At 58.7% G+C, this 57,047-nt stretch carries 55 protein-coding genes and 1 riboswitch (2 of these 56 cut by a window edge); of the genes, 23 read left to right on the forward strand and 32 right to left on the reverse strand.

Annotated features, from left to right (window positions below; translation table 11 throughout):
• The 4 genes from ACP15U_RS17790 to ACP15U_RS17805 all read right to left on the reverse strand — a co-directional run.
• On the reverse strand, positions 1-262 hold the 5' portion of the coding sequence (locus ACP15U_RS17790; RefSeq protein ID WP_425046503.1) for a hypothetical protein. The gene continues 236 nt to the left of window position 1, outside the view; 262 of the gene's 498 nt are visible here — the first part of the coding sequence; it begins with the start codon at positions 260-262; the stop codon falls past the left edge of the window.
• The gene (locus ACP15U_RS17795) at positions 255-680 is read right to left on the reverse strand and encodes a hypothetical protein (RefSeq protein ID WP_425046504.1); all 426 of its coding nucleotides are present in this window, start codon (positions 678-680) and stop codon (positions 255-257) included. Before ACP15U_RS17795 ends, ACP15U_RS17790 begins: the two co-directional genes overlap by 8 nt.
• A gap of 554 nt (positions 681-1,234) precedes the next feature.
• Positions 1,235-2,932 carry a sulfatase-like hydrolase/transferase gene (locus tag ACP15U_RS17800; protein ID WP_425046505.1) on the reverse strand — a complete coding sequence of 566 codons (1,698 nt, stop codon included), beginning with the start codon at positions 2,930-2,932 and terminating at the stop codon, positions 1,235-1,237.
• Between the two features lie 119 nt (positions 2,933-3,051).
• The gene (locus ACP15U_RS17805; RefSeq protein ID WP_425046506.1) at positions 3,052-3,279 is read right to left on the reverse strand and encodes a hypothetical protein; all 228 of its coding nucleotides are present in this window, start codon (positions 3,277-3,279) and stop codon (positions 3,052-3,054) included.
• A 127-nt stretch (positions 3,280-3,406) separates the two neighbouring features.
• On the opposite strand from ACP15U_RS17805, the gene ACP15U_RS17810 reads away from it, so the two are divergent.
• Positions 3,407-4,795: a hypothetical protein gene (locus ACP15U_RS17810; protein ID WP_425046507.1), complete on the forward strand. Its 1,389-nt coding sequence runs from the start codon at positions 3,407-3,409 to the stop codon at positions 4,793-4,795.
• 128 nt (positions 4,796-4,923) lie between these two features.
• Here the strand turns inward: ACP15U_RS17810 and ACP15U_RS17815 are convergent, their stop codons facing one another.
• Positions 4,924-5,124 (reverse strand): helix-turn-helix domain-containing protein, encoded by a 201-nt coding sequence (locus ACP15U_RS17815; protein ID WP_425046592.1) that lies wholly within the window; start codon positions 5,122-5,124, stop codon positions 4,924-4,926.
• Between ACP15U_RS17815 and ACP15U_RS17820 the strand changes: the two genes are divergently transcribed.
• Positions 5,095-5,373 carry a hypothetical protein gene (locus tag ACP15U_RS17820; RefSeq protein WP_425046598.1) on the forward strand — a complete coding sequence of 93 codons (279 nt, stop codon included), beginning with the start codon at positions 5,095-5,097 and terminating at the stop codon, positions 5,371-5,373. The genes ACP15U_RS17815 and ACP15U_RS17820 overlap by 30 nt on opposite strands.
• Positions 5,374-5,537: 164 nt before the next feature.
• On the opposite strand, the gene ACP15U_RS17825 is transcribed toward ACP15U_RS17820, so the two are convergent.
• Positions 5,538-5,915 (reverse strand): winged helix-turn-helix transcriptional regulator, encoded by a 378-nt coding sequence (locus tag ACP15U_RS17825; RefSeq protein ID WP_425046508.1) that lies wholly within the window; start codon positions 5,913-5,915, stop codon positions 5,538-5,540.
• Positions 5,916-6,096: 181 nt separating this feature from the next.
• Here ACP15U_RS17825 and ACP15U_RS17830 point away from each other — a divergent pair, with 181 nt between their 5' ends.
• Positions 6,097-6,861 carry a nuclear transport factor 2 family protein gene (locus ACP15U_RS17830; protein ID WP_425046509.1) on the forward strand — a complete coding sequence of 255 codons (765 nt, stop codon included), beginning with the start codon at positions 6,097-6,099 and terminating at the stop codon, positions 6,859-6,861.
• Between the two features lie 73 nt (positions 6,862-6,934).
• Here the strand turns inward: ACP15U_RS17830 and ACP15U_RS17835 are convergent, their stop codons facing one another.
• The 5 genes from ACP15U_RS17835 to ACP15U_RS17855 form a co-directional block, all read right to left on the reverse strand.
• Positions 6,935-7,471 carry a cytochrome b gene (locus ACP15U_RS17835; RefSeq protein ID WP_425046510.1) on the reverse strand — a complete coding sequence of 179 codons (537 nt, stop codon included), beginning with the start codon at positions 7,469-7,471 and terminating at the stop codon, positions 6,935-6,937.
• A 15-nt stretch (positions 7,472-7,486) separates the two neighbouring features.
• Positions 7,487-8,389: an MBL fold metallo-hydrolase gene (locus ACP15U_RS17840; RefSeq protein WP_425046511.1), complete on the reverse strand. Its 903-nt coding sequence runs from the start codon at positions 8,387-8,389 to the stop codon at positions 7,487-7,489.
• A 22-nt stretch (positions 8,390-8,411) separates the two neighbouring features.
• Entirely contained in the window at positions 8,412-8,879 is a 468-nt protein-coding gene (locus ACP15U_RS17845) for a MarR family winged helix-turn-helix transcriptional regulator (protein WP_425046512.1), read from the reverse strand.
• A 271-nt stretch (positions 8,880-9,150) separates the two neighbouring features.
• The gene (locus ACP15U_RS17850; RefSeq protein ID WP_425046513.1) at positions 9,151-9,456 is read right to left on the reverse strand and encodes a glycine zipper domain-containing protein; all 306 of its coding nucleotides are present in this window, start codon (positions 9,454-9,456) and stop codon (positions 9,151-9,153) included.
• Between the two features lie 201 nt (positions 9,457-9,657).
• Positions 9,658-10,677: an AraC family transcriptional regulator ligand-binding domain-containing protein gene (locus ACP15U_RS17855; RefSeq protein WP_425046514.1), complete on the reverse strand. Its 1,020-nt coding sequence runs from the start codon at positions 10,675-10,677 to the stop codon at positions 9,658-9,660.
• Between the two features lie 110 nt (positions 10,678-10,787).
• On the opposite strand from ACP15U_RS17855, the gene ACP15U_RS17860 reads away from it, so the two are divergent.
• Together ACP15U_RS17860 and ACP15U_RS17865 are read left to right on the forward strand one after the other, a co-directional pair.
• On the forward strand, positions 10,788-12,281 hold the full coding sequence (locus tag ACP15U_RS17860) for a DUF1214 domain-containing protein (protein WP_425046515.1): 1,494 nt from the start codon (positions 10,788-10,790) through the stop codon (positions 12,279-12,281).
• A 148-nt stretch (positions 12,282-12,429) separates the two neighbouring features.
• Positions 12,430-13,932: a DUF1254 domain-containing protein gene (locus tag ACP15U_RS17865; protein WP_425046516.1), complete on the forward strand. Its 1,503-nt coding sequence runs from the start codon at positions 12,430-12,432 to the stop codon at positions 13,930-13,932.
• 187 nt (positions 13,933-14,119) lie between these two features.
• On the opposite strand, the gene ACP15U_RS17870 is transcribed toward ACP15U_RS17865, so the two are convergent.
• The 4 genes from ACP15U_RS17870 to napF form a co-directional block, all read right to left on the reverse strand.
• Positions 14,120-14,755, reverse strand: coding sequence for an NUDIX hydrolase (locus ACP15U_RS17870; RefSeq protein ID WP_425046517.1), 636 nt, complete (start codon positions 14,753-14,755; stop codon positions 14,120-14,122).
• Between the two features lie 260 nt (positions 14,756-15,015).
• The gene (locus tag ACP15U_RS17875) at positions 15,016-15,171 is read right to left on the reverse strand and encodes a twin-arginine translocation signal domain-containing protein (RefSeq protein WP_425046518.1); all 156 of its coding nucleotides are present in this window, start codon (positions 15,169-15,171) and stop codon (positions 15,016-15,018) included.
• Positions 15,172-15,188: 17 nt separating this feature from the next.
• Entirely contained in the window at positions 15,189-15,458 is a 270-nt protein-coding gene (locus ACP15U_RS17880; protein ID WP_425046519.1) for a chaperone NapD, read from the reverse strand.
• On the reverse strand, positions 15,455-15,967 hold the full coding sequence (gene napF / locus ACP15U_RS17885; protein WP_425046520.1) for a ferredoxin-type protein NapF: 513 nt from the start codon (positions 15,965-15,967) through the stop codon (positions 15,455-15,457). Before napF ends, ACP15U_RS17880 begins: the two co-directional genes overlap by 4 nt.
• A gap of 305 nt (positions 15,968-16,272) precedes the next feature.
• A riboswitch (cobalamin riboswitch) is annotated at positions 16,273-16,479 on the forward strand.
• 143 nt (positions 16,480-16,622) lie between these two features.
• Between napF and ACP15U_RS17890 the strand changes: the two genes are divergently transcribed.
• From ACP15U_RS17890 to ACP15U_RS17915, 6 genes are all read left to right on the forward strand, one after another.
• Positions 16,623-17,408: a DUF4198 domain-containing protein gene (locus ACP15U_RS17890; protein WP_425046521.1), complete on the forward strand. Its 786-nt coding sequence runs from the start codon at positions 16,623-16,625 to the stop codon at positions 17,406-17,408.
• Between the two features lie 12 nt (positions 17,409-17,420).
• Complete coding sequence (cbiM, locus tag ACP15U_RS17895) at positions 17,421-18,032, forward strand: cobalt transporter CbiM (RefSeq protein ID WP_425046522.1); 612 nt, start codon at positions 17,421-17,423, stop codon at positions 18,030-18,032.
• A 3-nt stretch (positions 18,033-18,035) separates the two neighbouring features.
• Positions 18,036-18,617, forward strand: a complete 582-nt coding sequence (locus tag ACP15U_RS17900; RefSeq protein ID WP_425046523.1) for a cobalt ABC transporter permease — start codon at positions 18,036-18,038, stop codon at positions 18,615-18,617.
• A 3-nt stretch (positions 18,618-18,620) separates the two neighbouring features.
• A complete protein-coding gene (gene cbiQ / locus ACP15U_RS17905) occupies positions 18,621-19,415 on the forward strand; it encodes a cobalt ECF transporter T component CbiQ (protein WP_425046524.1) in 795 nt (264 codons plus the stop codon).
• Entirely contained in the window at positions 19,402-20,052 is a 651-nt protein-coding gene (locus ACP15U_RS17910) for an energy-coupling factor ABC transporter ATP-binding protein (RefSeq protein ID WP_425046525.1), read from the forward strand. The genes cbiQ and ACP15U_RS17910 overlap by 14 nt, the downstream gene beginning before the upstream one ends.
• A gap of 735 nt (positions 20,053-20,787) precedes the next feature.
• Positions 20,788-24,450: a Hint domain-containing protein gene (locus tag ACP15U_RS17915; RefSeq protein WP_425046526.1), complete on the forward strand. Its 3,663-nt coding sequence runs from the start codon at positions 20,788-20,790 to the stop codon at positions 24,448-24,450.
• 102 nt (positions 24,451-24,552) lie between these two features.
• On the opposite strand, the gene ACP15U_RS17920 is transcribed toward ACP15U_RS17915, so the two are convergent.
• From ACP15U_RS17920 to ACP15U_RS17955, 8 genes are all read right to left on the reverse strand, one after another.
• Positions 24,553-25,152, reverse strand: a complete 600-nt coding sequence (locus tag ACP15U_RS17920; protein ID WP_425046527.1) for a nucleotidyltransferase family protein — start codon at positions 25,150-25,152, stop codon at positions 24,553-24,555.
• A 10-nt stretch (positions 25,153-25,162) separates the two neighbouring features.
• Positions 25,163-27,571, reverse strand: coding sequence for a GcvT family protein (locus ACP15U_RS17925; RefSeq protein ID WP_425046528.1), 2,409 nt, complete (start codon positions 27,569-27,571; stop codon positions 25,163-25,165).
• A 102-nt stretch (positions 27,572-27,673) separates the two neighbouring features.
• Complete coding sequence (locus ACP15U_RS17930) at positions 27,674-28,429, reverse strand: HpcH/HpaI aldolase family protein (RefSeq protein ID WP_425046529.1); 756 nt, start codon at positions 28,427-28,429, stop codon at positions 27,674-27,676.
• A gap of 82 nt (positions 28,430-28,511) precedes the next feature.
• Positions 28,512-30,158, reverse strand: coding sequence for a hypothetical protein (locus ACP15U_RS17935; protein ID WP_425046530.1), 1,647 nt, complete (start codon positions 30,156-30,158; stop codon positions 28,512-28,514).
• Positions 30,155-31,462 (reverse strand): HlyC/CorC family transporter, encoded by a 1,308-nt coding sequence (locus ACP15U_RS17940; RefSeq protein ID WP_425046531.1) that lies wholly within the window; start codon positions 31,460-31,462, stop codon positions 30,155-30,157. The genes ACP15U_RS17935 and ACP15U_RS17940 overlap by 4 nt, the downstream gene beginning before the upstream one ends.
• A gap of 78 nt (positions 31,463-31,540) precedes the next feature.
• Positions 31,541-32,497: a site-specific tyrosine recombinase XerD gene (locus ACP15U_RS17945; protein ID WP_425046532.1), complete on the reverse strand. Its 957-nt coding sequence runs from the start codon at positions 32,495-32,497 to the stop codon at positions 31,541-31,543.
• A gap of 3 nt (positions 32,498-32,500) precedes the next feature.
• Entirely contained in the window at positions 32,501-34,051 is a 1,551-nt protein-coding gene (locus ACP15U_RS17950; protein ID WP_425046533.1) for a hypothetical protein, read from the reverse strand.
• Between the two features lie 2 nt (positions 34,052-34,053).
• Positions 34,054-34,203 carry a hypothetical protein gene (locus tag ACP15U_RS17955; protein ID WP_425046534.1) on the reverse strand — a complete coding sequence of 50 codons (150 nt, stop codon included), beginning with the start codon at positions 34,201-34,203 and terminating at the stop codon, positions 34,054-34,056.
• 82 nt (positions 34,204-34,285) lie between these two features.
• Here ACP15U_RS17955 and ACP15U_RS17960 point away from each other — a divergent pair, with 82 nt between their 5' ends.
• Together ACP15U_RS17960 and aroB are read left to right on the forward strand one after the other, a co-directional pair.
• Positions 34,286-34,876, forward strand: coding sequence for a shikimate kinase (locus tag ACP15U_RS17960; protein ID WP_425046535.1), 591 nt, complete (start codon positions 34,286-34,288; stop codon positions 34,874-34,876).
• A gap of 2 nt (positions 34,877-34,878) precedes the next feature.
• Positions 34,879-35,991, forward strand: coding sequence for a 3-dehydroquinate synthase (gene aroB / locus ACP15U_RS17965; RefSeq protein ID WP_425046536.1), 1,113 nt, complete (start codon positions 34,879-34,881; stop codon positions 35,989-35,991).
• A gap of 11 nt (positions 35,992-36,002) precedes the next feature.
• Here aroB and ACP15U_RS17970 read toward each other — a convergent pair whose 3' ends face one another.
• The gene (locus ACP15U_RS17970) at positions 36,003-37,076 is read right to left on the reverse strand and encodes a site-2 protease family protein (protein WP_425046537.1); all 1,074 of its coding nucleotides are present in this window, start codon (positions 37,074-37,076) and stop codon (positions 36,003-36,005) included.
• 167 nt (positions 37,077-37,243) lie between these two features.
• Positions 37,244-37,768 carry a single-stranded DNA-binding protein gene (ssb, locus tag ACP15U_RS17975; protein WP_425046538.1) on the reverse strand — a complete coding sequence of 175 codons (525 nt, stop codon included), beginning with the start codon at positions 37,766-37,768 and terminating at the stop codon, positions 37,244-37,246.
• 263 nt (positions 37,769-38,031) lie between these two features.
• Here ssb and ACP15U_RS17980 point away from each other — a divergent pair, with 263 nt between their 5' ends.
• Both ACP15U_RS17980 and ACP15U_RS17985 read left to right on the forward strand, forming a co-directional pair.
• Positions 38,032-38,613, forward strand: coding sequence for a lytic transglycosylase domain-containing protein (locus ACP15U_RS17980; protein WP_425046539.1), 582 nt, complete (start codon positions 38,032-38,034; stop codon positions 38,611-38,613).
• 85 nt (positions 38,614-38,698) lie between these two features.
• Positions 38,699-39,847, forward strand: a complete 1,149-nt coding sequence (locus ACP15U_RS17985) for a cytochrome-c peroxidase (RefSeq protein WP_425046540.1) — start codon at positions 38,699-38,701, stop codon at positions 39,845-39,847.
• Between the two features lie 45 nt (positions 39,848-39,892).
• Here ACP15U_RS17985 and ACP15U_RS17990 read toward each other — a convergent pair whose 3' ends face one another.
• The 7 genes from ACP15U_RS17990 to miaA all read right to left on the reverse strand — a co-directional run bounded on the left by ACP15U_RS17990 (position 39,893) and on the right by miaA (position 48,914).
• Entirely contained in the window at positions 39,893-40,153 is a 261-nt protein-coding gene (locus ACP15U_RS17990) for a hypothetical protein (RefSeq protein ID WP_425046541.1), read from the reverse strand.
• Positions 40,154-40,168: 15 nt separating this feature from the next.
• Positions 40,169-42,256: a dipeptide ABC transporter ATP-binding protein gene (locus ACP15U_RS17995; RefSeq protein WP_425046542.1), complete on the reverse strand. Its 2,088-nt coding sequence runs from the start codon at positions 42,254-42,256 to the stop codon at positions 40,169-40,171.
• Between the two features lie 98 nt (positions 42,257-42,354).
• A complete protein-coding gene (locus tag ACP15U_RS18000) occupies positions 42,355-43,989 on the reverse strand; it encodes an ABC transporter permease (RefSeq protein ID WP_425046543.1) in 1,635 nt (544 codons plus the stop codon).
• A 15-nt stretch (positions 43,990-44,004) separates the two neighbouring features.
• Positions 44,005-45,051 (reverse strand): ABC transporter permease, encoded by a 1,047-nt coding sequence (locus tag ACP15U_RS18005; protein ID WP_425046544.1) that lies wholly within the window; start codon positions 45,049-45,051, stop codon positions 44,005-44,007.
• 144 nt (positions 45,052-45,195) lie between these two features.
• Positions 45,196-46,860 (reverse strand): ABC transporter substrate-binding protein, encoded by a 1,665-nt coding sequence (locus ACP15U_RS18010; protein ID WP_425046545.1) that lies wholly within the window; start codon positions 46,858-46,860, stop codon positions 45,196-45,198.
• A gap of 219 nt (positions 46,861-47,079) precedes the next feature.
• On the reverse strand, positions 47,080-47,916 hold the full coding sequence (locus ACP15U_RS18015; protein ID WP_425046546.1) for a helix-turn-helix transcriptional regulator: 837 nt from the start codon (positions 47,914-47,916) through the stop codon (positions 47,080-47,082).
• An 86-nt stretch (positions 47,917-48,002) separates the two neighbouring features.
• Entirely contained in the window at positions 48,003-48,914 is a 912-nt protein-coding gene (gene miaA, locus ACP15U_RS18020) for a tRNA (adenosine(37)-N6)-dimethylallyltransferase MiaA (RefSeq protein ID WP_425046547.1), read from the reverse strand.
• Between the two features lie 126 nt (positions 48,915-49,040).
• Between miaA and pyrH the strand changes: the two genes are divergently transcribed.
• From pyrH to bamA, 8 genes are all read left to right on the forward strand, one after another.
• On the forward strand, positions 49,041-49,805 hold the full coding sequence (gene pyrH, locus ACP15U_RS18025; RefSeq protein WP_425046548.1) for a UMP kinase: 765 nt from the start codon (positions 49,041-49,043) through the stop codon (positions 49,803-49,805).
• 275 nt (positions 49,806-50,080) lie between these two features.
• Entirely contained in the window at positions 50,081-50,647 is a 567-nt protein-coding gene (frr, locus tag ACP15U_RS18030; RefSeq protein ID WP_425046549.1) for a ribosome recycling factor, read from the forward strand.
• A gap of 11 nt (positions 50,648-50,658) precedes the next feature.
• Complete coding sequence (locus ACP15U_RS18035) at positions 50,659-51,426, forward strand: isoprenyl transferase (protein ID WP_425046550.1); 768 nt, start codon at positions 50,659-50,661, stop codon at positions 51,424-51,426.
• Complete coding sequence (locus tag ACP15U_RS18040; RefSeq protein WP_425046551.1) at positions 51,423-52,205, forward strand: phosphatidate cytidylyltransferase; 783 nt, start codon at positions 51,423-51,425, stop codon at positions 52,203-52,205. Before ACP15U_RS18035 ends, ACP15U_RS18040 begins: the two co-directional genes overlap by 4 nt.
• A gap of 11 nt (positions 52,206-52,216) precedes the next feature.
• The gene (dxr, locus tag ACP15U_RS18045; protein ID WP_425046593.1) at positions 52,217-53,389 is read left to right on the forward strand and encodes a 1-deoxy-D-xylulose-5-phosphate reductoisomerase; all 1,173 of its coding nucleotides are present in this window, start codon (positions 52,217-52,219) and stop codon (positions 53,387-53,389) included.
• Positions 53,390-53,395: 6 nt separating this feature from the next.
• A complete protein-coding gene (rseP, locus tag ACP15U_RS18050) occupies positions 53,396-54,748 on the forward strand; it encodes an RIP metalloprotease RseP (protein WP_425046552.1) in 1,353 nt (450 codons plus the stop codon).
• A 131-nt stretch (positions 54,749-54,879) separates the two neighbouring features.
• Positions 54,880-55,005, forward strand: a complete 126-nt coding sequence (locus ACP15U_RS18055; protein WP_425046553.1) for a hypothetical protein — start codon at positions 54,880-54,882, stop codon at positions 55,003-55,005.
• 165 nt (positions 55,006-55,170) lie between these two features.
• On the forward strand, positions 55,171-57,047 hold the 5' portion of the coding sequence (gene bamA, locus ACP15U_RS18060) for an outer membrane protein assembly factor BamA (RefSeq protein ID WP_425046594.1). The gene runs 514 nt beyond the window's last position; the window shows 1,877 of its 2,391 coding nt (coding positions 1-1,877); its start codon is at positions 55,171-55,173; its stop codon lies beyond the right edge, outside the window.

Consider the following 57,047-nt stretch of genomic DNA (forward strand, 5'->3'; position numbering starts at 1 on the left):
AGGAACGGTCGGCTTCCTGAATGGCATCCATCAGGATCGACTGGATGAACGGCTCCTCTCGCACCCCATCCAGGTAGATCCTCAGAGTCCCGTATTTCTGCTTGATCTGGCCAACTGACGGATAGCTTTTCCCCTCCGTGTCACAATGGGTTTTGATGTTCTCAAAACACTCTGAGACGACCCGAACCCAGCCGACATTTTCTTTGCCGAGATGGTTCTCCACGGAGCCGCGGACGTCCTCATAGTCGAAATCCTCAGCCATCGGAGGACACCACTTCGGCTTTGAGCCTTTCCCGTACGTTGCTGAATCCCAGGCTCTCCAACTTGACGATCATTCGGCGAAGACCTTCTTCAGTCTCAGCCAGCACAACCGACCGCAAGGCGCTGAAATCACTGTCGGGCAAGTCAAACAGGAGGTCAGTAACGCGTTGATGAGCTCGGCTATCCGCATCAAAATCAGCCATCGGGAAGACGATCTTCATCACGGCGTCCGGACCCAAAAAGCGCCTGCTCTCCAATTCGAGATCGGAGTAAACTCGGCCGGTGTTAAGATCAAAGAGCAGCGCCTCTTTGAGTTCGCGATTCACAATCCTGGATTTGAGTTCTGCAACCAGGTCGCTGTTGGGAAGTGCTCTGAGTGGGCGTTTGGGATCGCCGCTGAATTCGGGTTCATGTGGCATGCTTTGCCTCCAAATGACGATGGGAGGCATCCGAAACAATCCGACTCAAGCATATGAATCTAAAGTGATAACGGGAGGTTAACCCTCACTTGCGCACCAATGCTGCCTCCCACAGGTTTCCGTGTGGGCTATCGACCTCAGGTCGATATTCGTTGGCAATGGATGCGTGCGTAGGTCATGCCCCAAGGCTGCGGGAAGTCAGACCTGTCCGTCAAGATGGAGATTTCAGAATCCGCAAATTCACCGCGTAGTTCCGGGAACCTTCCCGCTTGAGGTGTGTGAATTTCAGTCACTCAACCGGATTTCAGATGCAGATTTCGTCTGGCTTCGCAGTTGGGAGGCCAAAACGATTCGTCTCGCCGGGTGGTAGCTATCAAGCCGAAACGAACATTTGCTTGACCGGAACAAAGGACCGCTCGCAGCCCAATGCGGACCTTTGTTGGTTACCCACAACTTTGCGGAAAAGCGGACTTAGCATGCAAAGGCTCATTGCCGTGGGGAAGACCTAGAATTCCGGGCCGCAACTTATCCGGCCCGGAGGACGCTCTTATCTATCAGTTGGGCTTCTTAGTCAGACTCTGAGCAAACAGTATGTCTTCAACGAGTTTCTGAGTTTCAGGCCGCAAATTTTCGATCCCGCCATAGAGCGGTCCATGTCCCGGTGGTTGGTCGGGGTAGAATTCTTTCATGGCAAGATGGCGTTGAGCCATCAGGCTGAAATTGGCGCCAAACCCAACTCCAATGCGAATGGAATCCTGCGGTCGATCCTCACGCGGATTCTTGTAGAGGTCATACATCGCAGCGAGGATCGGATTTCCGCCGGGCGGTGGCAAATGCATCTTGTATTGCTGCTTGACCAGCGATCTCAGCACGAACCCTTCGTAGACGAAAACATAATCCCGGCGTCCATGCGTTTCGCCAAGAAGCCAAAGCGCTGTTTGATCGACACCGTCGATGATCCGGTCGCGTGGGATGCTTGCCTCACCGTCGCCCAGCCGCGCAAAGGTGCTGAACAGGTCTGAGACATGGGTGATATCTTTGACCCGTGTCCCTTCCTCGATCATCCCCGGCCAGCGGACATAGGCATTCACGCGGACGCCACCTTCCAGGTGCTCGGTCTTGCCACCGCGATAAATCCGGTCGGACTGGCCGCTTTTGTCAACGAATTCCATGAACGGGCCGTTGTCACCCATGATCACGATGACCGTGTTGTCCGCGATCCCCAGTTCCTCGACCCGGTTCAGGATTTCACCGATGTAGCCATCGACCTTGACGATAGCTTCGGGGATAGGCCCGCCGTTCAGCGTTTTCGCCTGCTCGATATCCGTCCTGGTGAAGCTGATCGGGAACAGCGGCCAGTATTGCAGAAAGAATGGTTTGTCGCCCGCAGCAAGCTTTTCCAACTGGCCCAGGGTACTCTGCTTGTAGCGCTGCCCCATTGCAACGTAGTCGTCCTGGGAGAACTTCTGCCCCGGCTCCATGTGGACTTCCCTGATCGCCCCACCTTTTTCACCAGCGGTTCCGTAGACCATTGCATATGGGTCGATGCGGAACGTGTCATCCAGCATCAGGTCGGTGGTGCGAAGCCGCAGATCAACACCATCAACATGCCCTTCGTTCAGGGCGGTCGAGTTCATTAAGGCAAGCTGAGCCTGCTGGTGAATCGGGTGCTCGGCGTAATCGAAACCCTGATTGATTGCATAGCTCTGTTCGATATCGCCCATGTGCCACTTACCGATATGGGCGGTGGCATAGCCGTTTTCGCTCAGAACTTCGGCCAGTGTCACCTCGCGATCTGCCAGGCCCTCGCCTTCGGGCACAGCCTTAGCCTCGTCAAAGCCGGTTCGGACAGGGTGACGACCGGTCAGCATGGCAACCCGCGTCGGCGTGCAAGACGGCTCCGAATACATCCTCATCATGGACATGCCCTGCTCGGCAAAGTTCGAAATATTGGGGGTTCCGTAGCCGCGGATCACATCCAGGTCGGGCATACCAACTTCGCCAAAGCCAATGTCGTCCAGCAGGATGTAGAGAATATTGGGGGGGTTGCCGCCATTCCGTTCGCGAAATTCAGCCAACTTGGCGTCAATGTCCTTATCCTCAACCGCCCAGCGTTCCCCGTGCTGACGCTCCAGAATTCGATATTCAGCGTCGCGGACAATCGGAGCCTCTTGTGCCAGGGCGACCGATGGCAGGGCCAGGGTCGCCAGGCTACAGAGTATCTGTAGATAGTGTTTTCTTGTGTGGGCCATGTTTTCTTTGCTCCATTGTCGTTTCGCCAAATTCGATTTTCTGTGTCGAAAAGGTTGAACAATTGCCGTTTGTTCCAGCGGCAAACCGGGTGCTTTCGCGCGGACTGGCTCGGTGCCCGTCAGGTCTCCTGAAGCTTCTTCAGTATCTCCTCTTTCAACCCTTCAAGGCTGTCGCGAAGATCTGATTGAAGTCGGCGTGCTCCGTTGTCCCTAATCGCAGGAAGCGCGTGGAGATCTTTCATCAGCAGCTCGAAATCCTTGCAGATTTCGTCCAGTGCACAGTCGCAACTGCGCCGTTCTTGGATCTCGCCCGCCAATTCTGCGAAGCTTTCTTCGATTGCACCCATTTGCCTTCCGCAATTCCGTCAGAGTTCCGGCCAACAGTGTGCGCTTGCGATCAGCTGCGCCAGTTTCACACGGTGTGAAAGGGGTGAAACACTTTTGATTTTGGGAGCTTGTGACTAACCTGACCGAATGAATGACACCTCGAACAATTCCGAACCAGACTGCTCAGCCGCTGATTTGTCGACCGAAGCCGACATCCTGGGCGAGTTGCAAAGGGTCAGATCGAGCGAGATGTTCAAAGGGGCCAGTCGACTCGGAGACCTGCTTGACTATGTGGTGAACCAGAACCTTTCCGATCCATCCAGGAAGATCTTCGCGAAGACAATTGCCGAAGAAGTCTATGGTCGCTCACCCGATCAGGACACTGACAATCACAATATCGTTCGAGTCGACGCAGGACGCCTGAGACGCCGATTGGCCGAGTATTATGCTGGACCCGGGCAAAATGATCCCTTGTTCATTCACGTCGACACCGGCGGATATGTTCCGCGGTATGAAATTCGGCGAACCGAAGACGTCGAGACAGAAGCTCGCCACCAGGCGGGCGATTCTCCGCCGCCCGCTCGGAGCGGTAGAAAGACCCTTGTTGTTCTGACCTTGGCCGCTCTGTTAGTGGGCTTCGGCTTGGGTGCTTTGATTCACCCGTTCGGCAGGTCGACAGTTGAACAACCTCTGCAACTGGAACATTCCGGTGACCCGAAACTGGAAGCAGAACGACTGGCCAGACTGGCCAAGTCTCCGTCGAGCCTGCAAGCCGTCACCTTGTCGGATCACGCACGGAATCTCATTTTTCCAATGTTCGAACGACAACAGCTGGAGCTGTCTCTGGCAATGTTCCAACAGGCGATCCGCAAGGATGCTGGGTATTTCGGGGGACATGCTGGATCTGCACAATGTCTTGCTGCGATGGCCATTTTCCTTCCCGACGGGCCAAAAAGAACGGAGCTGATCGAGGAAGCACGCCAAAGCGTTGATCGCGCAGAAGAGCTCTCGCCGACGAACTCCTGGACCCAATCAGCACTTTCTTGGGTGTTGTATGTGGAAGGCGATATCGAACAGGCCAAGGAACATGCTGACATAGCCTTGAACCTTGCTCCGGCAGATGGGAACGTTTTGGATTTCTATGCCATCCTTATGCTCTTTGTTGGTGAATTCGAGGCCTCCCGCTCGGCATCCGACATGGAACGGTTGAGAACCTCCGGCCTTGGCAGGTTTGCAAACCTCAGCATAAACGGGGCGGCAAATTTTCATCTTGGGAATTACCAGGAGGCTATCGTCTCCTTGAACGCCGCCACAGCTTCCGGTGATCCATTTTCCGCTCCTACTCTCGCCTATCTCGCAGCCTCTCACCAAGCGCTTGGCAATACGAAAGATGCCAAACGGTATGTACTGGAGCTCGCAGAAAACTGGCCGGACTTTGATCCGGAAGTCACCTTGAGGCGCCTGTACAAGAGCCCCGATCAAGTGGCCGAGATAGCTGACAAACTGACAGAGGCAGGCTGGGCAAGAAAACCGTGAAGCGACACCGGTAAATTACGGCAAGTAATGGCGAGCAATCTTGGGCTGCTCGCAGCCCAATGCGGACATGAGAATAGTGCAGTGCCGCCGGATTCTGATCGTTGAATACGTATAGGTCAAATGGCCGTTTAGCGAGCCTTCCGAAAGTCTCGAGGCGACTTTCCTGTCCAACCTCGAAACGCTCGTGTGAAATTAGAACTGTTCGTATATCCGAGGCTTTCAGCAATGGAAGCGACAGTGTTTGAAGAACTGGCAAGGAAACCTATGACTACTACGGTCGAGACGGAGTCAAAGGCCCGGTGGCGGTTCCGACCTTCACCAACGCGCATATCGGTGACCAGGGCATGCAATCTCTGATCTCCATCGGCGAGCACTATGCCGACAAGATCGTGCAGCCTTCGCTGACCATTTACAGCAAGTCGGCCTTCACCGCGATTTGCTCAACCGCGTTCGTCGAGAAACTGACCAACGAGCACAAGGAGCTGGCCTTTGACGAGTTCAGCCATGTTGACTTCTACTACACGCCGGAGGCCGTGAAAGCATCGACTGATGCTGTGGCTGAGTTCTTCAACGCATAAACCCATTGGTGGAGGTCGTAGCAATCTGACCTCCGCCTTCTCCGGCAAATAGGCAGACAATGGTGCGATGCCAAGCATCTGCCCTAAGCCAACGTTTGCCGTACCTATTCGGCCGAACGGTGCAGCAATTCCGATGGAATTTTCAGGCCCGGTCCGCTTAGAGGTCAACTCGACTTCTTCCGGTCGTATTGCATGCGAAACTGCCTGACTTCATCCATCTGCTCATGCGACCAGAAGACAAGTGGCTTGAGCATCTCGAGTAAACTGCGGCCCAAAGGCGTCAATTCATAGGATACGGCCACTGGTGGCCCTGGATCGACAGTGCGGGTCAGGTAACCGTCACGCTGCAATCCACGCAGGTTTTCGGTCAGTACACTTTGTGTGACGTCTCCGATGCAGCGCTTGAGGTCGCCAAAGCGTTTCGGCTCATCCTCCAGCGCAAGGATGATGATCATTCGCCATTTGCCCGTCACATTGGACAGCACGGAGCGAATGGCGCAGTTGGACGCTTCAGCTTTGTTAGCAACACCTATTGGTAGCATCTCAATCTCTGGTAGTGTTTCAAAACTTGCCTACACAGTAATCCAGTGCCACCCTCTGCGCAACACCTTGATACTATGTCTGGTAGTGTTGGGCATACCTAGTCAGTTTAAAGTACGTAATTGCAATGTGGTACTGTTTTGATACCACGTAGTGAGAGGATACGAATCGAAAGGTAAAACCATGTCTCCCACAGAACTCGTCATCGCCCTTTTCACCGCGGCCTTCATCGAACACGACCCGGAAGCGACGCGGCAACTGGTTACGCCGGACTATGTTCAACACAACCCACAGATCCCGACCGGCGCCGACGGGCTGGTAGGCTTGATACCTCTGGTCGAGCAATCCGGGATGACTGCAACCAACCATAGGATCATTACCGAAGGTGACATGGTCGTGCTGCACAGCACTTTTGATAACGCAGACGCCTTTGGCGCACCGACGCTTGCAGCGTTTGACGTTTTCCGGGTGGAGAACGGCAAAGTTGCCGAGCATTGGGATAACTTGCAGCCAGTTCCCGAAACAACAATGTCGGGCCGGGGTATGACCGATGGTGCGACCGAGATCACTGATCTCGACAAAACCGAAGAAAACAAGGCGTTGGTTCTTGGATTTGTGCGCGATGTCCTGGGCGGTGCGGCGCCAGAAAAGGCGCCGATGTATTCCGAGGTCTACATGCAGCACAATCCCAATCTCGCTGATGGCCTCGATGGTTTGTTTGAGGGCACCAAGGCCTGGGCTGAACAGGGGAATGTCATCACCAAGTTCGAGCCGCAGATCGTTGTGGCAGAAGGCAACTTTGTCTTCGTTGCGTCCGATGCCACCGTCAGCGAGAAACCCTGGGCTTTCTTCGACCTATGGCGGGTTGAGGATGGCAAGATCGTAGAGCACTGGGATGTCGTTGCGCCCACCCCTGCGGAGATGGTGCACGGGAACGGAAAGTTTTAATAGCCGGCGAGGAATGGCGGGTCAGGATCTGCTGGCCCGCCAACCAGGCCGGTGGTCACTGGAAGCGGCTTGCCTAACCCCTTCCGAACCAAACACGAGAGAACAGTCGGTCTTTGACTACAAACTGGTGGTAAATTGCGCCGGCGACATGCAGGGCGATTAGGGCAAACAGCAGTTTTGTGAAAATCCCATGGGCAATTCGTGCTGAGTAAATGGAAAAGTCGGGTGGCAAACTGCCTTCGCCACCAAACACAACTCCCGGCAATCCAGCCTGCATTGCGGTCCCAATGCCGCTTCCGGCGACCAACAGGGTCAGCAGATTGAGGGAGACATGCGTTGCGACGCCCAATTTGTCCAAAGCAGCATTTCCAGTGGTGGCGTGAGGAGGTTGTTCGCTGATCTTGCGCCAGATGATCCTGATGATGGTCAGCAACAAGATCACCCCGCCAAACATCATATGACCACGAAGGGCCATCAGTTTTGCCGGGTCGGCGTTGGGCAATTTGGACAGGGCAAAAGTTCCCATGACCAACATGAACAGGATCAGCAGTGCGGAAAGCCAATGCAGGGCAACCTGAATGGAATTGTATCTATTCGTGGACGTTGTCATCTCTAAATCCTTTCCTCACCAGCCCATGTGATAGAACGCCCAGATGCGCTCTACATTCATTGGCAGCCAGGCGTCGTATGAGCGCCAGTTTTCGTATTTCGGCAACCTGACCTTCTTCTGGAGGGCATCCGGGCTATGGGTGCCGGCATCCATTTCCGCCTTCACGGCCGCCATCAGATCCTCGATATATTCCCGCTGTTCCCGGACAACGGATGCCGGTTCGATGGCAGGCTCGGTTTCAGGGCCGTGACCGGAGATGACATAGTCAAAGTCCGTGGCCTCGATCTCTTTCAGAGTTCGCACCCATTCATCCGGCCAGAAGTCGGGCATGATCCGGAAAGCAACGCGCCGGGGGGTCACAATATCCACCACGAAGATGATTTTCTCCTCGGGTAGGCGCATGATCGCAAGGCTGTCGCCGTGATTTGGCCCGTAATATTCCAGATCAACCCGGCGCCCGCCCAGTTCAACTGAATAGCGATCCGAGAAGGTGATATCCGGTGCGGGAAGGGTCGGGTTGGGATGATCCGTCAGTTCCTTTGCCACGTTTTCGTGGCCGATAAACTCAACACCTTCATCGTCCAGCACCACCCCGCCGCTGATGTGGTCATGGTGGTTGTGACTGTAAAGCACGTAGCGAATAGGTTTGTCCGTGATCCTGGCGATCTCTTCTTTCAGGAGACTCGCCGCTTTGGGGTTCATGGGATCTGTTGCGATGACCCCCTCATCCGTGACGATGAAAAAGTTGCGGTAGACCCACCAGCGGAACACATAGATGTCGTTGCCGATATGTTTGACGCTGTGGCCAAAGGCTTCGCCTCCCATCAGTTCGTTTGTCGGGTAGTCCGAAGCCGCCAGTGCGGGTGCGGAAAGCGCGACCGATACCGCCAGAAAGGCGGATTGAATAAAGCGTTTCATGTCAGTCTCCTGTGAAAGACAGTCAGAGGGTTCCTGCGGTCACTTTGCTGTTGTTCAGCATCTTGCGAACCGTAACGAGGTACTGCTCGATCTCTTCATCGCTCAGACCGTCACTAAACTGAGCGTTCACGGCTTTGGATATTCTGGAAAGTTCCACCGCCAGGGACGCCCCTTTAGGTGTCACTTGGAGTGAAATGGACCTTCGGTCGTTTTCCTTCTGGTCCCTTGAAACCAGATCTTGCGCCACAAGTTTGTCGAGAAGGCGGGTGATGGCGGCCCTGTCGATGCCTAGGAACTTGGCCAATTCAGACGGTGTGGTGATCCCATCATAGTGCACGGCACCCAAAACAGCCCAGCTCACTCGCGTGACCCCAAATTCTGAGAGCCGCTGGTTAAACTCAGCCTCCATGGTTCGGGCCATCAGGGACGTCCAGTAGCCCAGACTGTCGTGGATGGAGCGGGATTCGGGCGCAGTGTTTTCAACGTTCATATATAATTGATAGTCACAATAGTTGCTTGTGTCAATTAAAGAGAGCCACAAATGCCTCAGATCGCATGGCCATAGGCCAAGCATCTGAGGCAGAGGTCTGAAAGCAGCCCTAACCGGACCTTGATAACGCCTCATCCAGTTGAAACAGAAACAACCCCGATCAACACGGGGCTGATCGGGGTTGAGGCAGAAGGCCAGAGGTCTCCGGCCCAGGTTGGAAGGGGTAAACCGTTCCGGTTGTCTTTGTTCTGGTATCTAAATGATGCGGGGGTTAGCGGTGCTTGTGATGCCCCCTGGCGCGGCCGTTGTTGTGGGCCTTGTGATTGTTGTGATGGGGATTGTCGTAGCGGTCTTCCAAATCATTCCGCTGAACAACTCCCGCCGCTGCACCGACGGCGGCCCCAACGGCGGCCCCTTCAGCAGCGTCCCCGCCGGTTACTTCGGCAACGACAGCACCGGCCACGGCACCCCTGACGGCCTTTTCGGCAACATAATCAGCCTGTGCCGTCATCGGCAGGGCCAGCACCAGGGCTGCTGCGAGAGTGGAAAGAAGTGTGGTTCTGCGTGCGTTTGTCATGGTTCCAACCTTTCTGGCAGTGGCGTCTTTCAGTGTCCGCCTTCTGACATTGAATTAAAGGGAACCCGCGCAGAGATGATTTCGGCGTTGGGACAAACTGGCGTGAACTTGGGACAGCACGTGACTTAGGCCAAACCGAAGGTGACAGAGCGAATGCTTTTCTCTCTGACTGGCCTCCCAGATGGAGGCGTCAGATCAGGTTCAAAGTCGATCTCGCCCTTTGAGGTACTTCGTTGGCGAAGCTCCGAAGAATTGAGTGAATGCGCGTGAGAAGTTGCCGGGCTCATTGTACCCCAAGGCTTCGGAGACTGTTGCGACCGAGTTTCCTTTCAGCTCCAGCAGCTCAACCGCCCGTTCCATGCGGGCTTTGGCCAGGACCTCCCGAAACCCTGTTCCTTGCTTTGCGAGGTGCCTTTGAAGTCTTCGCGGGCCGACACCTGTTGCCTGTGCGAGACGTTCAAGAGAGGCGCCCCCATCGGCTACGTGCAAATGAACAACAGCGTCGACCGAAGCCAGTATGTCTTCGGGAGGTGTCGAACGCTCCCTTATTATGTCGTGACGTGTGGTGGACTGGATCGAATGATTGGGTGAGTTTGGTGTGCTCAAAACCGAGGTATCAAACAACAGACGCAGACTCGAACCGCCGAAGGAGACAGGGCAGCCAAACACCTCTTCCGCCATGCCGGATTTCTGCGATTTGGGAAAGTCGAACTCAATCTTCGCAGGCGACCAGTTTTGTCCAAGATAGTGCCGAGGAATGCTCAGCATCGACGCCACTGCGCTGAAGGCAATATCCTGATAGCTGGAATGAGACTTGAGCCCGAATTTGTAGGCGTAGGAAACCAGATTGCCATAGATAACAAACTCCACCCGATCCGCACTGGAATGCAGCTTCATCTCCTGCTGCGCTCGTTTCAGCGCTGTTCTGAGATCCGGAGCAGATAGTACGTAGTCACCCCAGGCGCCGTAGTCTGCGACGGTCAGGAACGGGGCAAATAACAGGCCAAGTTGATCTTCGCCCAATTCACGGCTTACCCGTTCGATAAAGGCGCAGAGGGAATACTCCGGAATATACCCATTTCGCTCGGTCACAAAGCGTTCGACCAGACCAGCGTCTGACAGAAGCTGATGGGTTTTCTTCTCGCCAAGCTCTCTGACGGCAAACATGGGCATAGCCCCAAGCGACTTGGCGCTGATCATTGCAGGTGAAAACGACGTCATGTTGTCCCCGTGAAATTACCGACAGTCTGTCGTGAAATGATATTTCTGACAATCAACTTTGTGCGATAGTTGTCCCTGTTTCGCTCGCACGCATTTTCAGGGAGAGGCCCATGTCGCCACTAAAATCCGTTTCCGCACTTGCACTTGCCGTAGGCCTGTCGGTCGCAGCGCAAACCGCCCCGGCGCAAACATTCAATGATACCGGCAATATCCTGGCGCGTTCAGCTGAGGTCGAAGATATTGAATACCAGATGCTTGTGCAGCGGGCGACGCAGGCCGCGATCTGGGGCATGCCCGCCGCCGGTATGGTCGACTTCCTGAAAGGTATCCGTCGCGACCTCGGGGGCGATTACAACGATATCGCTTATCTGAACAAGCCGTTTGATTCCAAACACGGCTTCCTGACGGCCAATGACGTGACTGCCTATGCCTGGGCCTCGATGACCTCCGAACCCGGCCCCCTGGTGATCGAGGTCCCGGCGGCGACCGAGAACGTCAGCTATTTCGGGTCGATTGTGAATGCCTGGGACGTGCCGATTACCGATGTTGGCCCGGACGGGCATGACAAAGGCAAGGGCGGAAAGTACCTGATGCTGCCGCCCGACTATGACGGCGACATGTCTGTCGAGGAACTTGCTGACGCCGGTTACATGCCGTTTGAGACCGATACCTACGAATACGGGTTTTCGTTCCGGCCCAGGCTCTACAATGGGGCGACCGATCTCGACGCGGCGGCCTATGCGCAGACGATCAAAGTCTACTATCTGTCAGAGGCCGACAACCCGCCGCCGAACACCTATCACGAAGCCTCAGAGGTGCCCTACGACTCGCTGCCTTATTACAACCATACCTTCTTTCAGGACCTAAACGACTGGCTTCAGGGCAACCCGGTCCGTCCGCAAGACAAGGTCATGGTAAACTTCCTCAAGGATCTCGGGATCGAGAAGGGTAAACCGTTCGAGCCAACCGAACGGCAGTTGAAGGCGATGGATGAGGGCCTCGTCCTGGCTTACGCCGCAATGCAACGCTATTTCGTCGAACCTGGGCTGGCGACCGTGCCCCTTTGGGTCGATGACAGTGGAGCGCTGAAAACCCAATGGCTGATCTGGGACTTTGCCGAAGGGCAACCCCAAGCGGGCTTCCCCTATGAGACTGAGACCGAGGTTCTGGTGGATGACCGGGCCGGTGGGAGTTACTTTTGGATCACCTACCTGCCGAAGCAACTCGGCGGCGGAACGTTTTACCTGACCGGTCTGCGCGACAGCGATGGTGAGATGTATGACCACAATGCCACCTACAGGCTGAATGTCCCGGCTGACACGCCGGCCAAGGATTTCTGGTCAGTGATCGTCTATTCGATGGAGACCAAGAGCTTCATCCGCAATGTCGAGCCTGTAGGTCTCTCAGAGCGTGATACCGGCAGCATGCAGGTCAATGAAGATGGCTCCTACGACATCTACTTCGGGCCTACTGCGCCGGGTGGCAAGGAGAGCAACTGGGTTCCGACGACGGAACCCTACTTCCTTCTGTTCCGGCTCTATGGCCCGGAAGAGGGCTGGCTGGAAAGCGGATGGATTCTGCCGGATCTGGAAAAGGTCAACTGAACCATGTGTCTTTCGCCGGAATAGCATCGGCGAAAGGCCAAAGAACTCGCAATCCTGACCCAACTACGCACATCGTGACCCGAAGTCCAAAGAAATCCCGGCGCAAAACTGGTGATGCTCGGCTCGCACACAAACAGGAGACACACCAATGAAATTCACCACCCTGATGGCCAGTACGGCGCTGGCAATCACCTCGACCTTTGCCCTTGCAGACGCGCCCAAATATGCCGCGGACGTCCCCGAAAACGTTCTGACACCGGATGTTGTTGAAACAGACACGCTGGGTCGTCTGGAGTTCTTCGACGGAATGCCGTCGCCGGAAACGGTCGATAAAGTGTTCGACAATCTCGACCTGGTTCGGGCGACCACAGCTTTCCTGGACGGGATGAAGATCGCCTCGCTGCGCGGAATGTTCCAGGGCTACGAAGATGCTGGCGCACAACCCAACGAGATCATCATCAAGGAAACCTTGATGGATGCCAAATCGATCTGGCTCACCCCCAACACCACGACGATTTACATCGGCTCCAATGTGGACATTTCCAAAGGTCCAATGGTTGTTGAGGTTCCTGCCGGTCTGCTCGGTCTCATTGATGATGCAGCCTTCGATTATGTCGCCGACATCGGTGTTCTAGGCGCTGACGAAGGCAAGGGCGGCAAGTACCTTCTGATACACAAGGACGATGGAACGCCGGTGCCCGAGGGGTATTTCGAGCTGCGCACCAAGACCTATGAACATTGGCTGTTGCTGAGGCGTTCGCCGGGCCCGAACGGGGAAACCGAAGGTCCGGTTGCCGAGATCAAGGCTGGCCTGAACGTTTATCCGCTCAGCGAGGCCGCTAACCCACCAGCCGAGACGTTCCACAACCTCTCCGGCGTGCAGTACAACACGGTTCACGCCAACAACTCGGACTTCTTCGAGGAGATCCATGTTGCCCTGGAGAACAATCCCGAGGATGCCTTCGCGCCCGAGATCCTTGGCACATTTGCTTCCATTGGTCTCAAGAAAGGCGAGCCCTTCGAACCAGATGAGCGTATGAAAGGGATTATGACCGAGGCTGCGGCCATCGCAAATGCCACGGCCCGTGCCATCACCTACGCCTCCCGCGATCCTGGGGTATTCTTCTATGAAGACCGCCAGTGGAACTCGCCGTTCCAGCGCCAGAGCTACCAGTTCCTGCAAGACAGCGCCCGCATTCTGGATGACAGGACCTATTTCTTCTACATGGCAACGGGGATCACGCCTGCAATGACAGCACCTCCTGTTGGTTCCGGATCGGTTTATGCGATGACTGCAAGAGACGGAGATGGCGCCTATCTCGATGGGTCCAAGACCTACAAGGTGACGCTTCCTGGGCCGGTTCCGGCCAAGAACTTCTGGTCATTCATGCTCTATAGCGGACAAACCCGCTCCATTCTAGAAACCGACCAGCAGTCTGGTGGCATCGACTCGAACCGCCCGGGTATCAAGCCCAACGAGGACGGTAGCTACACGATCTATGTTGGGCCAGAGGCTCCTGAGGGATGGGAAAACAACTGGGCCCAAACCATGCCCGGCAAAAGCTTCAATGTGATGATGCGTCTTTACGGCCCGCTGGAACCCTGGTTCGACAAGAGCTGGAAACCAGGCGACTTCGAACTGGTTGAGTGAGATGGAACAACCACGCAGGTTCAGTAAATAGTAGATTGTTTGCGGCTCCGTCTAGCGAATAGACGGAGCCGTCTACACGCATCGAGATCAGGCCGCTCGCTACACTTTGCAAAGTCAGGTTTCTGCGCATTGTTGCCATAGGCGACCGCTACCTGAGGGGAGAGTCCGCTTTCCGGGAGTGAACCAGTTACTTCCAAGCGAAGGTCGGTTGGTCGAAATGCGAGACTCGGGTTGTCTTGCCCCGTAGAGCGATTTCTCGAAACTGATAGAGAATGGCTGCCGTAGGAGCATACATGTAGTGCCCCAACGTCGGGAAGAAAGCCGACAGCACCGGGTGTTCGCTGTTGCCGCTTTCCTCAAGTCTTGGGATATCGGGACTATCAAGCTCCCGCAAAGGCAAGTGGAACACTTTCGCAACCTCGGACGGGTCTGGGCGCAACTCCACCTCCCCAGAAGCCCGCACAACAATCGGCGAAATTCTGAACCCAGACCTGGTTGGAAACTGGTCGAGCTGGCCCAAAACGCTATCTGCACCCAGATCCAAACCCAGTTCTTCGTGCAACTCCCTGAGGGCGGCATCAACCACAAGCTCACCTTCGTCCAGGCGGCCGCCAGGCAAGGCGTACTGACCGCCGTGGCGGTTGAGCTTCGGGGGCCTCAAAGTCATCAACACGCAGGCCTCACCCGTTTCCTGGTGCTCAGTAACTACGATTGCCACAGCAGCATCTCGCAATCCGCTTTGCTCGACCGTCTGGGCCGAAAAACTCCCAAGATTGACTTGGAGCTGCGACAGCAGATCAGGGCTGAATACAAAGGGCTGCACTAGACGATCCAATCTTAAAAAACTCCGGCCGGAGAATACCTACTCCTCCCACCTGAGGGCCTTCAAAGCAAGAAGGGCAATCGGCGAGCCTGCCACAACTAAATCTTGCACCTTGCGGCGACAAATGCACTTAATACTAGAGAATCAATGCCTCAAAGTTGATCTCCCTGACGTCTCTCGCCCAATGAGGTGGCGAGTTCAGGTGATAGTGCAACTTTATGGGCAAATCGTGCAAAGTTATGCGCAAACGCTGTGCAATATTATGGGCGAAACTCTGAAAATTTCCTCAATGAAATCAATGGAAGGGATGCAGCGTTATGCGCACACCTACAACCCGCCGCCGAAGCGGTAGCGGCCGCTGCGGATGCCTTGAGGAACGATCGGCGGGACGTTGGCAGTTTGCTGTGCTTGGTCATGGGGACTGGTCTCCCGTTCAGTGTTTGGGTTGGACGAGGGCATCGGCGCTTTCGTCCAGATCCTCGAAATGGTGATAGGTGAGCGTGACGGTCAGCACGCCGGGGATCTGATGCATGTCCATGATCTGATCCGAGGCACGCTGGGTTTCCGTGTCTTCGACGGTGACGACGATGCGGCCCTGATCATGGGCATGCACCTCTCCGCCTTGGGTTTCATTGATCGCTGCAATGACCTGCTCGGTCATCTCGGGCATGGCGTGGACCAGGCAACCGCAGATATTAGTCATGCACAGGTCTCCATCTGTTGCGTGGGCTTTTGAGGGGGGTGTTCGAAACTGATAGCATCCACCGGGCAGGACGCGGCGCATCCGCCACAGCCCGTGCACAAATCTGCATCAAGAACCGGTTGCGCGCGTCCACCGGTCCTGAGCTGAAATCGGATTGCACCGTGGTCGCAGAAGTCCTGACAGGTGCGGCATTGAACGGAGTTGAGCGACAGGCACCCGCTTTCCACACTGGCCTTCCATGCCCAGTCCTGATCACGTCTCAGCGCTTCGGGTTCGCAGACATCGATACACTCGCCGCAGAACGTGCATTTCCCGGCTTTGAAGTCGACCTTTGGAAATCCGTCGGAATCAAATTCGATAATGGATTCGGGGCAAGCCGGACCGCAATCGCCGCAGCGCGCACACGTGTCGAAAAATACCGAATCCGGTAGCGCCCCAAACGGGCGCATTTCCACGCTGGAATTGAACCCGCCCTTCAAAAAAGAGCGTCTGTTCGGATTGTGCGGCACGCGTGGCTCCCATTTTTGTGGCTATCGCAAATTGCCTGTGGGCGACCACTAACTGAAATTTTTGGAACTGTTATTGATTCAGATCATGTTGGATTCGAAAATTAGCCAATTTGAGTCACCTTTAAGACGGTGGAATCACAGAGGCTTACGATGCGTCAACTTGTGTGGGTCATCGTATTCCAATGAGCCGGGAACCGCTATTTCAGACTGCCGCAACATACTGAGGACGGCGACGGTTTCACCATCGGCAGGGATGTTCGTCCGGGTTCCGATTTTGCAGATTGACGCAGCAAGCCCGGATTTGGCATAAGCGCCGGACATTCGGTTCCGCAGGCATTGCCCTGTGGAAGCAAAAGGGAACACGGTGCGGCCTGACTTGTCTGGCCAAATCCGGGACTGCCCCCGCAACTGTAGGCGGTGAGCGCGGCTGATCATGCCACTGGAGAGATCCGGGAAGGCCAGCCAAGCGAAGAGCCGCAAGTCAGGAGACCTGCCGGATGTTCAGGCCCTTCACGGGGCCAAAGCAACCGGACGCCGGGGTGGGCGTCTGGCTCGTGCCGGACCTGACAAGGCCCGGCCCTTGCCGCATCCTCCCGTTCGTCCCTTCTGTTCAGGCGATCCCATTGGGGTCGTCGGTTTCGATGAAGGACGTCAGATGAAGAAGACCCTATTGGCCGCCGCCGCTGCCATTTCAATCCCCTCGCTTGCGGGGGCGCATTTTCTACTCAACTACACAGAAACCGCCATGATCGACCGTCCCGGGGACGTGCCGGTCAAGCTGATTTTCTGGCACCCACAGTCCAACGGTCACGTGATGGATCTGGAAATGCCGCAGGCATTCTACATGATCCACAAGGGCGAGAAGGTGGATCTGATGGACCGGTTGCAACCGTCCCGCTTTCGCGCCGGCGAAAACGAAGGGGCCGCGTTAACCGGGAGCGTGCCGGTGAAGCGATCAGGCGACTACGTGCTGGTGACCGTTCCGCAGCCCTATTTCGAGGAAAGCGAAGATAAATATATCCAGCAAATCACCAAGGTTTTTCTGAACCGCAACGAGCTGCCCACAGATTGGGATCAGCCGGTCGGGCTCAAGACCGAGATCATGCCGCTCAACAAGCCCTACAACGTGATTGCCGGGTCAACCTTCACCGGCCGTGTTTTGTCCGGAGGTGAGCCCGTTTCCGGTGCGGAGATCGAAGTAGAGTATATGGCTGCCGAACCGCGGCTGGATGGTGACGGGACCAAGCCGGTGACTGCCGCGCCGATGCCCGGTGGCGCGATCGTCGCCATTTCGGACGCAAACGGCTATTTCACATTTGGCATTGCCAAGGCAGGGTACTGGGGATTCGCCGCGCTCGGATCCGGGCCCGATACCGAGTTCGAAGGCAAGGAACTCAGCCAGGATGCGGTGATCTGGATTCGCGCGCATAACCTGGAATAGGGAGCCCGGCGCATGCACATCGTAGACGGAGCCCTGTCCACACCCGTGATCCTCGGCGGCGCTGCGCTTGCCGTGGGCGGGCTGGCGATGGGGCTGCGGCAACTCCCGGTCGAGAAGATCCCGGCCGCCGGTGTGCTGTCGGCCAGCTTTTTCGTAGCGTCGCTGATCCACGTTCCGATCGGGCCGTCTTCGGTGCATCTCATCATGAATGGCCTGGCCGGGCTGGTGCTCGGCTGGGCGGCTTTTCCGGCACTGTTCGTGGGGCTTTTGCTGCAGGCAGTGTTCTTCGGTTTCGGTGGGTTGACCGTTTTGGGTGTCAACGCGTTCAACATCGCGATGCCCGCAGTAATTGTCTGGATGCTGTTCGGCCGGTTGGTCGTCAGCGGCACACCAATGACGGGTGCGATCTGGGCCGGGATCGGCGGGGCCTTGTCGATCGGGCTGACAACGGTGTTTGTTGCTGTCTCGCTGGCCCTGACCGGCGAAGAATTCCTGCCGGCCGCAAAACTGGTTTTCTTTGCCCATATTCCGGTGATGGTGATCGAAGGGCTGTTGTCCGCAGCGGCGATTTATCTTGCGCGCAAGGTCAAGCCGGATCTCTTTGTTTCCGTGAAGGGGGCCTGAGGCATGACCCGTGCGCTCCTCCTCTTTGTCCTGCTCTTTGCTGCGGCGCCGGCCTTGGCGCACAAGGTGATCGCGTCGGTTTTTGCCTCGGGCAACATGATCGAAGGTGAGATCGGTCTTTCAAACGGTGAAATGGCTTCGAACCAGCCGGTCGAGGTGTTCGATGGCGAAGGCAACCGACTGGGCGAAACGATCACGGACGAGGATGGGTTCTTTGTCTTTGCCCCGGAACAGCCTGTGGCCCATCGCTTCTATTCCGATCTCGGCGCCGGTCACGTCGCAAATATCACCATGCCCGCCGACGAAGTGGCCGCCATACTGGGCGTCGCGGCTGAAGAGCCCGTTGCGACCAAGCCCAACGCTGTCGCCAAAGGCACAGTTGCGGTTGCTTCGCTGTCCGACGAAGAGCGCGCGGTAATTGCCACCATCGTGCGGGACGAAACCAGATCCCTGCGACGCGAGATAGCTGCATACAAGGAAAAGAACGATCTTCAGACCATCCTTGGCGGGATCGGGTACATCTTTGGCCTGTTTGGCCTTGGGTTCTATCTTGCCGCCCGGCGCAAACTGAAACTGGCGGGCTGACCGATGAACCAGGTGTTGTCCGCAGGAGCAAAAACCCAGTCCAAGACCGGCGCCAGCTTTGCCGTAGGCCTGATCGGCGAGATCGACCCGCGGGTGCGGATCGTGGCCGCCGTCGCCTATGCCGCAACCGTCGTGTCGCTTTCGCGCTTTGAGGCGCTGGCGGCGGCGCTTTGTATTTCGCTGAGCCTGTTGGCGGTTTCACAACTGCCGCCGCGCCCGACGCTCCGGCGGGTCGCGGCCATGGACGGGTTCATTCTGTTTATGCTGGTGATGCTGCCGTTCACCATGCCTGGCACGCCAATCTTCACGCTCTGGGGTTATCCGGCGTCGTGGGAAGGGCTCTGGCGCGCCATCGAGATCGCGCTGACCGCCAATGCCGTTGTGCTGGCGCTGATGACGCTGGTGGGCACGATGGAGCCGGTCACTTTGGGCCACGCGCTGCACAAGCTGCGCTGCCCGGACCGGCTTGTTCACCTGCTGCTCTTTACCATCCGCTATATCGAGGTTCTGCGCGAGGAATACCTGCGTCTTCGCACCGCCATGCGCCTGCGCGGCTTTCGACCCGGCACCAACTGGCACACTTATCGCAGCTTTGGCTATCTCGTGGGCATGATGCTGGTGCGGGCGGTGGAACGTTCGGAGCGGATTCTCGAGGCGATGAAATGCCGGGGCTTCTCGGGCCGCCTCGTGGTGCTGGAGCGCTTTCGCCTGCGCCGCATTGACCATTTGTTCATAGCAACGGTATGCGCCGTCCTGCTGGCCCTGATCGGCCTGGAGGTCGCCCATGTCGCTGATTGAACTGTCCGATGTTCATTTCGCCTATCCCGGCCATGACTCCGTGCTTAATGGGGCGACTCTGACGCTCAACGAAGGCGAGCGGCTATCGATCACCGGTCCGAACGGCGCCGGAAAGTCGACATTGCTGCGCATGATTGTCGGGTTGCTGACACCGGATTCCGGCAGGGTTACCGCCTTTGGGCAGGATCGGCGGGTCGAGGATGACTTTCACGAAGTGCGCCGCCGTGTGGGTTTCGTGTTTCAGGACGCCGATGACCAGCTGTTCTGCCCGACCGTTGCCGAAGACGTTGCTTTCGGCCCGCTGAATCTGGGTCGCAGCCGGGAAGACGCGCTTGAGATCGTCGACAATGTGCTGTGTTCACTGGACCTGATGCACCTGCGTGACCGGGTCACGCACAAGTTGTCAGGAGGGGAGAAGCGGCTGGTGACGCTGGCAACCGTACTGGCGATGCAGCCCGAGATCCTGCTGCTGGACGAACCGACGAACGCGCTTGACGTCAAGAACGAAGCGCGGCTGGTTGAAATTCTGGGAGGGCTCGAACTGCCCTTGTTGCTGGTTACCCATTCGCCGGAGTTCCGGCAGAAAATCGCACCCGACAGCTACGCGCTGGAGAAAGGGCAACTGATCCGGCTCTGACGGATTGCTTGGCGTCAATATCAAGTCTTGGCCTCGTACAGGGTCTTTGCCTTGATTGATTCGTGGCCAAAATGAGCAGGATTGCCATTCCGATTGGAGACAATGGGCGCGAAATTTCGGTATTGCGTTCAGAAATGGGGCTAATCGCGGCAGATTTGTGGCGAAATGCCCTCAAATTAAGGCGGCTTTGGGGCCGCAATTCAATTGTCTCCTATTGGTGAACAAACTGGGGGGTCAAATCGGTCAAAATCGACCTTTGGCCGCCCAAAACCCCTGTGAAGGTCTGCTCGGCAGGACTCTATGCTGCAGTTTTCGAAACAATGCACAATCTAATGGCGAAAAATTGACGCTACGACCCCCCATTTGGGGAGGCGAATCCGACGTAATGTGGCGGATTTGTGGCGACTTTTCGCTTTGCCGGGTTTTGCCGCTTGGGTATCAAGAACCAAGCCCAACTGGGGGGCGATGTCTGTTGGTCGTGGGGGCGACCGCACAGGAACGTGCATCACTTGATGCAGAAGAGACGCGTGTTGGCACGAGCGATGGCCGTGCTGCATGACACGCGAACCGGGGCGGCTGTGTCGCGGCCTCGGGGGCGGGTTTCTTGCGCCTTTCTCTTTCTCCAAGGGCTAAGCGGCTCTGTGCGGATCGCCTCGGACCGCGCATCGCTTTTTCAGGGGAAAAGGAACAGCCGCAGCAGCGGCAGGCGCGAATGAGCCCCGGAAGGAGATCGAGATGTCCGGCAATGACAAAACCCCGACAAAACCCGACGCAGGAACGCGCGACGGAATCGTCGAGGGGACATCAGGAAACGACCGCATTGATCTGGTTTACACCGGCGATCCGGACGGCGACATGATCGATAATGGCGATGCACCTGTCGGTGACGGGCCCGATGACGATGTTGTCGTGGCCGGAGCGGGCGATGACACGCTAATGGCAGGCGCTGGTGACGACACCGTCTATGCCGGCAGTGGCTCGGATGAGGTGCATGGCGAAGCTGGTGACGACGTGCTGTATGGCGATGGCAAGGCACCGGGTGGCAAGGCCGGTGCGACCCGCGAAGTGTTCAAATGGGATCTGGCACCCGATCCGGATGATGGGGGTCAGGTGGATGACGAGGACGATCTTGGCGCTGGCTTCAGCCAGAGTACCGGCAATGTCACCGTCAAATTCTCTGCCCTGCAATCGACCAAGACCACGGCAAGCTTCGAGACCGACAGCCAGGTTGTGTCGGGGATCAATACCGACGGAGCGGCTGCCGACGACACAAGCGGCATGCAGTCGCTGCTCAATGGTGACGACAACTCGGGCCTCTATGTGTTTGAGTTTTCATCAGAAGTGGAGAATGTCTCCTTCCGGATCAACGACCTCGACGGCGATGGCCGGGTCAAGATCCGCGCCTTTGATGAACAGGGGAACCCGGTCAAGGTGGTTCTCGAAGCCGGATCATGCATCACGTTGACGGACAAGGATGGTGTCGCCGGCGCGGAGACCGCCACCAGCAAGGGCGGATACGACGATGCGGATGCCGACAAATACTCGGTTCTGGTCACGGTCGCGGGCCCGGTTTCGAAGCTCAAGATCGACCACGATCAGGCCGGCCCGGACAACAGCGGGATCGTTGTCACAGATGTCTATTTCGACGTGCCGATGATCGATGATGGCCCGGATGGCGACGACACGCTGATTGGCGGCGAAGGCGATGATGAAATCTATGGGAACGGTGGCGATGACAGCCTGTCCGGCGGGGATGGAAATGACCTCGTCGACGGCGGTGACGGCGACGATATCATCGACACCTCGGGCAAAGCCGCACATGCGCTGCCCGATCGCGGGTTTCCATCCTATGCCGGATTCCCGGCAATTCCGGCCGATCTCGACCCTTACAATGACCGCGATACGGTGTTTGGGGGCGAAGGCAATGACGAAATCCGAACCGGTGACGACATGGACGTTATCCGGGGCGGTGCAGGCGATGACAGCATCGACGGCGGCTTGGACGACGACGCAATCGGGGGCGGCGACGGCAATGACCAGATCGTCGGGGGCGAGGGTTCAGACACCATAAACGCAGGGGCGGGAGACGACCTTGTCTATGGCGGTCTGGACCCGGCCTTCCCGGATGCGCTGAACATTCGCGATGACGGCACCGACGGTCCGGCAGACCCGGTGCAGGACAATGGCCGCGACGAAATCCGCGGCGGTGACGGAAACGACACGATCTTTGGCCAGGATGATCGTGACACTATATTCGGCGACGCCGGTGATGATTTCCTTGATGGCGGCATCGACAATGACGAGGTGTCGGGCGGGGCCGGTTCCGACATCATTTTGGGGGAACATGGCGACGACACACTGTCGGGCGGCGATGACATTGATCTGGTGCTGGGCGGCGAAGGCGACGACGTCATTCGTGGCGACGGTGCAACCGACCTTCTCGGCGGCGGCGATGGTCGGGACACGGTCGAAGGCGGCGACGGCATCGACGTGATCCTCGGCGGCTCCGGCGATGACCGGGCGGTCGGCGGCAATGACAGCGACCTTGTGCTGGGCGGCACCGGCAACGACATGATCTTCGGCGACGGAGAGGATGGCGAGGGCAACACTGCCGGTGGTGCGGGCGACGTTCTGTTCGGCAATGACGGTGATGACACCATCGTTGGCGGCACGGGCAACGATATCATCGACGGGGCCGAAGGGGCCGACGTGATGACCGGCGGCGCCGATCGCGACTGGTTCATCGAGGTGGGCGTCGGCGACGATATTGACGGCAGTGAAACCGGCGATGATGTTGATACGCTGGTTCTGAACGGCGCGGCCATCGTCAATTATGACCCGACCGACCCGGAAGCCGGCACAATCGATTTCTACGACATCGACACGCTGGAAATTACCGGCACCGCGACGTTCCGAAACATCGAGAACGTGATCTATGTCGAGGATGTCATCAATCCGGTTTCCGCCCTGTCGGCAGCTCCGCCGCGCCCGGCTTCGGATGACGATGTCGGGGATGTGCCCGGCGTGCCGGTTGTGGAACCACGCGCAATTCAGGGTATCGTTGAAGGCACTGACGGTCGCGACGTGATCGACCTTGCCTATACCGGCGATCCCGAAGGCGACATGATCGACAACGGTGATGCGGTACTTCCCGGCGAAGCCCCTGATGATGACATCGTGTATGCCGGTGACGGCGATGACGACATCTTTTCTGAGCTGGGCAATGACGATGTCTTTGCCGGGGGCGGCGACGACTTTGTCGCGGGCGGCTCGGGCAACGACGTGCTGCGCGGCGAAGACGGCAACGACCTCATCTTTGGCGAATCCGGAAATGACCAGCTGTCTGGCGGCGATGGCAATGACGGGCTTGACGGAGGGATCGGCAACGATGTTCTCGAAGGCGGCGACGGTGATGACAACCTGAACGGCAATGACGGCAACGACTTCGTCTTTGGCGGCGATGGTGGTGATATCATCCAGGGCGGCGCAGGCGGCGACCTGCTGATTGGTGGCGGAGGCAATGACGCCATCGACCTCGGGCTCGGCGATGGCGAACGGGACCTCGCCTTTGGCGGCGACGATTCCGATACCGTGACTGGACTTGGTCAGGATGACTATGCCGATGGTGGGGAGACCGGTGCCACCGATTTCGACGTCCTCGACCTGACCGGCGCTGCCGAGGCGGTCAACCCGGGCGGTACCTTGCGGGTGGATTACGATCCAACGGACATCGAGGACGGCACGGTGACCTTCATCGATGCGTTCGGTGATGAGACCGGCACCGCAGAGTTCTACAATTTTGAACGGGTCATCGTCTGCTTTACGCCGGGCACTCTGATTGCCACCCCGAAAGGCGAACGCCGTGTGGAAACGCTTGAGGTCGGAGACCGTGTCATTACGCGTGACAACGGAATTCAGGAAATCCGCTGGATCGGCAGCAAGACCCTCACGGGTGAAAACCTAGAACACGCGCACCATTTGCGCCCGGTGCTGATCCGCAAAGGGGCTTTGGGGAACGGTTTGCCGGAACGGGACATGATGGTCAGCCCCAATCACCGGGTGCTGGTCGCCAATGACAAGACCGCGCTCTATTTCGAGGAACGCGAAGTTCTGGTGGCAGCCAAGCATCTGACCGGGCTCGAAGGGGTTGATATCGTCGACGTATCGGACGTGACCTATATCCACTTCATGTTCGATCAGCACGAGGTTGTGCTCTCGGACGGCGCCTGGACCGAGAGCTTCCAGCCGGGCGATCATTCACTGGCGGGGATCGGCAATGCTCAGCGAACAGAGATCTTCGAACTGTTCCCCGAACTGGAGACGCGCGAAGGACTCGAAGCCTATCAGTCAGCGCGGCGCTCGCTGAAGAAACATGAGGCTCGTCTACTGACCCACTGACGGCAGAGACCTCGCCCGAATTCCCGGATCAACAGCTACACCCCCGCGCACCGGGACGCGGGAAGAAGGCGGCGCAGGGCAACCTGTGCCGCCTGTCTTCATTCAGCTTTCCGGTGGCTGTGCCTGGTTGACGCGCCATGCGGACCAGTGTTCCGGCGTGTCGAGATCCAGCCGCGCCCTCTGACCCGGCAGGGTAAAGAATTGCAACTTGTCGCGATTGGCCTCGATGATGGCCCGTGCGCCCTGATCCCCGTTAAGGGCGGCAAACTGCGGCAGAAGATGCGCAGAGAACAGGACAGGATGGCCCGGCAGCCCGTCCGCCGTAGCAGCCTGCAGGATGGCGGCATCCGAGGTTTCAAAGGCGGCGGCCAGTCCGGCCATATCCGCCGTGGTTATGTCCGGCATGTCCCCGGGCAGGATCATTACACCAGTGATCGCATCGGGCAGCGCATCGATACCGGCACGGATGGAATGGGCCATGCCAAGGCTGGCATCCGGCGAGGGGATGAGCTGGGCGCCGGTCGCGGCCTTGGCGCGCGGGTGGGCAAGGTCCGGCACCACCACGACAACGTCACAGCCCGTGTCGAGCGCACGGCGCGTCATTGTCGTAAGGCACGGGGCGCCGTCGACTTCTTCCAATAACTTGTCGCGGCCCCGCATCCGGGTCGAACCTCCGGCCGCTAGGATCAGGATGGATATCATGGCGCGCAGTTTAGCCGCGCATCCGGGCGCCGTCCGCATCAAAAAGCGGGATAGAGATAACCCGAGCTTTTCGCATCTCGCCAAGGATCTCGATCTCGACCTCCCGCCCGTCCGCAATCCGGTGCCGGGGCAGAAAGCCCTGGGCAATGGACTTTCCGGTGTGATGAGAATAGCCGCCGGAGGTGCAGAACCCGACCACCTCGCCATCAAGCCAGATCGGTTCATAGGCATTCACATCGGCATCTTTGGCGTCGACCTCGAATGCGGCAAGACATCGGGCCGGAGGCATGTCGCGTTCGGCCTCTGCCGCGGATCGTCCAATGAATTCAACATTCTTGCGGAAAGAGATGAAGCGATCTAATCCTGTTTCTGCAGCAGTATAATCGGGCGAAAATTCCGACAACCAAGACCCAAAGAACTTGTCGAGCCTTAGCGACATCATCGCCCGCATGCCAAATGGCACGATGCCATGTGGCTGTCCTGCGGTCCACAAGGTCCACCAGAGCTGCCGCTGCGCCATCGGATCGCAATAGATCTCATAGCCCAGATCGCCGGTGTAACTGATCCGCTGGACAATGCAGTCGGTCATGCCGAGGGTTGAGTGCCGAACATCCATGAAGTTCATATTGGCAACTTCGCCGCCGGCACACGCGGCCAGAACCGCGCGCGCATTCGGCCCCGCGATCTGGAAGCCATTTCGTTTATCACTGATATTTTCTATGGTTACATCGTCATCCTGATGTTTCTGAAACCAGCGCATATGGTAGGCTTGGGCACCATAGGATGCGGTCAGCTGAAACGCGGTCTCATCAAGGCAAGAGACTGTGAAATCACCGATCAACCGCCCTTGAGGTGACAACATGGGTGTCAGCGAGACGCGGCCGGGACCGGGGATGCGTCCCGCCATGATGCGATCCAGCCAGCCTCTCGCTGCCGGACCCTTGACGAGATATTTTCCGAAATTGTGGATTTCGTTGATACCGACGGCTTCGCGTACGGCCCGGACTTCCCGGCCAGTGGCTCCGAACGCATCCGACCGTCGAAAGGACGGGGTTTCATATTCTGGTTCAGTGCCTTGGGCGAAGTAGTTGACAACCTCCAGCCCATATTGCTGACCCCAGACCGCACCGAGATCGGAAAAGATATCGAACATCGGCGTGGTTCGGTTAGGGCGCGCTGCGGGAAGTTCCTCGTTCGGATAGGCCACCGAAAACCGCTTCTGATAATTCTCGATGACTTTCGGGCGGGTGTATCCTGGGCTGACCCAGTCCCCGAAGCGGGCCACGTCCATTGCAAAGACATCCCGCTCCGGTTCCCCTTCGATCATCCATTGGGCCAGCGTAAGCCCAACCCCGCCGCCCTGCGAGAACCCGGCCATCACGCCGCAGGCCGACCAGTAGTTGCGCAATCCGGGAACGGGACCAACCAGTGGGTTGCCGTCAGGGGCAAAGGTGAACGGTCCGTGGATTACGGACTTGACCCCGGCGGTCGCAAGGGCCGGGAAACGTTTGTAAGCAAATTCAATGCTGTCGGTGATCTTCTCAAAGTTGTCCGGCAGCAGTTCATGGCCAAAGTCCCAAGGAGTTCCATCGACCGCCCAGGGTTTGCAGGGCTGTTCGTAGAACCCGATGCACAGGCCGCGCCCTTCCTGCCGGAGATAGCTTTCGCCGGCGGGGTCCATCACATGGGGATGCTCGCCATCACGCGCTTCGATTTCGGGAATAGTGTCGGTGACGATATACTGGTGCTCCATCGGGTGCAGCGGCAGGTAGAGCCCGGCCATCGCCGCGACCTCGCGCGCCCAAAGACCGCCCGCATTGACCACATGTTCGGCGTGAATGGTGCCCTTGTCGGTGACCACGTCCCAGCTGCCATCCTGGCGCTGGTTGGTCTCGGTCACCATGCAATGGGTTTCGATTGCCGCTCCCGCCATCCGAGCGGCCTTGGCATAGGCGTGTGTTGTGCCGGACGGATCAAGATGGCCATCCAGCGGATCGTAGAGCGCACCGATGATACCATCTGTGTTGGTTATCGGCGCGATTTTTCGGATTTCCTCGGGGGTGACGATCTCCGTCTCCAGCCCCATGAACCGGTGCTTTGCGCGCTCTGCAAGCAGCATGTCGAACCGGTCCTGATTGTCGGCCAGTGTCACGCCTCCGACATGATGCAGTCCGCAGGACATGCCGGTGATCTCCTCCAGCTCCTTGTAGAGCCGGATGGTGTAACCCTGCAGCGCAGCCATGTTGGTATCGCCATTGAGGGTGTGAAACCCGCCGGCGGCATGCCAGGTCGAGCCGCTGGTCAACTCGGACCGCTCCAGCAGCATCACATCCGACCAGCCGAGCTTGGTCAGGTGGTAGAGAACCGAACAACCGACGACTCCGCCGCCGATAACCGCCACGCGGGTTGTGGTCTGCATGAGATCCCTCCCTGTTTGAACGGAGGGTGCAACCCGACCCCGCAGGCTGCTGTCCTAAAAACGACACCTTCTGTCGCGCGGTCCGTTCAGATCCGTGCCGGATCAGGTCTGGCACCAGACATGCATTTCAGCGGCCTTTTCCCGGATCCACAGCACGTCGAACCCGGCGATCAGCCTGTAGCCGCGATCAAAGAGCGCGTCGGCCTGCGGTTTTGCCATTGCGGCGTTTCCAAGGGGCAGGCCAGCGGCCTTGGCAGCGCTTTCGACACGGGCCAGCGCCGCCTGAAACTCGGGATGGTCAAACTGCCCCATCACTCCGAGATCGGTGCTGAGATCGAACTGGGCCGGCACCAGCAGGTCAATTCCGGGCACGGCACAGATTTCTTCGATGTTCTCAACGGCATCGGCCGTTTCCACCAGCAGGCAGCACACCAGCTCTGGCCCGATCGCGGCGGGGTAGGTGGGCAGGCTTTCGCCCCAGCGGGACTGGGCGATGAACGGACCGAAGCCCCGCCTGCCATGTGGTGGGTAACGCATCGAAGCCACCGCCTTGCGCGCATCCTCGGCGGTACGGATCAGCGGAAAGACAATGCCCTCGGCCCCGATGTCCAAGGCGCGTTTGATCTGGGCGGACTCGTTTTCCGCAACCCGGACCAACGGCGCGCAATCGGTGCCCTGCGTGGCTGCTATCATCGCATGGGCCGAGCCATAGTCGACCGCACCGTGTTCAAGATCCACAATTACAGCATCGATGCCCGAAACTGCGATGGCCTGCGTGACAACGGCCGATGGAATGGTGCAAAGCACAGAGCTGAGCCGGGCGTCTGTTTCGCGCAGCTTTCGCTTCAAACTTGGCATACTGACAATCTCCCTAATGAAATACAGGGGAAAGCCTAGCAGGTGCTTGCGAAGTTACGTAATTCTTTTTCCGGCCCGGGTTTCAGTCCGAAGTCCGCAGCGGCGAATGCTGGATGATCCAGACCGTCAGCAACGGGGCGGCCACAGTGATCACCGAAACCGTGATCAGGAGCATTCCAAGATCCGAGTAATCGGCTGGCGTCGTGATGGTGCCGTCTTCAGCTTGGACTTCCCGGGTCACAACAAAGAACTGGTTGAGGTATTTGGTAGCAAGGCTTGATGCTGACAAGGCGAGATTTGTGAAGGAAGCCATCACCGCGAAGAATGTGGCCTTCAGCCGTGATGGTGCGTTGCGGGCAATCCATGCCAGCATCGGGATCATAGAGATCTGGCCGAGCGGGGATTCCACCGCCGTGTTGATGACCGCGATGAATCGGGCATCGACTAAACCGCCCGTCATGGCAGCTGTCCAGTTGTGAATGCCATAGTAGAGGCCGATTCCCGGGAGCGACAGAAGTCCTGCTGCTATCGACAAGAGGATCACGATATCGGCAATGGATTTTGACGCCATCATCGGACGCAGCACGATCATTCCTACCAGTGTCAGCACCGAGGTGATCAGGTAGAGCACACTGAGGAATTGCTGGTCGAAGCCCAGAACGTCGATCTCGAACCATGTTGCACCGGCCCCGTTCAGGGGAACTGCCCGGAACACGAAGATGATGATGGCCGTGCCGACCAGCGCCCGCGCTTTATCGGGCTCAAGATTTCGGATCAGTTGCCGCATCAGCGTGAGCACGATGGCCATTGATCCGGCAAACACGATCTCCTGCGAATAGGGGGCATCGGACAGGCCGACCGTCAGGGTCATCACCACAAAGATCGCCCCGCCGGTGAAATACCAGTGATTGGCCCGGACCGGCTCTCCGTCCGGATCGAACTGCGCCGTCGCTTCGGTCCGGGACATGCCAAGCGAGATCATTTTGCGGATGGACAGGCGTTTCTGGATCCCCGCCAGCAAAACGCCGGAAATCGAGATGCACGGAATGACAAGCGCCAGCAAGTAGATCTGACCGTAGGTAGAGGCCTTTTCTTCGGCAGGCAGTGTTTCGATCCCCGAAAACAGCCAGATATTGAGCAGCGCAACCACGCTGGCGCCGCCGATCAGGGCAAAGCGTCCAAGGGTCTGCATAGTGGTGTGCAGCGCCCGCTCGGTTTTGGGGGCAAGCGGCGTGCCGTCGGGGTTGGTGCGCGGAACGGCCTCGACCGACATGGCATCGGCAACTGCGTCCTGCACGACATAGCCGCAGGGCGCCAGCAGGACCGCCACCACATACCAGCCGGTTGTCGACAGAACATCAGGTAGCCAGTCGGCGCGCGTTGCCAAACCGAACATGATCAGGAAACTGGCGGCGATCAGCGCCGCGCCGATATAGATCAGCCCGGCCTTTCGTCGCCAGATCAGGTCAACGAGATGGCCAAGCGGCATTTTCAGCGCCCAGGGCAAGCCGGCCCAGAAGGCCAGGCCGGCGATGAAGGCCGCGGACACGTCGAGGTATTCCTTGACGAAAAACGTGCCGACCACAGAGGTCAGCCCCTGAGCGCCGGCCGCGAAATAGATCATGAGCGGCGGAAGAAAGGACCAGCGCAGTTGTCTCAGCAGGTCGACAACAATCCGGTCTAACCAGCTTCGGGATCGGGCCGCCTCGTATTCGCCGGACGACGTCACAGCGGGCGGATCTTCAGGCCGGTGACCCGGTTTCCGTCTTTTGCGGTGACTTCGAACCGGTATCCGTGAAAGGCAAAGACCTGACCCACAGTCGGGATCATCTGGGCCTCGTGGATCACCAGACCGGCAACGGTATTGGCCTCGTCATCGGGCAGCGTCCAATCCATTGCGCGATTCAGGTCGCGGATTGTCGTTGCGCCCTCGACGAGGAATTGACCGTCCTCCATGCGTTCGACCACTTCGTCTTCGTCCGGGTCAAACTCATCGGTGATTTCGCCGACGATCTCTTCGAGAATATCCTCAAGCGTGATCAGGCCACGCAGACTGCCATACTCGTCGACGACGAGGGCAAAGTGGCTGCGCAGGCGGAGGAATTCGCGCATCTGGTCGTCGAGCGTTGTGGTCTCGGGGACGAAATAGGGATCGTTGGCCACCTTGGTGATGTCAAATCCCAGCAATCGGTCGGTGTCGCCCTGCGCACCGCCAACCTGAGCATACATGGCGCGGAACAAATCCTTGGCGTGGACCACCCCAATGATGTTTTCGGGCTCGTCCCGATAGACGGGCAGGCGGGTATGCGGGCTTTGCAGACACTGTTGCAGCAACTCTCCGGGTTCTGCCGCGGCGTCGATCATCTCGATGTTGGATCTGTGCAGCATGATCTCTTCGACCGTGCGCTCGCCCAGATCCAGCGCACCAAGGATCCGATCCCGATCCTCCTTTTCGACCACGCCTTCGGAATGGCCCAGTTGCAGCGCGCCGGCAATTTCTTCGCGGACCGCAAGGATCTGGCTGTCCGGATCAATCTGCACACCAAACACTCTGAGCACGCCCCGCACCAGCAGGCGAACGGCCGAGACAATTGGGGCAAACAGCGTGACTACCACACCAATCGGTCCGGCCACGGCAGCTGCTGCCTTTTCGGCATTGGTGATGGCATATGTCTTGGGCAGCACCTCGGCAAAGATCAGCACCAGAAAGGTCATCACCAGCGTCGCCAGCGCCACGCCGCTTTCACCAAAGAGGCGTGTGAACAGGGCGGTTGCCAGCGATGCCGCAAGAATATTGACCAGATTGTTGCCCAGCAAAACGGACCCGATCAGCCGTTCGTTGTCCTCGGTGATGGCCAGCGCCCGTTGCGCCCCCCGTGATCCCTTGTCGGCCTGCGTCCGAAGTTTGCCGCGCGACGCAGCCGTAAGCGCGGTTTCCGAGCCCGAGAAAAAGGCAGACAGAACCAGCAGAAACAGGATGGCGCCAGCTGTGATCCAGAGGGCGCTGTCGAGAGTAGAGGAAGCAGGGTCCATGGTGGTTGTGATTATCCTTTATGCTCCACCTGTTATGGGGGGGCGGGGCGTCAGTATCAAGATCTGCCGCCGCAGCTGTCAGGCGGTGTCGTCCTGCCGATCACGCGCCAGCGGGTGATGTTCCAGCACAAGTTCCGCCAATCTTTCATCGAGAACATGGGTGTAGATCTCGGTTGTGGACACATCCGCATGGCCCAGCAATGTCTGGATTGCCCGCAGATCGGCACCATTCGCAAGCAGGTGGGTAGCAAAGGCATGGCGCAGTGTATGCGGTGTCACCTTGTCCGGAGAGACACCGCCCGTCACGGCAAGTTCCTTGATCAGCAGATAGAACCGGTGCCGGGTCAGGTGTCCTGCCTTGCCGCGTGACGGGAACAGGAAGCGGGACGGGGTTGCACCCTTTTCAGCCGCCTTTTCCTCGGTTGTGTCACGGGTGGTCAGCCACAGCGCCAACGCCTCGCGCGCCGGCGGAGAGAGCGGCACCATGCGCTCCTTGCCGCCCTTGCCCAGCACCAGCAGCATCTGAGGATCGCCGCGGGCGGAACTTACGGGCAGCGACACCAGTTCGCTGACCCGCATTCCGGTGGCGTAAAGCAGCTCCATCAGACAGGTGTTCCGAATGCGGTCGGAGCGGTTGCGCCCGGTTTCGCGGGCAGCTTGCAGTAGTCGGTCGACCTCGACCACTTCAAGGGTTTTGGGCAGGCGTTTCTCTCGTCCCGGCCCCCGTATCTGGATGGCGGGGTTGTCTTCGCGCCAGCCTTCGTCAAAGGCAAAGCGGTAGATCTGCTTGATCGCAGAAAGCCGCCGGGCCCGTGTCGACCGGGCTAGCCCCTGATCGGAACACGAGATCAGATAGGCCTCGACATCGTCACGATCGGCGGTTTCAAGATGCAGGTTGCGATGGGCCATCCACGCGCAGAAATCCTTGAGATCTCGCCCGTAAGCCAGCTGGGTATTGGTGGCGGCTCCCAGCTCTGCAGCCTGTGCGTCAAGAAAGGTCGAGATCCACTGGTCCATGTGTTGCGGTGCACGCATGGGTTACTCCTGCCCGAGAATCATCAATTGCAGCGCGGCGCGGCGCGCGGTGTCTTCAAGGCCGATGCTGCGGAAGGTGGCAAGCGCCGCTGACAGGTTTGCGGGGTTGCCGCGGGCGCCTTTGTCGAACAGCAGCATGGTTTCCAGAATCGCCTCCCCAAGACGGCCTGAACTGATCAAGTCCTGCAAGTTGGGAGGAACGACTGCGCCCTGTGCAAAGCCATCTGAAATTGCTTCCGCCAGCTCGCCCGGCGGAAGGGCGCGCCCCGGATTGCCCTGTGCCAGCGCGGCGAGAAACGCAATGCGGGGCGTGTTCTGCGGCGGGCGACGCGAGGCCGCCTCGTAGTCGCGCGACAATAGCCGGATCTCCCAGGCTAGCTGCGCGGCGGTTGCATCTGGAATGCGTTGCCGGGAAAGTTGCTCAAAGAACAATTCGGCAAATGCCACTTCCAGTCCGGCCGCTCGCATGGCGTCCCATGCAGGTTGCAGGGTTTTGGCAATCGCGGTACCGCTGCGGGACGCCAGTGCGGTGTCGAAGCGTTGCACGGCCTCGACCCGATCCCAGACCCCGCCCGAAGCAGCGGGCAGGCGTTCGGTGTATAGCCCCAGCAACCGGTTTGGCCCCAGGGCGCCAATCCGGGTCAGCCGTTCGGCGGCTTCGATCTGGGCTTTCCAGCCTGCCACATCCCGCAGGTCTGCAGTGGCGAACGCCCGCGGTAGAGATGCGGTCGGAAGCCGTTCACCAATGGTTTCATACAGCCGGAACGTCAGCGGATCCGGGCGGCTTGGCGGGGGCAGCATTGGGGCGCCCTCATAGATGTCGGGGCTCAGGAAACGATCGAGCAAATCCAACGTGGCCGGCGGCAGCAGCTCAAGCGCATGAGCGGTCTCCAGCAAGAGAGCGGCGGTCTGCCAGTCTCCGCGCCGGGCATTGCAAAAAACCAGATCCGCATAGCCTCGGGCCAGATGCGGTTGTTCCGCCAGAACTGCGCAGGCCTTGTCCTCGTCCCCTGTCAGCAGCGTTGCGTCGAACCAGCGCGAGAACCGATCCCGGCTATTGGTTGGGCCAGCTAGTTGAACCAGTGCCTGTGCCGGATCGGTGGCCCCAAGCGCGATCAGTCGGTCGATTCGCGCGGCAAGCAGGCTCTCGGCGGCGGCTTTCTGTGATGGCGGGCGCGTCTCGGACAACAGCAACGAATACAGAAGCGTCTGCATGGCCGGACTGTCACGGACCGGCACCTGCGCGATCAGTTCGGCCAGTGTCTCGGCATCCGAAGTCAGCCAGAGATCAACCGGCAACCCGGTCGCTTGCGACGATACCAGCCCCAGCGGAGGCGCCAAGGCAGCCAACGGGGTCACCTCGATTGACGGACCGGCCCCGGACGGAGCGACCGGAGGTTCAAGCAAAACCGTGTTCGGCAGGTCGACAGCCGTGTTCTGTCCCAACCAGTCGATCACCGACAGCGGCGAAGATTGCGTTTTTTGCGTCTGCGCGGAAACGGGACCGGCATGCAAGGCCCCGGCGATCAGGAGCAGGGCTGTTCCGGTTCGCATACTCAGTTCGATTCCAGCGTCACCGGCACACGGATTTCTTCTTGCGCGGGTGAAAAGTCCACCCCGAACAGAGGGCCGATATAGGCGTAGCCAACCAGCCCGATGAATACCAGACACACCAAATACACCAGAAATTTGATCAAGCGCCCCATGGTTCTTTTTTTGCCCCTCATTCTGCTCTTTTGTCCAAGTTATATATGGCCTTTTCCACAAGATCACGTCATTCACGTAAGAATGAGCGGAAATGAGCAAAAAACCGGCACCCGGCCTGTCGAGATCCCCGTTTACACGCTGAAAAAGACCGTGGCGATGGTGGGCATGATGGGGGCTGGAAAGACTGCGGTGGGCCGGGCGCTCGCGGCCAGGCTGGGTGTGCCGTTTCTGGATAGCGATGCCGAGATCGAGGCCGCTGCCAACATGACCATTCCCGAGATCTTTTCCCGTGACGGTGAACCGTTCTTTCGCGAAAAGGAATCGCAAGTGATTTCCCGGCTGCTCGACGAAGAGCGGGGAATTCTGTCCACTGGAGGCGGTGCCTATCTGGCCGACCGCAACCGGCAGATGATTTCCGACCGCGGCGTTGCGATCTGGCTCAAGGCGGATCTCGAGGTGCTGTGGAACCGGGTCAAGCACAAGGATACCCGCCCGTTGCTGCGCACCTCGGACCCGCGTGCGACATTGCGGGATCTGTATGAAGCGCGCGTGCCGCTTTACTCCAAGGCGGATCTTACGGTCACGTCCGACGGGCAGGCCGCGATCGAGGAAATGGTGGACCGGGTGATTGCCGTGCTTCTCACCCGCCCGGACGTTCTTGAACAGGGTTGAAGATGGAAAATACCGTTCACGTTGAACTGGGGTCGCGTTCCTATGACGTGGTCATCGGACCGGGGCTGCTGGATCAGGCGGGCCCGCGCATCGCACCGCTGCTGCGACGGCCGCGTGTGGCGGTCATCAGCGACGAAAACGTTGCCGCGTTGCATCTGGATGCGTTGCGGGCCGGGCTGTCGACTGCGGGCCTCGAGATGGTCTCGATGGAGCTGCCGGCTGGTGAAGCAACAAAAAGCTGGCCGCATTTTGAACGCGCTGTGGAATGGCTGCTGGAACAGAAGATCGAGCGCAACGACGTGGTGATCGCCTTTGGCGGCGGAGTGATCGGAGACCTTGTCGGGTTTGCCGCCGCGGTTCTGCGCCGGGGGATCAGGTTCGTTCAGATCCCGACCTCGCTGCTGGCGCAGGTCGACAGCTCGGTGGGGGGCAAGACCGGGATCAACGCGCCGCAGGGTAAGAACTTGATCGGTGCATTTCACCAGCCGTCTCTGGTTCTGGCCGATACCGCCGTTCTAGGCACTCTGACTGCGCGGGATTTTCTTGCCGGTTACGGCGAGGTCGTGAAATACGGCCTGCTGGGCGACGCCGCGTTCTTTGACTGGCTCGAAAAACAGGGGCCGGCGCTTGCTGCGGGCGACATGCAGGCGCGTGTTCAGGCGGTGACCCGTTCGGTGCAAATGAAGGCCGATATCGTTGCCCGCGATGAAACCGAGCAGGGCGACCGGGCGTTGCTGAACCTTGGACATACATTTTGTCACGCGCTGGAGGCAGCCACGGGTTATTCTGATCGGCTGCTGCATGGTGAGGGCGTGGCGATCGGCTGCGCGCTGGCATTTGAACTGTCGGCGCGGCTCGGGCTTTGCGCGCAGGAGGATCCCTCCCGTGTACGGGTGCACCTCAAGGCGATGGGCATGAAGACGGATCTGGCCGACATACCCGGTGATCTGCCCGGCGCCGACGCCTTGCTTGGGCTGATGGCGCAGGACAAGAAGGTGGTCGACGGCCAGTTGCGGTTCATTCTGGCACGCGGCATCGGGCAGGCGTTCGTTACCGGCGATGTTCCGGGTGATGCTGTGCTTGAAATTCTTGAGGATGCGCTGGCAACCTGTTGAAAAAAGAAGCCTTAGCGCCCTTGGAGCACCATCAATTCCCCGACATTTTCACGCGTGATGTAACCGGTTAGATGCCCGCTTTCGGTGCAGACCGCCACCGCGGGAGCACCGGTGTGCAGCGTGTCCAGCACCTGTTCCAGCCCGGTCAGGAGGCTAACGGTCGGGATCTGCGTTTCCGCGATGGACGACACCGCCTGCAGTCTGGATCCGTCCCCGGCCAGCGCGGCAAACAGCGCCTCGCGGGTCAGAAACCCGAGCAGCCGACCGTTCGGGTCAAGAATGGGAAACTCGTGCTGGGTGGTGCGGATCACGGCGTTGGCTGCAACATCGAGTGTATCCTCGGGATGCAGCGATTCGAACCGTGTGATCATGGCGTCGCGCGCCAGAACACGCCTTGCTGCCGCACGCATGGCGACATCCTGGCTTTCGGCATTGGCGGCCACGAATACAAAGAGCGCGATCAGAACCAGAACCGGATTGCCACCGGACAATCCGGCGAACCCGAGCCCAAAGGCGACCACTTGACCGGCGATCGCCGCCCATCGGGTGGCGGTTACCCGATCGGTCCAAAGGCACAGAAAAGCGCGGAACACGCGACCGCCATCCATCGGAAAGGCCGGGATCATGTTGAACACGGCCAGAAACAGGTTCACGATGGCCAGCCGCTGCAGAAAGCCCGGGCCGGTGCTGTCGATCACGGCGAGATCGTCGACCGAGATCCCGGCGCCGAAAACCACAACCAAAAGGGCCCATATCACGATATTCACGGCCGGACCGGCCAGCGCCACGGCGATCTCGCGGCGCGGATTCTCGGGCATCCGTTCCAGCCGTGCCAGTCCTCCGATCGGAAGCAGCGTGATGTCCGGCGTTGCGATCCCATAACGGCGTGCCATCAGCGCATGGCCAAACTCATGGGCGACAACACAGGCAAATAGCGCGATGACGAACAGAATGTTCTCGATCGCCCCCGGCAGACCGGCCTCGGAATAGGCGGCAAAGCCGACCCATGCCAGCAACAGGAAGAACGTGACATGCACCCTCAGGTCCGAGCCGAGAATGCGTCCGATGGAAAAGGACCAGGTCATGCGGCGTGTCCTCGGTTCGGAGATACTGCCCGGATGATACTCTGCTCCGGAATTTGCCGCATCCCCTGTTGAGAGGGTCTGCCGCAGCGTTTCGGGCGGGCGGCAACGGCAACGAAAAACCCCGCCGTTTGGGGCGGGGTTTGGTCTTGTCGACACGGGACCCGATATTAGAACGGGATCTCGTCGTCGTCGATGCTGCTGGACGCCGGCCGACCACCGCCCTGCGACGGGGCGCTGCCGCCATAGGGGTCGCCCTGTGGTCCGCCGCCATACGGGTCGTCCTGCTGGCCGCCATAACCGCCGCCGGACTGACCGCCATAGCCTCCTCCGCCACCGCCATCACGACCATCCAGCATGACCAGCGTGGCATCAAAGCCCTGCAGAACAACCTCGGTCGAATACCTGTCCTGTCCCGACTGGTCCTGCCACTTGCGGGTCTGCAGCTTGCCTTCGAGATACACCTTGGACCCCTTTCGCAGATACTGCTCTGCGACCCGGACAAGGCCCTCCGAGAAAATCGCCACCGAATGCCACTCGGTGCGTTCGCGGCGTTCACCGGTGTTGCGGTCTTTCCATGTTTCGGACGTGGCGATGCGCAAATTGCACACCTTGCCGCCGTTCTGGAAAGACCTCACCTCGGGGTCGCGGCCCAGATTTCCGATCAGAATGACTTTGTTTACTGAGCCTGCCATGGATGTTCCCCGCTTTCATTCTTTTGCTCGTGTGTGCCGCGCTCCGGACCGGCGGTGCCGACGGGCGCAGCCCGGGGCGCCGAATCTGCCCCGCTGTCGCGCCAATCTATACCGCGTGGGGCAGGCGAAACCAGAGCCACCGTTGCAAAAATCTGCTACCGGGCAGGGTGCCTCGGTTCGGGGATCTTCCAACCCTGCTTCACTTCGTATATATTCGTTTCCAGTTTTAAGGTTATTGTCTGAATAGGGTCCACCCACGAACCATGCGCAGGTTTCTATCCGGCATTGTTGTCGCGTCGCTCGTGATTGGGCCCGCTGCGCAGGCCGACATGTTCTCGACCAAGAACCGTCGCGACATCTTCCGGTCGCAGGCGCGTGTGCTCGATACCCGTGCGGCGACGCAGTATTCGGGATCGGAACGGTTACGACCGAACTATCTCAAGGGCGATTCCGGCGGCAATCTTCGGTATGCCGGCAAGTACAAGGGCCAGTATCTCGGTATGGCGCGCGAGGCCGCCCGGCGTCACAAGGTGCCTGAGGAACTGTTCCTGAGACTTGTTCAGCAGGAATCAAACTGGAACCCGCGGGCGAAATCGCACAAGGGCGCGCTTGGCCTTGCGCAGTTGATGCCGGCGACCGCGCGGGCGATGGGCGTCGACCCGCTGGATCCGTACCAGAACCTCGACGGTGGTGCGCGGTATCTCAAGCGCCAGTATCGTAAATTCAAGTCGTGGCGTCTTGCTCTGGCGGCCTACAACGCCGGTCCGGATGCTGTGAAGAAATACAAAGGCGTTCCACCCTATAAAGAGACCCAGAACTATGTTCGGGTCATCTGGGGAAGTTGACCGGCACTTGCGTCAAATCAAATCCTGAGTGAAATACCTTGATAAAGTCGAGGAAAGCGACTCGATCTTTTGTTCAGGAGCCATCATGCTGCCAAAACACGCGATCTACACCCGTATATGTGCTGTTCTGCTGACATGCTGGCCGATTGGTGGGCTGGCTGCGCCCTTTGAGAGCGAGGAAGCCTTGGGCGAAGCTCTGTTCTTTGACGAGAACCTGTCGCTGAACCGAACACAATCCTGTGCCACCTGCCATGATCCCGAGGCCGGATTTGCGGACCCTAGGGAAACCGCCGCAGGGCGCGCGGTTTCATTGGGTGATGATGGCGTCTCGTTGGGCGATCGCAGCGCTCCTACGGCCGCCTATGCCGCTTTTGCTCCGGGGTTTCATCAGAATGATGAGGGGAAATGGGTTGGCGGGCTGTTCTGGGATGGCCGTGCCGACAGCCTCGAGGCGCAGGCCGGAGGACCGCCGCTCAACCCGATCGAGATGGGGATGCCCGGCAAGCCCGCCGTTGTCGCGCGCCTGCAGGAAAACGCCGATTACGTCGCCGCCATGCAGGCGCTGTTTGGGCCGAACATCTTTGCCGATCCGGACAAGGCTTATGATGCCATGACCCGGGCGATTGCCGCCTTTGAACGCACCGACCTGTTTGCTCCGTTCGACAGCAAGTATGACCGCTATCTGCGAGGGGAAACCATGCTGAGCGAGGACGAAGAGCTGGGCCGCGTCCTGTTCTTTTCGGAACAGTTCACCAACTGCAACCTGTGCCACCAGTTGAAACAGAGCCCGATGGATCCGGCTGAAACCTTTACCAATTACGAACACCACAATATCGGTGTTCCGGTCAATGAAGCGGCCCGCGCTGTGAACGGGGCCAAGGGGCCGGATCTTGGGTTGCTGGCCAATCCGCTGGTGGATGACGGGGCGCAAGGCGGCAAGTTCAGAACGCCCACGCTGCGAAACGTGGCGGTGACCGGGCCATATATGCACAACGGCGTGTTCGCGGATCTCCGCACCGTCATGCTGTTTTACAACAAGTACAACACCAAGGCCGAAGCCCGTCAGATCAATCCGGAAACCGGCAAGCCGTTTGCCTGGCCGGAAATTCCACATACGCTTGCGGTCAAGGAACTGACGCATGGACCTGCGCTGGACGACCGCCGGATCGACGCGCTGGTGGCATTTCTGAAAACCCTCACAGATGCCCGCTATGAACATCTGCTGGAGGAATGATCCCCCGAAGTCAGCGCCCTGAATTCGCCCGAAAACATTATCACATCACGAAACCGGGATCTGGTAGCGCCTGAGAAATTCAACCATGAGGTCCGGTGCCTTGGGCCAGCTATAAAGCCCTTTGTCCCGCCAACTTATGGTGTTTAGTGCGTTCAGGTTTTCTCCGACCCACCCGACCAGCTCGTCATGCGGAACTAGGTACCGTTCGCCACCATGCGTGATGTCGAGCGTCGCGCCACGCCCCAGCATCTTCTTTTCAATCAATGGGCGGTTTGTGGCCCTCGGATTGTCAGTGAACTTTCCCATACCAGTTCAAGACCTCTATTCAGCCGCCACCTTGATAACCGGGGTCATTTCCGCCAGTGCTGCATCGTCGAGATGGCACTTGATCTGATGGCCATCCTGCAGCGTTCGGACCGGTGGCACCTCGCGGTCACACAGGCCGCCCGCGACCTTGGATTTCCAGCGGCAGCGCGTCTGGAACGGGCAGCCCGGCGGTGGGCTCATTGCCGAAGGAATGTCGCCTTCGAGGACGATATGTTCCTTTTCGATCGAAGTATCAGCAATCGGCACAGCCGATAGCAGGGCTTCGGTATAGGGGTGATAGGGCGGGGCAAAGACCTGATCGGTTGTTCCCAGTTCCACCACATGCCCGAGATACATCACCATCACCCGGTCCGAGAGATAGCGCACGATGGAAAGGTCGTGGCTGATGAACAGAAGCGTGGTCTTGTGTTCGCGCTGGATCTCCATCAGCAGATCCGTCACCGCCGCCTGAACACTGACGTCCAGCGCCGAAACCGGCTCGTCCGCGACAACGATCCGGGCGTCGCCGGCAAAGGCGCGGGCGATTCCAACACGTTGTTTCTGTCCGCCCGAAAGCTGTCTCGGCATCCGTTCTGCAAAGGCGCGGGGCAGTTTCACCAGATCCAGCAACTCCAGCATCCGCTTGCGCCGGTCCGCCTCGCTCTTGCCAACCCCGAAGATCTCCAGCGCCCGTATGATTTGGCGCCCGACGGTCATGGACGGATTCAGCGTGTCGAACGGGTTCTGGAACACCATCTGCACGTCCGCAACTGTCTGGGTGTCGCGCTCTTCGATTGGAATGCCTTCGATCGAGCGGTTGTCGAGCAGGATGGCTCCGTCCGTGGCAGTCTCTAGCCCCATCAGAACTTTGGCAAAGGTCGACTTGCCGCAACCGGATTCCCCGACAATGGCCAACGTTTCGGATTCGCGGGCTTCAAACGAAAGGGTCTCGTTGGCCTTCACGACCTTCTTCTCGCCGCCTCCGAACAACGCATTGGCTGCCACCTCATAGTATTTCTTGAGGTTTTCCATCTTGAGCACGACATTGCCGACTTCGGCTTTTTCCTTCTGGGCTTCGGCCACAAGGGGCGCGTCCCAGTCGATTTCACCGAACTTCAGGCAACGTGTGTGATGGCGGTCATTGTCCGGAACCGCCTCCATCTGGATCTCCTGCGCGTCGCAGCGGCCAGCTTCGAAATAATCACAGCGCGGGCCGAAATTGCAGCCCGGCGGGCGTTCGTGCGGCAACGGGAAATTGCCCGGAATGGCCACAAGGGGGCGGGCGGTCTTGTCCGCGCCAGGCAGGGGGATCGACCGGAACAGGGCCTGCGTGTAAGGGTGGCGCATTTCATCGAACACATCTTCGATCGAACCGCGCTCCACCGCCTCGCCGGAGTACATCACGCATAACCGGTCGCAGGTTTCCAGCACCAGCCCCAGATTGTGGCTGATGAACAGCATCGACGTGCCGTATTTCTTTCCAAGGTCCTTGACCAGTTCGACCACTGCGGCTTCGACCGTCACATCAAGCGCCGTTGTCGGTTCGTCAAGGATCAGCAGCGCCGGTTTCGACATCAGTGCCATTGCGATCACAATCCGCTGCTGCTGCCCACCCGACAGCTGGTGCGGGAAGCTGTTCAGCATTCGCTCGGGGTCGGGCAAGCGCACGTCGGTCACCACTTCGAGTGCGCGTTTGCGGGCCTCCACGGCACCAACGCCTTCGTGGATCATCGGCACTTCCATCAGTTGCTTACCGATCTTCATTGCCGGGTTCAGCGAGGCCATCGGTTCCTGATAGATCATGGCGATCTCGTTGCCGCGAATGTCGCGCAGTTCTTCGGGCGTCATTTGCGACATGTCGCGCCCCTTGAACTTGATCGACCCACCAACGATACGGCCGTTCTTGCCAAGATCCTGCATCACGCCCAGCGCCACGGTGGATTTGCCGCATCCCGATTCTCCGACAAGTCCGACCGCTTCGCCCGGTTGCACCGCGACCGAGAAATCCATCACTGCCGGAATCTCCCGAAGCCGGGTAAAAAACGAAATCGAGAGCTTGTCGATCTCGAGTATCGGGCCGTCATACTCCGCCAGTTTGCTCATCTTTCTTATACTCCCAGACAAAATTGGCATGTGCACAATTTCATCTTTTCGAAAATACTCCGGGGGTCCGGGGGGCTGGCCCCCCGGCCTCTATCACATCAGTCCTTCAGGCTTTCTTCTCGCAAGCCATCGGCAAGCAGGTTCAGACCCAGCACAAGCGACAGCAGCGCCAACGCCGGGGGCAGGGCAGGGTGCAGGTAAATCGACAGGAGCTTGCGCCCCTCGTTGATGGTCGACCCCCAGTCGGGGCTTTCCGGCGGCAGGCCGAGGCCAAAGAAGCCCAATGTGCCGAGCAGGATCGTGGTATAGCCGATCCGCAGGCAGAAATCGACGATCAGCGGGCCGCGCGCATTGGGGAGTATCTCCCACAGCATGATATACCATGTGCCTTCGCCACGGGTTTGAGCGGCGGCCACATAGTCGCGGGTCTTGATATCCATGGCCAGCCCCCGCACGATGCGGAACACCGTGGGTGAATTGACGAACACCACCGATACAAACACCACGAGAATGCCCCCGGGGATGTCGAACAGATCGAGCGCTTTGGGCAGGCCGGGTATGCTATGGCCCTTGGTCTGCACAAGATAGCCGTCGGTCGAGATCAGCGACAGATAAAGCCATATCGAAACGCCGAGAACAGCCGTCAGCAGCGGGTTTCGGAACCGTGGCTGTGTATAGAAGCGCGAGTTCAGCAGCACTGCCATGAACAGGATCGGAAAAATGAACAAGACCATTGCCATATAGTTCGGCACGCCGGTAGCAACGATCTCGGGGGTCACCAGCAGGTAGAACAGCAGAATGACCGGAAAGGCGAGGATCAGGTTGGCAAGAAAGGACAGCAACGTGTCCAGCCGACCTCCGAAATACCCGGCGGGAAGACCCAGCGTGATGCCCACCATAAAGGCGAACATCGTGGCCAATGGCGCGATCTGAACCACCACCCAGGCGCCTTTGATCACCCGGCTGAATACGTCGCGGGCAAGGTTGTCGCCGCCGAGCAGATACCACGGGTATTGTCCGTCCTCGAGGTTTGGCAGCGGCGTTCCTGGGACCTTGTTCTTCAGCCCGGAAACCTGCGTCAGCGGGTCATGTGTGACGATCAGGTCCATGGCGCCGAAAATGCCGACGAACACCCAGAACATGACAAGGCCAAACCCGATCATTCCGATCGGACTGTCGAAAAGTTTGCCGTAAAGACCTAGCCTGCGTTTGAAGGCCAGCGACACTGCGTAGAGGATGATCAGCGCAAGGAAAACCGGGCTCAGACGCGATGAAATCTCTCCGACGATGCCGGATGCTTGCGGTCCGGTGAGGATACCAAGCGCCACGTAAAGAATAATGACGACGATGACCCCCAGCAAACTCAGCCGCAGCAGCGATTGCAGCAGCCCCTGCGGGAGGCTCTGCGCAGCCAAGCCAAGCATCGCACCTAGCACGAACATGGCTCCGGCTTGTACCCAGGCACCACCGAGCCCGGAAATCATATCCGGTGTTGCGATGGCGCCAACGATCCAGCAGAGCAGGCCAAAGACGACCCCGCCGGCAACAGTGGCAGACATCCCGAAACTTGGCCCGGAATCGGGTCCAGGCCCGGTTGTGCGGGCCAGCGCCGCCTGCGGCGACAGGGATTTCACGATGCCACCACAGGCGGACAGCGCCAGAAGCAGCGATGTCACCAAAAGCAGCGGGTTGAGAAAACTACCGAGCGATCCGGTCCAGCTGAGAGGTTCCATGTCTCCGATCCTCCCTTATGAAATCCGAATGCGCGGGTTGAGATAGACATAGCCGATATCCGAAATCAGCTGTGTCACCAGCACCACAAAGACCGATACGACTGACACTGCCAGCAGAAGCTGGATGTCATTGTTGCCGGCAGCTTGAACAAGAACCCATCCAAAGCCCTTGTAGTTAAAGAGTGTTTCCACGATCACCACGCCGTTCAGCAGCCAGGGAAACTGGAGCATGATGACGGTGAAAGGGGCGATCAGCGCGTTACGCAGAGCGTGCTTCATCACGATGTTTGGAAAACTGACCCCCTTGAGTCGGGCGGTGCGGACATATTGTGCCGTCATCACCTCGGTCATCGAAGCCCGCGTCATTCGGGCAATGTAACCCATGCCATATAGCGAGATGGTCAGAACCGGCAGGAAGAAGTTTTCAAATGTCGGATTGTCCATTGCCGATGTGGCAGTGCCCTTGAACCATTTCAGCCCGACCGTGGAGGATGTGAACACGGCGATGAATATGACGCCTGACACATATTCCGGCGTTGCGGTGGTGATGATTGAAAAGGTGGAAAGCGTGCGGTCCAGCGGTGAGCCTTCGCGCATGCCGGCCAGAACCCCGACCAACAGCGCCGATGGCACCATCAACATCAGCACCCAGAACATCAGGTATCCTGTATTGCCCAGCCGCACCGAAACAATGGTCGAAACCTCGTCCTTGAATACGGTGGAATAACCCCAGTTGCCCTGCAGGAGACCGCAGAATTTCGGCGTCGTTTCGGGGGTCGATCCGGGGCGGACACAGGTGCCGACAAACTGCCCGTCGGCCGTCGTGTTCCGGAAACCCGGAACCGCCCCAAGCCACTGACCGTACTGGGACAGCAGAGGCTGATCATAGCCTCGGTTTTCCAGCCATGTCGCAACCTGTTCATCGCTCATCCGCTGGTTGCCCTGCGTTTTGGCGAGCTTTTCGAGGTTGGGATAAAGATTGGTCAGAAAGAAGACAACGAAAGTCAGGCACAATGCCGTAAGCAGCATTACTCCGAACCGTCTGAGTATGAAGAGTCCCATGATCCCCCCTGATGGTCAGGTCTCTCCGCAGTACGGGCGGCCGTTTTCGGCTTCGATCATCCGGTCAGGAAACCGGGCGACTGCGGTTGAAGGGTATGCCCACGCTGCGGCGGACATACCGTTTTTCTGTTCATGTCAGTCGGATCAGGCTGCCCAGCCCCACTTGTAGTGGTGATGCTCGAACGAGACATGCATTTCTGTTCCCACCAGACCCTCTTTCATGTGGCGGTAAAGGGCGCGCCAGTAGGGTTGGATGGTCACGCCTTCGGCCTGGATCAGCGCCATGCCTTTTGCGGCGACCTCGGAACGTTTCTTGGCGTCGGCTATTGCCAGCGCCTCGGTCAGAATGGCGTCGAAATCCGGGTTCGACCAACCGAACTCGTTCCACGCCTCGCCGGATTTATAGGCCAGCGCCCAGATTTGCACGCCGAGCGGGCGATGGTTCCAGTTGGTTGAGCTATAGGGATATTTCGTCCAATCGTTCCAGAAGGTATTGCCCGGAAGAACTGTCCGTTTGACCTTGAAGCCCGCATCACGCAGCTGTGCTGCCACAGCATCTGTCGTGTTGCGCCGCCAATCGTCGTCAATCGAGATAATTTCATGCTCGTAGTCGGCCATTCCGGCTTCTTCCATGAGCTTCATCGCCCCGGCCGGATCGGCAGCCTGTTTGGGCAGTTCCGCGTATTCCGGGTGAATCGGTCCGACATGGTGGTTTTCGGCAACCGCGCCGCGCCCGCCATAACCCAGTTCAAGGCAGACAGAATTGTCGACCGCCATGGCCAGCGCCTTGCGAACCCGCGCATCGGCATAGGGCTGTTTGCCATCGACCTCGGCAAGCTGGTTGGGGCGCACGACAATGGTGCCCATGGTCACCACTTCGGACTTGGCGAATCCCAGCCCGTCCATCACGTCGATAAACTCGCCCACGGACTCATGCAGCATGTCAACTTCTTCGGACTCCAGTGCCGCCAGCCATGCCGAAGGATCGGTGCCATAGTCGATATATTCGATACGATCGAGTGTCGGCGCACCGAACACCGCATCCCCCCACCACTGGTGATCTTCGTTCAGGACGAGAACACATTTCACCCCGACTTCGAGGGTCTCGATCTTGTAGGGACCAGTGCCGACATTGTTGGTCAGATCGTTCTCGCTGAACGAGCTGTGCACGATCGCCGCCGGATAGTCCGACATGCCGGCAATCAGCGAGATGTCGGATTTCGGCAGGTTCAGTTTGACCGTATTGCTGTCGACAACTTCGATTGCACCATCAATGGCCTGACCCGACGCTTCGTCGATCAGCGTCGCAAAGCGGCCTGCCATCGAATTGGTTTCCGAGGCCTTGTCGCACCAGCGCGCGATGTTGCGGGCGACGTCTTCGGCGGTGAAGGCATCCCCGTTGTTCCATGTGACGCCTTGCCGGACATTGAGCGTGTAAACCGTCGCGTCTTCATTGATTTCCCAGCCTTCCAGCAACATACCCCGGAAGGTCCCGTCGGAATTGTATTCGACGAGGTATTCCAGGGTGCCGCGGCTCTGGTTGCCCATTTCGGACCAGTCATAAGTCCGCGGGTCCTTGAGGGCGCGCACACTGGCCTGAACCCGCAAGGTTCCGCCCTGCGCGCGCTCGGTCGCAGCCTGTACCGGGCTGGAGGCGCCAATCATGCCGTAGGCTGCGGCGGCCGACACGCCAAAGGTTGTTGCGCGGGTCAGGAATTCGCGGCGGTCCATGTGACCTTCGCGATATTCGCGCGCGTACATTTCAGCCGCCGGATGCACCGGTTTGCCGTTGATTGTCTTTTCAGTCATTGAGTTCTCCCTGGAATTCATTCGAGACATATGCGTGGCGCGGCTTGGGTCTGTAACCTGCCGTTTCTTCGTGTGATCTTGCCGATTTCGTTTCGGTAGCACGCATCCCCATGCCACAATACGGCACGAGAAAAGAGCACGCGTCAACGTCTGCTTTCGTCAATTCTTTGTAAGAAAACGACATGCGAGTGTAAAAAAAGCGACCTGCGAGGGCCCATTTCAGGCGCTCTTGCTGGCCTTGGACATGGCAGATTTGCGCAGCGCACTGGGTGTTGTTCCACAGTGTTGCTGGATGAAACGGGTAAAGTAGGCGGCACTGCCGAAACCCAGATGCCGGGCGATATCCTGCGCAGGGACCGATGTTGCGATCAGTAGGCTGCGGGCGGCATGCAATGTGCGCTGGGTCAGGAGGGCCGAGGCGGTGAGGCCGGTTTGGGCCCGGCAAACCCGGTTCAGATGTGTCGGTGTGACATCAAGCGCCTCGGCATGGCTGGAGACACCGCCAGGTTCGCCATAATGGGTAACGAGCCGCTGGAAGTAGCTGCGGGTCAACCGGCGCGCAGCGCTTGATCGGGAATGGGCAAGGGCGTTTTCGTCCAGGTGGCGGCGGAGCCATACCGCAACGAGGTAGCCATATGCCTCAAGCGCACTTTCGCATAGCGGACGCTGCGCATTCTGTTCCCGGCCCATCGCCTCGATCAGCGCTGTCAGTTCCGCCTGTCCGGACACATCCCGGATCCGCAGATGCAGCAGACTTTGGGGCAGGGTTATGCCGGTATTGGGGGGAATCAGAAGTGCCTGGCCAAACCCCTGCCGGCCGACATCGAGCATCATCAAGTGGCGGGCCGGGATGAACAGGGCGTTGTGGGCGCCAATGCCGTGCCGTGCCCCGTCGAACAGCGCCACGCCTTGCCCGCGTGTGAACCAGACCAGAACATGGCTGGGGCGGTCGTGCACAAGTTCGAGCTGCCATGCCCCGCCCGCGCTTAGCTGCGCCAGCGTCATCAGCTTCAAAGTGGCGTCGTCGCCGTGGTGATCGGCAGGATCGAATTTCATTGTCGTAATCCGGCGGGTTTTCCGGTTAGGTTCTTGCCGAATCAAAACATTTCAATTGCTTGCGTGCAACCGTGCAGAATCCGGAATCATCCCGTGGGCGAAATCCGGTGCCAATTGGCCATACGGGACCGGAACCATGTTCGCTGTCGCTTGGCGAACTGCCGCGTCGCGATAGCGGCCCGGTCTCGGGCGGTCTCCAGATCCATCTGTCCGGTGAGATAGCTCATCAGTTCCGGCACGCCGATGGCCTTGCAGGAAGGCAAGGCAGGATCATACCGGTCCCGCATCGCCGCAACTTCTTCCAGCGCGCCTTGCTCCAGCATGAGGTCGAACCTTCTTCTGATGCGCTCTTCAAGCCATTGCTTGTCGGTGTCGAATACGATCGGCACGGCCTGGTCGATTGGCAGAACCGGCGGGGGCGTGTCGTCCTGCCACGCGCAGAGCGGACGTCCGGTGGCGCGCTGAACCTCCCATGCGCGTTGAACACGCGCGCGGTTGCGACAGTCGATGCGGGCGGCGGTTTCCGGATCCACTTCGCTCAACAATTCTTCCAGAATCATCCCGTCTGCCTCGGCCCGGATCTCCGGCGGTGTTGCGGGGATATCTGCCATACCTTCCGTCAGCGAAGAAAAGTAGAGCCCGGTGCCGCCAACGATAATCGGACGGTCGCGGCCGCCGAGCAGGGGGGTCACTTCGCGCAGCCAATGCCCGGCGGAATAGGGCGCGTCATAGGGTTGATGGCCGTAAAGCAGGTGCGGAGCCCGGGCTTCGTCTTCGATCGAGGGTCGCGCCGTAACTACACGCCAGCAGTCATAGACCTGACTGGCATCGGCATTGATGATCGTACCGCCAAACCGCTCGGCAACTTCAAGCGCAAGGGCCGATTTGCCCGACGCGGTCGGTCCTGCGATCAGCACCGGCAACCCGGTCGAGAGCCCCGGCAGGTCGGCATAGTCGGCCGGTCCGCGGAGAGGCTGTCTGTTTTGTGTATGTGCCACCGATGGCCCTCCGCGTGACCGTTCTTTTTGCCCCGGCCGTTTCCTGTTGGATGGCGCATTGCACCCGGCGGCGATTTCCTTCATTTTGCCGGCCGAAATTAACCCTTTGCCAGCCCGGAGCGCAACATGACCACTTCCGATACATTGGTGACCGAAACCGTCGCCGACCCCGAGGTCGCTGAAACCAAATACAGCCGTGTGTTGCTCAAGATTTCGGGTGAAGCCCTAATGGGCGACCAAGGGTTTGGTCTGCACCCCCCGACGGTGCAACGGATCGCCGAAGAAGTGAAGACAGTGCATGATATGGGTGTCGAGATCTGCATGGTGATCGGCGGCGGCAATATCTTCCGGGGCTTGCAGGGGTCGGCTCAGGGGATGGAACGCACAACGGCCGACTACATGGGAATGCTTGCAACCGTGATGAACGCGCTGGCAATGCAATCCGCGCTTGAGGAAATCGGCGTATTCACCCGGGTCATTTCGGCGATTCCGATGGATCAGGTCTGCGAGCCCTATATTCGACGCCGTGCAGTGCGGCACCTCGAAAAGAAACGGGTCTGCATTTTTGCAGCCGGGACCGGAAACCCGTACTTTACCACCGACACGGCGGCCACGCTGCGGGCCAATGAGATGGGTTGCGAAGCGATCTTCAAGGGAACCAAGGTGGATGGCGTCTATGACAAGGATCCGGTGAAGTTTCCCGACGCCCAACGCTATGACGTTGTCAGCTATGATGACGTTTTGGCCAAGCGGCTGGGTGTGATGGACGCCTCGGCCATTGCTCTGGCGCGCGACAACAACCTGCCGATCATTGTATTTTCGCTAGATGAGCCGGGCGGTTTCCGGGGAATCCTTGCAGGAAAGGGCACATACACCAAGGTCGAGGGCTGACGGAGCAGTCCGGTCGGGCGCCTGCGGCGGGGAGCTGATTTGCGTTGACGCGCGGAATGCGAGGCGCTGCCTCGCGCTCCGGAGTACTTCAAAAAGGATGAAGAAGCGGCAGCTTTTGCAGGCAGATCAGCGCGATATGCGGGATCGGGCGGCGGATTGCCCTCTCGTCTTTGCCGGATATCCGGGGCAAGATTGCTATACATTGCGGGGGCAATGGCTTATGAGCCTCCGACAGATCATCTACAGATCACCTGAAGACGGGGAGACAGAGCAGCATGTCTGACGATTTCGAACTGGACACCGATGACCTTCAGCGCCGCATGGATGGCGCAATGGCCAATCTAAAAACCGAATTCGCATCGCTTAGAACCGGGCGCGCATCGGCTTCGATGCTGGAACCTGTGATGGTCGATGCCTACGGCTCAATGACGCCGATCAATCAGGTCGGGACGGTGAATGTTCCCGAGCCGCGCATGGTGACCGTGAACGTCTGGGACAAGTCGTTGGTCAACAAGGTAGAAAAGGCAATCATGGAATCGGGTCTGGGCATCAATCCGCAGACCAATGGCACCATCGTCATGCTGCCGATCCCCGAACTCAACGAGGAGCGTCGCCGGGAACTTGGCAAGGTGGCCGGGCAATACGCCGAGCACGCCCGGGTCTCGATCCGGAATGTGCGCCGGGACGGCATGGACCAGATCAAGAAAGCCAAGAATGATGGTGAGATGTCCGAGGACGACCAGAAATTCTGGGAACAGGAAGTTCAGGAATTGACGGACAAGATGATCGCTGTCGTCGACACCGCGCTGGAAACGAAGCAATCCGAGATCATGCAGGTCTAAATCGGGATATCATGTCCATTCCCTCTCGCAAGGACAAACCGGCCGCCAGTTCGGCAACTCCCGAGACCTACCATGTCTCGGGGCCGCGTCATGTTGCAATCATCATGGATGGCAATGGTCGTTGGGCGCAGGCGCGTGGCCGACCTCGTCTGTTCGGGCATCATGCCGGGGCGAAACGGGTGCGCGAGATCGTCGAGGCCTGTCCGCGACTCGGCGTTCAGTATCTGACGATTTTCGCGTTTTCGACCGAGAATTGGAAACGAACTCAGGTCGAAGTCGCGGGGCTCATGAGCCTGTTTCGCAGGTATATTTCCCGCGAGATGCAGGCGCTTGCCGCCAAGAACGTGCGTGTGAGGTTCATCGGTGACCGGGAGCGACTGGATGCCAAGCTGACTGCCTTGATGGATCAGTTGGAACGTGCCACGGCCGGAAATGATGGCACGCAGCTGACCATTGCCCTAAACTATGGCGGACGGGACGAGGTGGCGCGGGCGACGCAGCGTCTTGCCGTCGATATTGCCAAGGGTCGATTGAACCCGGACGACGTGGACGAAGAAACACTGCCTCGGTATCTCGATACCTGCGTGCTTCCTGATCCGGATCTGGTAATCCGCACCAGCGGCGAGGCCCGGATCTCGAACTTTCTGCTCTGGCAGTCGGCCTATTCCGAGTACGAGTTCATCGACACGCTTTGGCCGGACTTCACCGAGCAGGAATTTGCGCGGCTATGTGACAAGTTCGGCAATCGCGACCGCCGGTTCGGGGCCGTGAAACTATGAATGAGGGGCGTTGGTCGGACCTGACACCGCGGATACTTTCGGCGGTGGTTCTGGTTGCCATTGGCGCCATTGAAGTCTGGCTGGGCGGGCTCTGGTTCGAAAGCTTCATTGCCGCCGCATGCGCGATCATGATCTGGGAATTGGTTCGGATGCTGGATCCTGACCGGCCGAGCGTGGCGATTCAGCTGGGGTTGTTGACCGGCGTGGCAGTTGTGGCCGCCTATCATTTGCCCGCGGTTTATCGTTTGCCAGTTCTGATAGCCCCGGCGCTGGTCGGGTTGGGGCAGGTAAGCAAAAACAGAAGACTGATTGCCGCTGGATCGCTCTGGATCGCGGCTGCCGGGCTCGGTTTCATCTCGATTCGCGAAACAATGGGGTTCGGCTGGATGCTGTGGCTGATCTCGGTTGTGGTTGCGACCGACGTTGCGGGGTATTTCTTTGGCAAAGCGCTTGGCGGGCCGAAATTCTGGCCGCGGGTCAGTCCGAAAAAGACATGGTCGGGAACGGCGGGCGGATGGTTCGCCGCGGCGCTGGTCGGGCTCGGATTTGCTCTGTATGGCGGTTTCGGCTTGCCCCTTGTGATCGTATCGGTGTTTGCCTCGATGGCAAGCCAGGCCGGTGACATCATGGAAAGCGCGGTAAAGCGCTATGCCGGCGTCAAGGACAGCTCAAACCTGATCCCGGGGCATGGTGGTTTTCTCGATCGCTTTGACGGAATGATGGGTGCTTCGGTATTTGTGCTCATCGCGGGTTTGTTCTACGCGCCCGGAGGAATGTGATGCAGAACGGGGTGCGCAGGGTTTCCATCTTCGGAGCGACCGGTTCCATCGGACAGAACACCATCGACCTGATTGCCCGTGATCTCGAACGCTATGACGTGGTCGCGCTGACTGGGGGCGGCAATATCGCCCAACTGGCGCAGGATGCGCGGCACCTGAAGGCCGATCTTGCGGTAACGGCCTATGAGGATAGGCTTTCCGATCTGCGCGACGCGCTTGCCGGAAGCGGTATCGAGGCCGCTGCAGGGCAGGGCGCCCTGATAGAGGCCGGAGCCCGGCCAGCCGATTGGGTGATGTCTGCCATCGTCGGTGCTGCCGGGCTGGCACCAGGTCTGGAGGCGTTGAAACAAGGGGCGACGCTGGCGCTCGCCAACAAGGAATCGCTGGTCTGCGCGGGAACTTTGGTGCTGGATACGGCGCGCGCGCATGGCGCTCGGCTGTTGCCGGTCGATAGCGAGCATTCGGCGGTGTTTCAGGCGCTTGTGGGTGAGGATATGAGCGCGGTCGAGCGCATCGTCATCACGGCCAGCGGTGGCGCCTTCAGAGATTGGCCATTAGAAGCATTACGGCGGGCAACGCTCGAAGAAGCGTCTTCGCATCCGAATTGGAACATGGGACAGAGGATCACGATCGACAGTGCTTCCATGTTTAACAAGGCATTGGAGGTCATTGAAACACGGGAGTTTTTCGGCGTCGAGCCCGATCGTATCGAGGTTGTGGTTCATCCGGAATCCATCGTTCATGCATTGGTTGGTTTTCGCGACGGGGCGCTGATGGCGCACTTGGGCGCGCCGGATATGCGCCATGCCATTGGTTATGCGATGCATTGGCCGGATCGGCAGGATTTGCCGGTGCCGCGTTTGGATTTGGGTCAGGTGTCGCAGCTCAATTTCCGCCACCCCGACGACGCCCGTTACCCGGCGCTGCGTCTGGCACGCGCGGTGATGAAGCGCGGTGGGTTGTCAGGTGCAGTTTTTAATGCTGCCAAGGAGCGGGCGCTCGATGCATTCATTGCCGGCCGGATCGGATTTCTGGACATGGCTGCCACAGTTGAAGAGGTTTTGACCCGGTTTGAGGCGCATCCCGGTCTCATTGACGCCCAAATGACCCTTGATAATGTTTCTCAAACGGACACATTGGCCCGGAGATGGGCCGATGAGGTCATGCAAGTACGAGCAGGGTAAAACGGTTTGGACATAGTAACGCTGATCCCGCAATTCGGGGGACTCGCCTATACGATTCTGGCCTTTGTGGTCGCGCTCTCGGTCATAGTGGCCGTGCACGAATACGGGCATTACATTGTCGGCCGCTGGTCCGGAATCCATCCGGAAGTGTTTTCGCTGGGTTTCGGCCCGGTCCTGTGGAGCCGGGTAGACAAGCGCGGCACCCGGTGGCAGGTCGCGGCACTGCCGTTTGGTGGATACGTTAAATTCATGGGCGACGCTGATGCGGCCTCGGGCCGGGACAGCGAAACAATGGCCGAGATCTATCAGCGAAACCCGGAAGACCTACGCCACACCATGCACGGGGCGCCGCTTTGGGCACGCACCGCGACGGTTGCAGCCGGCCCAGTTTTTAATTTTGCCCTTTCCATCATTGTGTTCACAGCGATCTTCATGATCCGAGGTGTGGCCAGCGACCCGTTAACCGTCGGTTCGATCGAACCCCTTCCTGAAGCGGGTTACACGATAAAGCAGGGTGACGAGATTCTTTCGATTTCCAACCTGCCGACCCCGTCATTCGATGATGAGCAGGCATGGGAAGAGTTCACGGATGCGATTCCGGCCGAGCCGGTCCTGACCTATTCCGTCCGCCGCGACGGGCAGGAGATGGACGTGACCGGGCCGTATTTGTTTCCACCGCTGGTGCGCAATGTCGCGCCGCGCAGCGCCGCGATGGATATCAACATGGCACCGGGCGACGTGATCGTGGCCATCGATGGCGAGAATATCTTTTCGTTCGACGAATTGAAGGCGGCGGTCGAATCTTCGGACGGGCGCCCGCTTCAGCTGGATGTCTGGCGAGGCGGCAAGATCCTAGAATTTGTTCTGGCCCCGCGTCGTACCGACGAGCCCAATCCAGAAGGCGGCTTCATAACGCAGTGGCGGATCGGAATCGTAGGCGGCATGGCGTTTGATCCCGCGACCGAAACTGCCGGACCGATCGAAGGCTTGGTTGGCGGTGCCGAGCAGACATGGCGCATCATCACCAGTTCGCTGTCGGGGCTGTGGCACATGATCACCGGCGCGATCAGCACCTGCAATATTTCCGGCCCGATCGGGATCGCCGAAACCTCGGGTGCAATGGCGAGCCAGGGCGCGCAGAGCTTCATCTGGTTCATTGCGGTGCTGTCCACCGCAGTCGGGATGCTGAACCTGTTTCCGATTCCGGCGCTCGATGGCGGTCATCTCGTTTTCTACGCATACGAGGCGGTGACCGGCAAACCGCCCAGCGATTCAGCGCTGCGTATTCTTATGGCGATCGGCATCACCATGATCCTTTCGCTCATGGTGTTTTCTCTCGGCAACGATCTGTTCTGCTAGGTTCTTTCGGCACCTCTCTGCCATCTGCCTGCCCAAGTCCTGCCATATTCCCCGTCTAAATTTCCGCATGAAGGGGACGGAGCAGGCAGGGCCGTTGGTCTTGTCAAAGCAACGAATAGGAGAGTTCAGCCATGCAAACTTTGCAGCAATCATATCGTGGCCTGAGCCTGGTGCTGGAATTGAACTGGGACCGCCTTTTGAGCCTCGCGGCAATCTTTGGCGCACTCGCTCTGGGTGCCTGGTTGGGCAGTTTCTGAGCAGGTCGTTGGCGAGCCGGACTTCGGGTTGCTAAATTGCCCATGCATTTTGCCAAAAAGACGCGGTCCAAAGAGGCCGCGTTTTTCTTTGCGCTTTTGACAAAAGGGCTCATTCCCGCTAGTGACAATTCAAAGTCTGCAAAAAAAAGACATTGGGTGGAACATATGGGTTTGGGGCGAGCGGCAGGAATATCCTGCGTCGAGCGATCTGCAAAGGGCTACATGTTGTCCCTGGCAACATCGGCCGTTTTTCTTTTTATCACAGCATTTTTAGTGTCCTATCCGGGCTCGGCGGCAGCTCAGAATTACAGTTTCAATTCGGTTCAGGTTGAGGGAAACCAGCGGATCGAAACTGCTACAATCGTGAACTACGCGGGAATCGAACGGGGCAAGGCGGTCACCGGCGGGCAGCTGAACGACGCCTATCAGAGGATTCTCGGAAGCGGTGTGTTTCAGGATGTCGAACTGATCCCGCGCGGCAGCACACTGGTCATCAAAGTGACCGAATACCCGACGATCAACCGCATCAATTTCGAGGGCAACAAGCGAATCAAGGATGATACGCTTAAGGGTTTGGTCGAGTCGTCGTCGCGCCGCGTGTTCACGCCCGAAGCCGCCGAAAGGGACGCTGCCGTCATCGCGCAGGCCTATTCCCAGCAGGGTCGGGTTGCCGCAACGGTTACACCGCGGATCATTCGGCGCAATGACAACCGCGTCGACCTGATTTTTGAGATCTCCGAAGGCGACACGATCGAAATCGAACGGGTCAGCTTTGTTGGCAACCGTGTCTATTCCGACCGTCGCTTGCGTCGCGTTCTGGAGTCCAAGCAGGCCGGCCTGCTTCGCACTTTCATTCGCGCCGACACCTTCATCGAGGACCGGGTCGAATTCGACAAGCAGGTGCTAAGGGATTTCTATCTGTCCCGGGGCTATGTGGATTTCCGCGTCAACAGCGCGAATGCCGAATTTACCCAAGAGCGCGATGCGTTCTTCCTCGTGGTCGATGTAACCGAAGGGCAGCAATTCACCTTTGGCAACATCACCACGACCAGTGAAATGCCCGGTGTCGATGCCCAGCAGTTTCAGGAGTCGATCCGGATCAAGCCCGGCGTTGTCTATTCGCCAACTCATGTCGAGAACACCATCGCCCGTATGGAGCGACTGGCTGTCAACGAAGGCATCAACTTTCTGCGGGTCGAACCGCGTGTCACCCGCAATGACCGCGACCTGACGCTGGATGTGAACTTTGTGCTGACAAAAGGGCCGCGGATCTTCGTGCAGCGCATCGACATTGAAGGCAACACGACAACGCTCGACCGGGTTATTCGCCAGCAGTTCCGGTTCGTCGAGGGTGACCCGTTCAATCCAAGGGCCGTGCGAGCCAGTGCAGAGCGCATTCGTGCGTTGGGCTTCTTCTCGGCCTCTGACGTTCAGACACGCGAAGGCAGCACCCCCGATCAGGTCATCATCGATGTCGACGTGATCGAGCAACCGACCGGGTCGCTGAACCTTGGTGGTTCGTACTCGATCACCGATGGTTTCGGAATCGCGATCGGCCTGACCGAGGATAACTGGCTCGGCCGTGGGCAGCGCATGGCGCTGAACCTGTCGACCGCACAGCAAGCGGAAACCTATACGTTGGGTTTCACTGAACCATATCTTCTTGGCCGTGACCTCGTCTTTGATGTCGATCTGGGCCTGACGGGAACAAGCTCGAACTTTGCGCAGTATGATACCAAGCGGACATTCTTCCGCCCGCGCCTGACATTCAACACGGGCGAAGCGGCGTCGCTGCAGGTCAGTTACAACTGGAACCGGTCGGAAATGAAAGCCCGGAGCGGAAGCGATCCGGCAGATCCTCTGACAGGTCCGGTTGTCACCAGCGAAATTGCGCAAGGCAAGCTGTCTGCCAGCGCCATCGGTTTGCGCTATTTCTTTGATAGCCGGAAAATCGGGCTTGATCCCAATTCCGGGTATCGGTTCGAGATCGGGACAGAGTATGCCGGGCTTGGTGGTCAGAACGAGTATCTCAAGACCACGGG

The organism is Primorskyibacter sp. S87 (genome assembly GCF_049801055.1).
Taxonomy (GTDB): Bacteria; Pseudomonadota; Alphaproteobacteria; order Rhodobacterales; family Rhodobacteraceae; genus JBNAGF01.

Excerpts from the sequence above, each read along its gene's own strand:
- ACP15U_RS18015 (WP_425046546.1), bottom strand. The coding sequence starts at position 47,916 with ATGAAATTCGATCCTGCCGATCACCACGGCGACGACGCCACTTTGAAG.
- ACP15U_RS17835 (WP_425046510.1), bottom strand. The coding sequence starts at position 7,471 with ATGACAACGTCCACGAATAGATACAATTCCATTCAGGTTGCCCTGCAT.
- ACP15U_RS17830 (WP_425046509.1), top strand. The coding sequence starts at position 6,097 with ATGTCTCCCACAGAACTCGTCATCGCCCTTTTCACCGCGGCCTTCATC.
- aroB (WP_425046536.1), top strand. The coding sequence starts at position 34,879 with ATGGAAAATACCGTTCACGTTGAACTGGGGTCGCGTTCCTATGACGTG.
- frr (WP_425046549.1), top strand. The coding sequence starts at position 50,081 with ATGTCTGACGATTTCGAACTGGACACCGATGACCTTCAGCGCCGCATG.
- ACP15U_RS17920 (WP_425046527.1), bottom strand. The coding sequence starts at position 25,152 with ATGATATCCATCCTGATCCTAGCGGCCGGAGGTTCGACCCGGATGCGG.
- ACP15U_RS17955 (WP_425046534.1), bottom strand. The coding sequence starts at position 34,203 with ATGGGGCGCTTGATCAAATTTCTGGTGTATTTGGTGTGTCTGGTATTC.
- ACP15U_RS17805 (WP_425046506.1), bottom strand. The coding sequence starts at position 3,279 with ATGGGTGCAATCGAAGAAAGCTTCGCAGAATTGGCGGGCGAGATCCAA.
- ACP15U_RS17865 (WP_425046516.1), top strand. The coding sequence starts at position 12,430 with ATGAAATTCACCACCCTGATGGCCAGTACGGCGCTGGCAATCACCTCG.
- ACP15U_RS18055 (WP_425046553.1), top strand. The coding sequence starts at position 54,880 with ATGCAAACTTTGCAGCAATCATATCGTGGCCTGAGCCTGGTGCTGGAA.
- ACP15U_RS17815 (WP_425046592.1), bottom strand. The coding sequence starts at position 5,124 with ATGCGCGTTGGTGAAGGTCGGAACCGCCACCGGGCCTTTGACTCCGTC.
- cbiQ (WP_425046524.1), top strand. The coding sequence starts at position 18,621 with ATGAACCAGGTGTTGTCCGCAGGAGCAAAAACCCAGTCCAAGACCGGC.
- ACP15U_RS17925 (WP_425046528.1), bottom strand. The coding sequence starts at position 27,571 with ATGCAGACCACAACCCGCGTGGCGGTTATCGGCGGCGGAGTCGTCGGT.
- ACP15U_RS18040 (WP_425046551.1), top strand. The coding sequence starts at position 51,423 with ATGAATGAGGGGCGTTGGTCGGACCTGACACCGCGGATACTTTCGGCG.
- ACP15U_RS17845 (WP_425046512.1), bottom strand. The coding sequence starts at position 8,879 with ATGAACGTTGAAAACACTGCGCCCGAATCCCGCTCCATCCACGACAGT.
- cbiM (WP_425046522.1), top strand. The coding sequence starts at position 17,421 with ATGCACATCGTAGACGGAGCCCTGTCCACACCCGTGATCCTCGGCGGC.
- ACP15U_RS17900 (WP_425046523.1), top strand. The coding sequence starts at position 18,036 with ATGACCCGTGCGCTCCTCCTCTTTGTCCTGCTCTTTGCTGCGGCGCCG.
- ssb (WP_425046538.1), bottom strand. The coding sequence starts at position 37,768 with ATGGCAGGCTCAGTAAACAAAGTCATTCTGATCGGAAATCTGGGCCGC.
- ACP15U_RS17915 (WP_425046526.1), top strand. The coding sequence starts at position 20,788 with ATGTCCGGCAATGACAAAACCCCGACAAAACCCGACGCAGGAACGCGC.
- ACP15U_RS17980 (WP_425046539.1), top strand. The coding sequence starts at position 38,032 with ATGCGCAGGTTTCTATCCGGCATTGTTGTCGCGTCGCTCGTGATTGGG.
- ACP15U_RS17800 (WP_425046505.1), bottom strand. The coding sequence starts at position 2,932 with ATGGCCCACACAAGAAAACACTATCTACAGATACTCTGTAGCCTGGCG.
- ACP15U_RS18035 (WP_425046550.1), top strand. The coding sequence starts at position 50,659 with ATGTCCATTCCCTCTCGCAAGGACAAACCGGCCGCCAGTTCGGCAACT.
- ACP15U_RS17840 (WP_425046511.1), bottom strand. The coding sequence starts at position 8,389 with ATGAAACGCTTTATTCAATCCGCCTTTCTGGCGGTATCGGTCGCGCTT.
- ACP15U_RS17945 (WP_425046532.1), bottom strand. The coding sequence starts at position 32,497 with ATGCGTGCACCGCAACACATGGACCAGTGGATCTCGACCTTTCTTGAC.
- ACP15U_RS17990 (WP_425046541.1), bottom strand. The coding sequence starts at position 40,153 with ATGGGAAAGTTCACTGACAATCCGAGGGCCACAAACCGCCCATTGATT.
- ACP15U_RS17940 (WP_425046531.1), bottom strand. The coding sequence starts at position 31,462 with ATGGACCCTGCTTCCTCTACTCTCGACAGCGCCCTCTGGATCACAGCT.
- ACP15U_RS18000 (WP_425046543.1), bottom strand. The coding sequence starts at position 43,989 with ATGGAACCTCTCAGCTGGACCGGATCGCTCGGTAGTTTTCTCAACCCG.
- ACP15U_RS17960 (WP_425046535.1), top strand. The coding sequence starts at position 34,286 with ATGAGCGGAAATGAGCAAAAAACCGGCACCCGGCCTGTCGAGATCCCC.
- ACP15U_RS17855 (WP_425046514.1), bottom strand. The coding sequence starts at position 10,677 with ATGACGTCGTTTTCACCTGCAATGATCAGCGCCAAGTCGCTTGGGGCT.
- ACP15U_RS17825 (WP_425046508.1), bottom strand. The coding sequence starts at position 5,915 with ATGCTACCAATAGGTGTTGCTAACAAAGCTGAAGCGTCCAACTGCGCC.
- ACP15U_RS17875 (WP_425046518.1), bottom strand. The coding sequence starts at position 15,171 with ATGACCAAGCACAGCAAACTGCCAACGTCCCGCCGATCGTTCCTCAAG.
- ACP15U_RS17930 (WP_425046529.1), bottom strand. The coding sequence starts at position 28,429 with ATGCCAAGTTTGAAGCGAAAGCTGCGCGAAACAGACGCCCGGCTCAGC.
- ACP15U_RS17995 (WP_425046542.1), bottom strand. The coding sequence starts at position 42,256 with ATGAGCAAACTGGCGGAGTATGACGGCCCGATACTCGAGATCGACAAG.
- ACP15U_RS17810 (WP_425046507.1), top strand. The coding sequence starts at position 3,407 with ATGAATGACACCTCGAACAATTCCGAACCAGACTGCTCAGCCGCTGAT.
- ACP15U_RS17950 (WP_425046533.1), bottom strand. The coding sequence starts at position 34,051 with ATGCGAACCGGAACAGCCCTGCTCCTGATCGCCGGGGCCTTGCATGCC.
- ACP15U_RS18010 (WP_425046545.1), bottom strand. The coding sequence starts at position 46,860 with ATGACTGAAAAGACAATCAACGGCAAACCGGTGCATCCGGCGGCTGAA.
- ACP15U_RS17860 (WP_425046515.1), top strand. The coding sequence starts at position 10,788 with ATGTCGCCACTAAAATCCGTTTCCGCACTTGCACTTGCCGTAGGCCTG.
- pyrH (WP_425046548.1), top strand. The coding sequence starts at position 49,041 with ATGACCACTTCCGATACATTGGTGACCGAAACCGTCGCCGACCCCGAG.
- ACP15U_RS17850 (WP_425046513.1), bottom strand. The coding sequence starts at position 9,456 with ATGACAAACGCACGCAGAACCACACTTCTTTCCACTCTCGCAGCAGCC.
- ACP15U_RS17795 (WP_425046504.1), bottom strand. The coding sequence starts at position 680 with ATGCCACATGAACCCGAATTCAGCGGCGATCCCAAACGCCCACTCAGA.
- ACP15U_RS17910 (WP_425046525.1), top strand. The coding sequence starts at position 19,402 with ATGTCGCTGATTGAACTGTCCGATGTTCATTTCGCCTATCCCGGCCAT.
- ACP15U_RS17985 (WP_425046540.1), top strand. The coding sequence starts at position 38,699 with ATGCTGCCAAAACACGCGATCTACACCCGTATATGTGCTGTTCTGCTG.
- ACP15U_RS17890 (WP_425046521.1), top strand. The coding sequence starts at position 16,623 with ATGAAGAAGACCCTATTGGCCGCCGCCGCTGCCATTTCAATCCCCTCG.
- ACP15U_RS18005 (WP_425046544.1), bottom strand. The coding sequence starts at position 45,051 with ATGGGACTCTTCATACTCAGACGGTTCGGAGTAATGCTGCTTACGGCA.
- ACP15U_RS17880 (WP_425046519.1), bottom strand. The coding sequence starts at position 15,458 with ATGACTAATATCTGCGGTTGCCTGGTCCACGCCATGCCCGAGATGACC.
- ACP15U_RS17970 (WP_425046537.1), bottom strand. The coding sequence starts at position 37,076 with ATGACCTGGTCCTTTTCCATCGGACGCATTCTCGGCTCGGACCTGAGG.